Here is a 52,201-nt window from a genome sequence, read left to right as displayed (position 1 = left end):
GCCCCGCCCGCGGCCCGGGCGGGCCCCCGCGCCCGCCCCCCCGCGCCACCACGCCGAGGATGAACGCCAGCGAGGTCATGATGATGGGCCGCAGGCGCAGCCGCGCGGCCTGCATCGCCGCCTCGGCAACATCGACCCCCTGATCGACCAGGCTCTTGGCGAACTCGATGATCAGGATAGCGTTCTTCGCCGACAAGCCGATCAGGGTGATCAGTCCGACCTTGAAGAACACGTCGTTCGGCATACCGCGCAGGGTCACCGCCAGCACCGCGCCCAGCACGCCCAGCGGCACGACCAGCAGCACGGCGGTGGGTATCGACCAGCTCTCGTAGAGCGCTGCCAAGCACAGGAACACCACCAGCAACGACAGCGCCAGCAGCATCGGTGCCTGGCTGCCGGACAAGCGCTCCTGCAGCGACAGACCGGTCCACTCCAGTGCGCTGCCGGCAGGTAGTGCATCGACGATCCGTTGAATTTCCGCCATGGCTTCGCCGGAACTGTGACCGGCTGCAGGCTCTCCGGAGATCGACACCGCCGGGTAGCCGTTGTAACGGGTCAACTGCACCGGCCCGCTGAGCCACCTGGCTTGCACGAACGCGCCCAGCGGCACCATCTTGCCGCTGGCGTTGCGCACATGGATCTTGAGCAGGTCCTCGACCTGGCTGCGCTGATCGCCTTCGGCCTGCACCACCACGCGCTGCATACGCCCCTGGTTGGGGAAGTCGTTGACATAGTTCGAACCTACCGAGGTGTCGAGCACCGCACCGATATCGGCGAACGACACGCCCAGGGCGTTGGCCTGGCGGCGATCCACCTCAAGCTCCACCTGCGGACTCTCGGCCAGCGACGCTTCGCGCACGTTGCTCAGGATCTTGCTCTGGCGCGCGTTGGCCAGCAACTCGTCACGGGCCGCCATGAGCCCGGCATAGCCCATGCCGCCACGGTCCTGAAGGCGAAACTCGAAGCCTGTGGATTCGCCCAGGCCGTCCACCGGCGGCGGCAGTACCGAATATGCGATGGCGTCCTTGAGTGCGGAGAACGCCACGGTGGCGCGTTCGGCGATGGACTGCGCGCTGTCGTCGTCGCTGCGCTGCGACCAATCCTTGAGGGTGGTGAAGGCCAGCGCGGCGTTCTGCCCCGTACCCGAGAAGCTGAAGCCCAGGATCAAAGTGGTGTTGCCCACTCCAGGCTCCTGGGCATTGTGCGCCTCGATCTGTGCGGCGACCTGCTCGGTGCGCATCCGGCTGGCACCGGGCGGCAGCTGGATGTCGGTGATGGTATAGCCCTGGTCCTCGGTCGGCAGAAACGCACTGGGCAGTTGGCTGAAACCATAGACCAGCACGGCTACCAGCACGCCGTAGACCACCAGGTAGCGACCGCTGCGGGCGAGGGCGTGGGACACCCAGCGTTGATAGCCGTCGCTCATGCGCTCGAAGCGGCGGTTGAACCAGCCGAAGAAGCCCTTGGGCGCATGCTGGCCGTTCTCGATCGGCTTGAGCAGGGTGGCGCACAGGGCCGGGGTGAGGCTCAGTGCCAGGAACGCGGAGAACAGGATCGACCCCGCCATCGACAGCGAGAACTGCTTGTAGATCACGCCCACCGATCCCTTCATGAACGCCATGGGCAGGAATACCGCCACCAGCACCAGGGTGATGCCGATGATCGCGCCACTGATCTGACCCATGGCCTTGCGCGTCGCTTGCTTGGGCCCGAGGCCTTCCTCGGCCATGATCCGCTCGACGTTCTCCACCACGACGATGGCATCGTCGACCAGGATACCGATGGCCAGCACCATGCCGAACAGCGTGAGCACGTTCACCGAGAAGCCCATTGCCAGCATTACGGCAAAAGTGCCCATCAGCGCCACCGGTACCACCAGGGTGGGGATCAGGGTATAGCGGATGTTCTGCAGGAACAGGAACATCACCGCGAACACCAAGAGCATCGCTTCGAACAGCGTGCTGATCACCTGCTTGATCGAGACCTTGACGAAGGGCGAGGTGTCGTAGGGGATGTCGTACTTGACGCCGGCAGGGAAGAAGCGCGACAGCTCATCCATCTTCTGGCGCACCAAGGTGGCGGTTTCCATGGCGTTGGCGCCTGGAGACAGCTTGATGCTGAACGCGCTGGTGGCCTTGCCGTTCAGGCGCGTGCCGTACTGGTACTCCTGGGCGCCGATCTCCACCCGGGCGATATCACCGACCGTCACCACCGAGCCATCGGCATTGGCCCGCAGGACGATGGCGGCGAATTCCTCGGGGCTGCTCAGCTGGCCCTTGACCACGACATTGGCGGTGATCTCCTGGGTCGGCCGGGTGGGCAGGTCGCCGATGCTGCCGGGCGCGACCTGTGCGTTCTGTGCGGCGATGGCCTGGGACACGTCCTGCGGTGTCAGCGCGAAACCGACCAGCTTGGCCGGGTCGATCCAGATCCGCATGGCCCGCTCCGAGCCATACAGCTGCGCCTTGCCGACACCCTTGACGCGACGAATTTCGTTCATCACGTTGCGCGCCAGCAGATCGCTGAGGGCGATCTCGTCGTACCCGCCGTCTTCGGAGGTCAGGGTGACCAGTTGCAGGAAACCGGTGGACACCTTCTCGACCTGCAGGCCTTGCTGCGTCACCGGGCGGGGCAGGCGCGACTCGACCACTTTCAGGCGGTTCTGCACATCCACCTGGGCCAGGTCCGGCACGGTGCCCGGCTCGAACGTGGCGGTGATGGTGGCATTGCCCAGGCTGCTCTGGGACTGGAAGTACAGCAGGTTGTCGGCGCCGTTGAGCTCCTGCTCGATGATGCTGACGACACTCTCGTCCATGGTCTGCGCCGAGGCGCCAGGGTACACGGCATAGATTTCCACCTGGGGCGGGGCAACGTCGGGATACTGGGCCACCGGCAACTGAGGGATGGCCAGCGCGCCCGCCAGCAGGATGAACAGCGCGACCACCCAGGCGAAAATCGGGCGATCAATGAAAAACTGCGGCATGGGTCAGGACCTCACTGGCCGGTGTGCTTGGCGATGGGTGGGGTGCTCTGATCGGTCTGCACCTGGACCTGATCGCCGGCCTTGATGTGCTGCAGCCCTTCGACCACCACGCGTTCGCCGGCCCTGAGCCCCTCGTTGACGACCCAGCGGTCGCCCTGGGCCGTACCCAGCACCACCTGGCGCTCCTCGATGCGCTGCTGATCGCCCACCACCAGCACCTTGGGTACTCCGGCGCTGTCGCGCAGGATCGCCCGCTGCGGCACGCTGATGCCCTTGGGCTGCACAGCCTGCTCCAGGCGCACCCGCACGTAGCTGCCTGGCAGCAGGTCGAGGTCGGGATTGGGGAATTCGCTGCGCAGGGTGATCTGATTGGTGCTCGGGTCCACGCTGATATCCGAGAACAGCAAGGTGCCCGCCCGCGCGTAAGCGCTGCCGTCGTCCTGGATCAAGGTCACGCTGGCCTGATCCGGCCCCACCTGCTGCAATTGGCCGGCACGCAGGGCGCGGCGCAAGGCGGTGAGGTCGCGGGTCGACTGGGTCACGTCGGCGTGGATGGGGTCCAGCTGCTGGATGACCGCCATCTCCGTGGTTTCGCCTTGTCCGACCAGCGCACCCTCGGTCACCAGCGCCCGGCCGATGCGCCCGGAAATCGGCGCGGTCACCGTGGCATAGCCCAGGTTCAGCTGCGCGCGGTCCAGTGCGGCCTTGGCCTCGGCCACCTGTGCACCGGCCTGCAGAAACGCGGCGCGGGCGTTGTCGTAGTCCTGACGGCTGACGGCGTTCTCATCCACCAACTGGCGATAGCGCTGCTCTTGCAGTCGCGACTGGTAGAGGGTCGCTTCGGCGCGGGCGAGGGTGGCGCGCGCACTGTTCTGGTCCGCCTTGAACGGCGCCGGGTCGATCAGGAACAGCACGTCGCCCTGCTTGACGTCACTGCCCTCGCGATAGACCCGCTTGAGCACCACGCCGGCCACGCGTGCGCGCACTTGCGCGGTGCGTGGCGCGAGCAGGCGCCCGCTCAGTTCCGTGCTGATGGCCAGGCTCTGGGCCTGGACGGTCTCGACCCGTACCTGTGGGGCCGGTGCCTCGGCTGGCTGCTCGCTGGCGCCGTCGCACCCGGCCAGAGCGATGCCCAGCACGGCCAGAAGCGCCAGGCGGCGCTTGAAGAAGGGAATAGACATAGAATTCTTCCAGTTAGGACGGTGGCTATGCTACGGCAGCCATCACTGGGCGGGCTGTAAAGCTGTGTAGGGGGTGTGTGAAAAAGTGTAAGGATCATGCCGTGGTCACTGTAGGATTCTATATTCTGCGACGACTGACCGCTTCGGTCCTTTACTTTTTCGTGGTCATCGAGCGCCCATGCCGAACATTCTCCTGGTCGAAGACGACAGCGCATTGTCGGAGCTGATCGCCAGCTACTTGCAACGCAATGATTTCCATGTGCACGTCATCGCCCGCGGCGACCATGTGCTGGATGAGTTCCGCCGTCAGCGTCCCGACCTGGTGATCCTCGACCTGATGCTGCCAGGCCTGGATGGACTGCAAGTCTGCCGTCTGCTGCGCCAGGCCTCGCAGACCCTGCCCATCCTCATGCTCACGGCCCGTGACGACAGCCACGACCAGGTGCTGGGGCTGGAGATGGGCGCCGACGACTACGTCAACAAGCCTTGCGAACCCCGCGTGCTGCTGGCGCGTGTGCGCACCCTGTTACGCCGCAGCAGCGTCGGCGAGCCTCGGCTGGACCATGAACTGATCGAGATCGGCGGTCTGAGCATCGACCTGGCCGAGCGCCTGGTCAGCTGGCGAGGCGTCGAGGTCGAGCTGTCCAGCAGCGAATACAACCTGTTGGTGGTCCTTGCCCGCAATGCCGGAGAGGTGCTGAGCCGCGATCGCATCCTGCAACAGCTGCGCGGCATCGAGTTCAACGGCACCGATCGCTCGGTCGACGTGGCGATCTCCAAGTTGCGGCGCAAGTTCGACGATCACGCAGGGGAAGCGCGCAAGATCAAGACCGTGTGGGGCAAGGGTTACCTGTTCAGTCGGGTCGAGTGGGAGTGCTGACCGACCATGCTCAAGTTCCTGGTACGCCTGTACCTGTTGATCATCGTCACTTACGCCGGTGCGCTGCTGCTGATTCCCGACGCGATCGTCGGCGCCTTCCACGACCGCTTCATGGCCTACAACCTCGACCAGACCCGCGGCATTCAATCGCTGATCGTCCGCCAGTTCGAGAAGGCACCCCCGGCGCAATGGCCGGCGGTCGAACGGGAACTGGCTGCGGCCTTCGACCCCCTGCAGGTGCAACTGCTGCGCATGGACAGCGCCCACCTCAAGCCTGGCGAGCGCGCGCGACTGGAGCATGGCCAGCATGTCGTGCGAATGGCCGACTGGGGCTATTACCAGGTGATCATGGCGCCGCTGGACAAGACGTGGGTCGTGCGACTGACCTCGCCCCCGGATCCGTTGGACATCAACGTGCTGTCATGGGGCGTCACTGTACTGATCGGCGCGGCCTTGCTGGGATGTCTGCTGCTGTGGGTCTGGCCCCACTGGCGTGACCTCGAACGCCTGAAGGAAACTGCCAGGCGCTTGGGGCGTGGCGAGATGTCCGAACGCACGCAGATTTCGCCACGCTCGAACATCGGCGAGCTGGCGGGCGTCTTCGATACCATGGCCGACGAACTCGAGCGCCAGGTCCGGCAGCAGCGCGAACTGCTCGACGCCGTGTCCCATGAGCTGCGCACGCCCCTGACCCGGCTCGATTTCGGCCTGGTGCTGCTGTTCGACGAAGTGCCGCCGGCCAGCCGCAAACGCCTGCTGGAGCTGGTCGGGCACGTACGCGAGCTGGACGAACTGGTGCTCGAGCTGCTGTCCTACAGCCGCCTGCAAAATGCCGAACAGGTGCGTGAGCGGGTCGAGGTCTCGTTGCTCGAGCTGGTCGACAGCGTGCTGGGCGGTTTCGCCGAAGAGCTCGACAGCCGGGAGATCCAGTGGGAGGTGCGAGCCGACGACGCGCTGCCGCGCTTCGTGCTCGACCCGCGACTGACCGCCCGCGCCGTGCAGAACCTGGTACGCAATGCCATGCGCTACTGTGATCGACGGCTGCTGGTCGGCCTCGCGCTCGAGGACGACGGCAGTTGCGTGGTGAGAGTCGAGGACGATGGCATCGGTATTCCGCCCGAGGAGCGCGAACGCATTTTCCAGCCGTTTTATCGCCTGGATCGCAGCCGTGATCGGAGTACGGGTGGCTTCGGGCTGGGCTTGGCGATCAGTCGCCGGGCGATCGAAGGACAGGGTGGAACGCTGAGCGTGACCCAGTCGACGCTTGGAGGCGCTCGGTTCGAGATCCGCCTGCCACCTAGGTAGAGGCTCGATTCGCACCAAAGCCCGGATGCGCAGGCCTGTGGTCCTGGAGGTAAATGGACGGTGAAGTCCGATGGGCGGGCCTGAGGTGATTGCACTGATACTTTTGTCAGTTGTGCGTTCTGGCTGGACATCTTCGAATGGCTCAACGCCGTCCGGCCGCTTTGTCCCTGCGCCGGACTCCATGACCAAACCGTCCGGAGATCCACCATGGCAGGTGCTAGCAAAAAACCGCATACCCCCGTCGAGACCGCGTCACAGGCTGTCCCCTATGTGATGACCAACCAGCCTGCAGGACTGCTCCCTGATATGAGTGGCTTCACCTGGCAGCGGGCGGGGAGTGTCGAGACCGGCTGGTCCAGTCGCTGTCCCATCCAGGGCGGGCGTGATCTGCTCGAGGGTGAAACCCTCAGTGCGTTGCTGGTGAACCTGATGGACGGTGAAATGACCGAATGGCGCTTCACCCCTGAGGATAATGCGTTATCGGTTGCCCAGTGGCCGGAGGCGTTCGCTGCCAGCATCGCCGCAAGTGGGCTGTCCATGACGGCCGGTCAGTGGCAAGACGGCGCCTTCGCAGCCCAAGGCGATGCGCTGCGGCTTTGGAATCATGCCAAGTTCCGCTCGTTCACCACTGCGCCCTTCGCCGGCAACCTGGTTCAGGCGCTAGCGTGCAACGACGCGTTCCAACTGGGTTCCGGCCAGACCCTGTCGCTTCAGGTCCGTGATCTGACGACTCAGCATCTTTACGAGCAGCATTTCTTCACCCCTGAGGACGCCCAGACAGGCCAGGCATGGTCCGAGGCGCTGTGCAAACAGGTGAACCTGAACAGCCACCTGATCCGAGCCGGCGTACTGGACGCTGCCTGCACCGTGACACCCGCTGCGACCGCCAATGCGTTCTGGGTACCCCAGTGCGCCGAACTCTGCTTGACGTTGAACGAGTGTCACTGGTGGGCGGCGCGAGCGTTCAATGCCACTGACCCTCTCGCTGAGGGTGAGTCGATCACGGTTCAGGTATACGACGCTTTTTCGCATCGCCTGCTCGATCAATTCGTCTGGACACCAGCGCTCGAGCAAAGGCCAGCGGATCAATGGCCGAGTGCATGGGCCGAGGCCGTCAGGGATTCATCCGTGGGGCAGTGGCTGCATGTGGGAGAAAGCTCAACGCCTGGAAGCATGGAGGTCGCCAGCGGCAGCACTCAAGCGACACTGTGGCACCGTGGCGAGGGTATACGGATCTGCACCTCATTGCCCGATGCGGAAAACTGGCTACCGGGTCCCAGGCTGGACGAAGCCTGGGGCGATACCAGCGATGCCGTCATGCTCACGGTACGCCATTGTGCCAACCAGAAGCTGATGCACCTGGACGTTTTCATTCCAGAATCAGCCGTGACGGCTGCCGAGGATCAGGATGGCTGGCTGGACGCGTTGCAAGGCTACATGAATGGCCTGCAATGGCCATTGATACGGGTGGGTCATGAAGATGCCAATGGCCAGCTCGATCGCACCGCCACGGCATCCGGCGCGCTGCGCATCTGGTCGTCACGGTTCGCAGAGGTGATCCCAGACGTGCACAATGTCGGCGACGCCAAGCGATGGAAATCCAGTCGCTACGCAGACTATCTGCTGCCGATCGATGACCTGCCTAACCAGCCTGCGCCGACCCGCCTGGTGAACGCAGTGCTCAACATGAAAACCCAGTTCAGCCGTCGACGCGCGTGCGTCGTGGTGGGCTGGCTGATGGGAGATCTCGAGTTTCGGCTGAGCCAGGCGGCAATCGGCAAAGGCTATAGCATTGCAGACTGCGCGCGCGCCGAAGCGCGCGATGGCATGTTGAGCTACGACGTGGAGAACACGCAGGTGCCTGTCGAGGTGTCCGCTGAGCGAATCGTCTGGCGGGGCAGGATCAAGAACAGCGTGTATGAGATTCTTCTGGATTATCCAGAATCGGCGTGCGATGCAACCGAACTGGTGATCGGATATGCGGGCGTCTTCACCGAAGGCTTGTTCTGGCAGGGCGTCCAGAATGTGTCTTTCACCCCGCCGGCAGCACCTGCGGCGTACATTCCAAGTAGCGCGCTGTGTGAAGACTACGGCAATACGTTCCGGTCTGAAGTATTCGATGTCAGTGGACAGAGTGAAACCGGAGTCGACCGCCGTACAGGCTTGTTCCACGCGCATTACCCCGTCGCGACCTTGCACGGGCTGGAGGGTCTTGGGCCGGTCTGCGATCTGACGATGCACTACTCGGCGTTGCGCGGCAACGAAGCGGGTCTGGGTGATGGTTGGGCCTGGCGCTTTGCCAGCCTCGAGCATCGTGATCGTCGCCTGATCATGGCCGATGGCGTCCAGGTCGATTTTACGGAATCTGAATGGAGCGATCTGGCCAAAGGCCAGCCTCTCACCAAAAGCCAGTGCGTGATCCGCAGTAATGCCGACTACAGTGAAGTCACCCTGAACCTGCCCAGTGGTCGTCAGGAGATCCTTAGCAAGCCCAATGCCGAGGGCAGCGACGAGCAAGAACCCAATGATGCGCTTCGTCAGGAGATCCTGCGACTGCTGCGGGCCATCAAAGCCAAGTCGAAACCTGAGTATCCGGCCAAGCCCGAAGGCTTCCAGCAACAGGCGCTGCTGGCCATCTGGACCGTGGGTTACTATGGCGCCGCGACGTTGGACTGGAACGCGGCGGTCAGTGCGTGGGAGGACAGAGTGCAAGAGCTGGACCAGCGAATCGCGTATTACGAACGGCCTTTCGTCCAGCTACTTCCTTCGCGCATCGTGTCGATTCACGGCAAGGTGTTGACACTGACATGGAAGCGGCAACAGGGCCAGTTTCTTCTGCAGACAATCACAAGTGGCACGACATCCCTCTTCGAGGCCACGTACACCGCCACCGAAGCCACGTTCGACATCTGGAAGTCCAGCGCAGCAGAACGCTGCACCGTCAAGCTCGAACTGGCCAACTATCTGCTACAGAAAGTCCAGCGTTTCCAGGGCAACGACACCAGCGCTCTGCTGCATGAGGCGCAGTATGGCTACTGCGCCGACCCGACTCTGGATCGGGTGCTCAATCAGGTCAGAGAGCTGGACGGATCCTCGGAGTTCGTCAGGTATACACCTGAAGCCTTTACATTTTCCGATAAGCGTCCCGCACTGCCCGCCGTGCAACAGCACGTGATCATTGTGGATCGGGATCAGCAGAGCGTAGTGAGTGACTACACGTGGAAAGGCAGCTATCTCAGAGATGAATACTTCGCTTGTGGTGTGACCAAGTGGAGCGGCGGGGACTCTTCGGCCGACTTCCATGTCTTCGACAGGGCAGGCCGCCAGGTCGCTTATGGCGACGCTTCAGAGGCAATGATCACGGTGTTCACGGAGGCGCAGGGACGAAGTCTGATCAAATATCCTGCGTTCTACATAGGTGAGGTGCAAGAACGCGTGGGCGAACGGGTGCACGCGTTCCTGACGGAGTGTTCGAACACCGTGCCATCCACGGCGGGCGACAAAAGTGAAGGGTACACCTTGGATGAACTCATCGATGGCGCGGATGAATTCGATGACCTTTTGGAAGCCACGGCTGGCGAGGATTCCACTCAATCCAGCACGCCGCCTGACATGCAAGTCGAAGCTGACCTGGTCAAGATCGTGAAACACGCCATGAAACATCACGACCTCACGTTCGAGGCGCTGAGCCAGAAGGTTGTGACGCTATTGGCATCGTGCACGATCGATCCGCTGCGACAGCGGACAGCCCTGGCCGCTGCTGCGCAAGATGAAGCCTTGCTCACGGCCATGCGCAGCATGGACTGGGATGATTTTTTCCGGCGCTATCGTTTCAGCGCCCCGATACTGAGTTTCGTGCAGCGTCTGAATTTGCCCGTTCACGCTGAAAAGCGTGCCGCGAGCCACGTACAGGTTACCGATAAAGACACCGAGATCGCCACCCTGAGCCAGAGTTGCAAGTGCAACGAACAGGATCAAGTCATCTTTCTCAAGGACACGGATGGCTGTCGGGCCTACCGCGCGTATTACGTGAAGGGCGCCAATAGCGTCGTATGTCCGTTGGTAAGCAATCTTCCGACCCTGGAATGCCCTGATATTCCGCCGGATGTGCCATCGCCTCTGATGGCTGAGTATCAATGCGACCCCTTCGGTAATCCCCTGAGCCTCACTCTTTACGGATACCGCAGCGTCAAGCGCAATGAGCGGGACGTGCTGGAAATCGCTCACAAGGTGGTGATCGAAGGGGTCAGTGCCACGCTCAACGCTGATCTGCTCGACGCCACTACTGCATTCAGCCTTGTCGATGAGGACAAGCCGGCGCTGGTACGCTGTAGCAGTACCAGTACAAGTCCGGTCTCCAACAAGACCGAAAAACCAGACTGCAAAGTCAAAGTCTGGTCGATCACCGATGAGCAGAAGACCTCGCTCGGCGAGGACGTCATGAGTATCGTCACCGTTCAGTCGTTCGAGGACAATCCGAATGCCGCCGGAATCCACCTGTGGGTCAAGGTCACCACGGTGGCGGGGACTGCAGTGGTGAAGGAGGAAGTACGATCGCGCTTGACTCACCGATGCCTGCAAAGGCTTCAAGATGGCATCGACGAACATTGGCAGTACGATGCGCTCGCACGCATCGTCGAACGCAAGCGCTACCGCCTGCTTGCGGGCACGAAGGCGGACAAGAAGGCCCAGAAGCCTGAGCATGTCCTGTCGATCCTCTACTCCAGCGATAGCAGGCTGGAGACCGTGACTCAGCACGACGCAGGACAGGTGCGCAACCACAAGGATGGTCTGGGTCGCACGGTGTCGACTCAGTGGCGACCCCATGACAAGGCGTCTTTTGTGCCGATTTCCGAGCGGCAGTTCGTGGGACTCGAACCCGCGCAGATGTGGTGGGGTTCGTCCTGGGACTACCTCCCCGGTGGACAGGCGATCTTGACCTCGACTACCGAAAGCGAGGCGCCTGGCAACACCCCTTGGAACAGACAGATCGAGGGTTCAGAGACCACCGTCGAATATGGGCTGGGTGAGCAGCTGCGGGCTCGCCATCGCCAGCGCACCGAGCAATTGCAGGATGGCGGTTTTCAGCGTTCTGACATTCAGGAGGACGCCCAGGGCCGAGTCTACACGCAGATTCAGCGCCAGTATGACGGCAACGGGAACCTCGTCGCACTGCAACGCACGCTCGATGGTGTGTCGAGCAAGACCACTCTACTGCGTGATGCGCTCGGGCGCGTCACCAAGATGACACGATCGGACGGCAGCGTCATCGAGCGCAGTTACAAGGGCTTCAGTACCCAGGTGGTGGAGCTGAAGGTCGATTCGGTCGTGATTGCGACGCAGGAACTGGACCTCCCCTCCACATTGACGGCCAGAACCGTGGGTACGCGGCGTTACGCACTTGGGCACGACCAGGTGACGTTGCCAGACCAGACCCTGCTGTCCTTCGCGCAATCGGGTGAGGCAATGACCTACCAGGCGAGCGACCTGTCTCTCGCACAGCTGACTCTCGATCGTGAGAAAGTCGTGTTCGCCACCGGCTCGAGCGTCAAGCCGCAGGCGACTACAGGCACGCAAGCGCCCTCCGCGTCGGGGACGTCCAAGGCCCAAGCGAGCGAAACGACTGCCGAGGCGAGCTCGGCTGAAGAGTGGAGCCAGACCATTTGCGCCGCAAAACTGCCGGGTGCCCACCACGTCGAAGAGCGCGGACCCCGCGGCACTGTCAGTCGGTTGCAGTGGCAATCGCTACGTGGCACGACGGTGGCGGTGCGGCTGGCGGACGGTCACATGCTTCGGCGTTTCGACGATCGCTGGGGACGACCATTGCGTACCTGCAAAGATCACGAGGAGGTACGGTTCATCCACGACGAATTCGGTAACCTCATCTCGCGGCATGTACACGCGCTGCGCGGTGGTGGCCAGTGGCAGGTCTGCAGCCAATTCGATGCATTCGATCAAGAGACCTGGCGGACCTTCAAGCGCAACGACAGCATGACGTTCGAGCAGCGTTTCACCTGGAACAGCGCAGGGATGCTGAAAACCAAGCAAAGTGGAACCTGGCAGCAGGTGCTACGCACCGAGGCGTACGAATACGACGCTCTGGACAGGCTCGAACGCTATTCGTGCACCGCTGGGGCCTCCCAGCATCTGCCCCGCGACACCACTGGTCAGCCTGTCAAACTGCAAGCGTTCGCCTGGGACGCGCTGAGCAACATGACTCAATGCATCACCACCTATTCCAACGACACCACCTCCACTGTCGGCTTCAGCTATGCAGACAAGGACCCTACGCGGCTCACGGTGGTGCAGCGCGACGCTGACACGCGATCGCTTGCCTGGGACAGCAACGGATACATGACCACCGACGCGGAGGGTCGAACACTGGGCTATACCCCCGACGGCAGGTTGAAGCAGATCTGCGATAGTCAGCAGACGGTATTGACCCGGTACGACTACGACGGCCATGAGCGCCTGGTCGCTCAGTACGTGGCAGACGACCAGAGCACCCGGGAGTTGCGGTACGACGGCGACGAGTTGATCGGTGAGATCTGGTATGACAAGTCGGGCAAGCCAGGTCGTGCGCTCAGCTTCAGCAAGGGTTTGGCGACCTATGAGAATGCCAGTGTGCGCTGGTTGATCGACGATCCACAGAGCGGCGTGGTAGGGGAGGTCATGGGCGACACCCTGACCGTCCACGCACTGTTGCCTTTTGGCGAGGCTCCTGACGCCGAAGCACCCACCATCGGCTACAACGGCATGCGCCGTGACCCCGTCACAGGTCATTACCACAGCGGCAATGGCTATCGCTGCTATGACCCGACCCTGTGCCGTTATCTGCAACCCGACTGGCTGAGCCCGTTCGGAGAAGGGGGCCTCAACGACTATGTCCATTGTCCGGATCCGGTGAATTGGCACGACCCTTCCGGCGCAATCATGATGAGCCGCTGGGGTCAGGCGCGGACGATCGACTCGCTGGAGCAATTTCTGAGTGATGTTCAGCCCATGCCGGTTGGATCCAGATGGCGAGGATTGGCGATGTCAGCACTCCTGACGTTCGTCGGTGTCGCCAGCGTTGTCCTGAGTGGCGGAGCCACGTCGGCCTGGGTCATCGCAGCGCTGGTGACGCTGAATCTTGTATCGTTCGGTCTGGAGGTCGCTTCGGTGATGCTCGAAGACTCTCACCCCGACATTGCTCGCAAACTGGGTATAGCCTCGGGTGTCACCGGAGTCCTCTCGATCGGTAATCCGATGGGCATCGTCAAGCTGTTGGGCAAGGGGCTGCGGGCTTCGGCGCTGTTTGGAGTGCGTATCGCACGCAGAGTCGGGCTAACCCTGGCAAGGGGCCGCGAGGCGTTTCGCATGACCCGTCTCAGAGGTTTCAGGGCGGGTCGGCGGACGTGGCATACCGCACCGGACATCCCCAAGGTGCTTTCTCGGAATTACGGATTCGATACCTTGGGCGAGCCGAGGATGAGAGGGTTCAACGTTGTGCCCAAGACTTATCGCGGGATGGGCGCGCGCGTGAACTCTACTTCCTTGGGATCCAGCGTTGGCGATTTCTCGCTGGCTGATCAATATGAGATCACGCGTGGCTGGAAGGCTGATTATCTGTGGTCCATAGATATCGGTACGCGTGCCGGAAGGTTGGTGTACCAGGCAGCCGACCTCTATGGAGACTTGGACGATCTGCTCGATGGGGCGGACCTGGTGCTGCCTGAGGACAAGAAAATTGGCGGCGATACGAGCCTGAAAGGACGGATGGCCAAATTCCGCATCGATGTCAGGGATGGGCAGAAGGGACGAGAGTACTCTGGCGCAAGATCCCCTGCCTCGATCGCGCCGGGTTCCGACTGACATCTGGTCGGGATGCCAGGCACGACCTCGACAAGGCCGACGAACGCAGCAGGCGTCGTCGGCCTTGTCGACATCGTTAAATCACCACGCCCTGACTGCGCAGATAATCATCGTAGGTGCCGCTGAAATCGACGACGCCGTCGGCCGACAGCTCGATGATCCGGGTGGCCAGCGAGGAAACGAACTCGCGGTCGTGGCTGACGAACAACAGGGTCCCCGGATAGTTCTCCAGGGCCAGGTTCAGTGCCTCGATCGATTCCATGTCCAGGTGGTTGGTCGGTTCGTCCATCACCAGCACATTGGGCTTTTGCAGGGTCAGCTTGCCGAACAGCATGCGACCCTGTTCACCCCCTGAGATCACCTTGACCGACTTGAGGATCTCGTCGTTGGAGAACAGCATGCGCCCCAGGGTGCCGCGGATGACCTGCTCGCCGGTGGTCCATTGGCCCATCCAGTCGAACAGGCTGACATCGTCTTCGAAGTCGTGGGCGTGATCCTGGGCGTAGTAGCCAACCTCGGCACTGTCGGTCCACTTCACCGAGCCGGCGTCTGGCTGCAGCTCTCCGACCAGGGTGCGCAGCAGCGTGGTCTTGCCGATGCCGTTGGGGCCGATGATCGCGACCCGTTCGCCGGCTTCCACGGTGATGTCGAAGTTCTTGAACAGCACCTTGTCGTCGAACGCCTTGGCCATCTTTTCCACCACCACGGCCTGACGGTGCAGTTTCTTGGTCTGCTCGAAGCGGATGAACGGGCTGACCCGGCTGGACGGCTTGACTTCGGCCAGCTGGATCTTGTCGATCTGCTTGGCGCGCGAGGTGGCCTGCTTGGCCTTGGAGGCGTTGGCCGAGAAGCGGCTGACGAAGGTCTGCAACTCGGCGATCTGCGCTTTCTTCTTGGCGTTGTCGGACAGCAATTGCTCACGGGCCTGGGTGGCCGCCGTCATGTACTCGTCGTAGTTGCCCGGGAACAGGCGCAGCTCGCCGTAGTCCAGGTCGGCCATGTGGGTGCAGACACTGTTGAGGAAGTGGCGGTCGTGGGAAATGATCACCATGGTGCTGTTGCGCGCGGTCAGCACGTTTTCCAGCCAGCGGATGGTGTTGATGTCCAGGTGGTTGGTCGGTTCGTCCAGCAGCAGTACGTCCGGATCGGAGAACAGCGCCTGGGCCAGCAGCACTCGCAGCTTCCAGCCCGGTGCCACTTCGCTCATCGGTCCGAAATGCTGCTCCAGGGGAATCCCCAGGCCCAGCAGCAGTTCGCCTGCGCGAGATTCGGCCGTGTAACCGTCCATTTCGGCGAACTCGGTTTCCAGCTCCGCAACGGCCATCCCGTCTTCTTCGGTCATTTCCGGCAGCGAGTAGATGCGGTCACGCTCGGCCTTGACCTTCCACAGCTGGCCATGGCCCATGATCACCGTGTCGATGACGCTGAACTGCTCGTAGGCGAACTGATCCTGGCGCAGCTTGCCCAGACGCGTGTTGGGCTCGAGCATGACCTGGCCCGCGCTCGGCTCCAGATCACCGCCGAGGATTTTCATGAAGGTCGACTTGCCGCAGCCGTTGGCACCGATCAGGCCGTAGCGGTTGCCGTTGTTGAATTTGACGGAGACGTTCTCGAACAGCGGCTTGGAGCCGAACTGCATGGTGATGTTGGCTGTAGAAATCAAGTGCTTGTCCTGCGGGGGTTCCAGAGGTGTATTTAGGCCCTCTCGTCCGCTTTGGGCCAATGTTGGGCCAATTCGACTAGGGGCGGCAGCTTCTCCAGCTCCCTCAAATCCGAGGAGGAGCTGATCCATTTCGCTTGGGTAGAGTGCGACATCACCAAGCTGTGGCCGAACTGGTTCGCGATGAACGCAGGGTTCATTCCAGCCATGAGGCACAGGGTTGCGTAGGTGTGGCGGGTGTCGTACGGGCGGCGTTCACGGATGTTCAGCGCCTTGAGCGCCGATTTGAAGTAGAGGATTGTAACACCTGGCTCGTTGATCCACAGCCTACCTTTGCCCTTTGCAACGCAAGGGCTTGTGCGGGTGGGCCGATCTGGATGCCAGGCATCGAAGCGTCGTCATCCGCCAGGCCTGACCAGAGGGCATTCGGCCCACCCAGAACCACCACAGTTCCAGCCGGGACCTAATGTCCATGCACCCTGGCCGGTAGCGGATACATCGACATCAAGCGCTGGTACGCACTTCGTTGCTGATTCCAGGACTCACTCACTCATCTGAGCACCCAGCAACGCTCGCGCCTTGTCCAGAGGCCGGAGCAGCAGGGATTGCTCGATCGACTCGACACAGACCCTATAGGCGAGGGTTCAAAGCAGCTAAACCGGGCAGTTCATTTTTTTCAAAATATTTCAGATTTCACGGAACGATTTGATGGCAGTTTGATTCTCAGCCATGCGAAAAATAATCCTCAGGAATTCCGTGATCATGAAAAAAATCATCGCTGCAGCACTGCTGACCCTTTGCGCTGCGGGCGCACATGCCGCCGAGCTGACCGGGGCAATCGGCGCTACCAGCCAGGGCGGCCTGACCGCGCGCGTGGGCATGGGCTTTGGTTGGGACAAGAGCTGGTTCGAAACCAGCACCGGTCGTCTCACCGGCTACTGGGATGCGGGTTATACCTATTGGGAAGCAGGCGATGCGGCAGGCGGTACCCATTCTCTGTCGTTCGCACCGGTGTTCGTCTACGAGTTCGGTAGTGGCAACGTGAAACCTTTCATCGAAGCCGGTATTGGCCTGGCGGTGTTCTCGGGCACATCGGCAGGGGACCAGAACTTCGGCTCGGCATTCAACTTCGAGGATCGCATCGGTGCGGGACTGAAAATCGGCGAGACGCAGAAAGTCGGTATTCGCGCGATTCACTATTCCAACGCCAGTATCAAGCAGCCGAACGACGGTATCGAGTCTTACTCGCTGTTCTATAGCCACCAGATTTGATGGTCTTGCAGCCCGACCCCAGGGTCGGGCCCGCCTGGCGAGCGACCCTGGCCTTTATTTCAGGGCCAGGTTGGCTGCCTCTCTGGCTTGATCTTTCTCCATGTCTTTCATTTGCTTGACCAGTGCCGCATTCGCAGCATTGAGTGCACTTTGCAGCAGTTTGATGGCGCCCTGAATCAACATCGTCCGGGCTCTGCGCGTTTGTGGGTCAAGGCGGGCATCTTGCTCGATCGCCCGCAATTCGGCCTGTTTCTCTTCAATCTGCTTTTTTATCCTGCGAATATTCTTCAGCGTCTCCTTGGTGACAGGAGGCAGGCTGCTGTCATCGATGTCCTTGTTGGAATCCTTTTCGCCCTTGAGCTTTTCCAGCGACAGTTTCGACAGGTCGACAACCACGCCAGGTTTACCGCGCTGTACCGATTCCTGGGTTTCAATCCCGCTGGCCGCGCTGGCCGCGCTGGCCTCGGCATCAGTCGTGCTTGTGGTTGGCTGGACCGAAGCTGTGGATGCCAATGCTGCTTGCGTCCCGGTTAAAGATTCTTGTACGCCACTGAGCTTCATTACGCAGGTTTCCCCAATCGATAGTCATTCATCTCGACTTCGGCAGGAGCCGCTTAATCTTTAGCGGTATCGATTCATCAAGCGTATGGCTCTGAGCAAATGCTGCCAATCTGGCGTGGGGGCGAGCGAAGACTGGTCGTTAGCCTTAGGCTCTGTCTGAAAAGACTAGCACTGGCTCGGTTCACGCTGGCGCGTCAGTGGCGGGTGCCACCGAGCCGAGCCTGGCGGTGAAAGGCGCGTGAATCGAACAACTGAAGCCCAAGGGGTCGTAGGCGAGACTCGCACTGGCATCGAAGGCATTGCGCAGGCTGCCGCTGATCATCAAGGTGCCATAACCCTTGTGAGTCGGCTGGGCCACCGGCGGGCCGTTGCCTTCCTTCCAGACGAGATTGAAGCGCTGGCCGTCTTCTTCACAGGCCTTTAGTGTCCACTCGACGTTCAGCGTGCCACCAGGCTGGGAGAAGGCGCCGTACTTGGCGGCATTGGTGGACAGCTCGTGAACCACCAGGGCGATGGACGAGGCGGCCTCCGGGGCCAGGTCGATCTGCGGCCCGTCGAGCAGTGTCCGATGGGTGCAACTGTATGGGGCAAGAGTATCCTGCAGCAGCGTCAGCAGATCCGTCTGATGATGGGTGACGGCCAAGGCATGCGACTTCTGCATCATGATCAGGCGCCCTTCGAATACTCGGCGGAACTCTTTGGGCTGGGGGTAGTGTCGGGAGGTAAAAACCGCCATGGCACCGATGGTGGTGAACAGGTTGCGCATTCGGTGATCGAGTTCCTCGATCAGGATCTTCGCGGCTTCCTGGCTCCTGCTGTAGGCGAAGAGGTCCACGCACAACTGCGTGGCGTGGCGCAACAGCGTTCTCTGCTCCACAGTCAGCGGCATACCTGGGGGATGAATCACCGCCAGGCTGCCCTGTACGACACCTTCCTCGCTCACCGCCGGAAACGACACCAGCGCATGCAGGTCGTGCTCGCGGAACAGCGCTTTCCACTCGTCGGAGAAGCGGGGGTCGGAGGCGACATCTGGCACTTCGACCGGCCGTCCCGTCATGACCGCCATGCCGCACGAGCCGCGCGTGCCAGTGATGCGATTGCCCGTCAGGCTCGCAGCGAAATGAGCAGGCAATGCCGGGAAGATGGCGTGACGGAAGGTCCTGCCAGGCTTGTCCAGCACGGTAAGACCCACTGTGATGCCGGGCATTGCGGTCTGTAGCGTCTGGACGAAGGCTTCAAGCAGTGGAACCACCGGCCCGCCTCTAGCCATGACGCCCAGCGCTTTCCTGCGAAACTCATCGATGAGTTCGGGCATCGTCATTTCACTCGAAGCGGACAGAGGGGGCCGCGAAAACGGACACGATCTAGCCATCACGGGGTGATCACCAGGTCGATAAGGCCACATGATGCTTGAAAACCCGGCGACCGCCAAGCGAAGTGCCGGCTTAGGCCCAACGACAGAGGGGGCGTCGACCGCTCGCCAGCGAATCACGGGCAAAGAAAAGCCCGCTGGGGAGGGCGGGCGAAGTATTTCACGGATGTGGCTCAACCTTGCCAGTGCCCAAGTGAAAATGTCGTGAAGATATTGTCGCAAAGATATACAGGTGTAAAAAACTGGTTCGCGTCGCTGTTGGGCGCTACTGTTTCAGGCATTTCGACGGGCGGAAAAAACCGTGCACCTTGCTTATACCTTTATGCCATCACCGCTCGGCGTCCTGACTCTCGTCGCGCGCAATGAGTGCCTGGCCGCGGTGCTGTGGGAGCATGAGCGCGCTGACAGGGTGCGCCTCGGCGAATTGTACCGCGACGACCGAGAGGCCGTTCTCAGCGAAGCGAGCACTCAGTTGCAGGCCTATTTTTCCGGGCAGCGGCGGCATTTCGACCTGCCACTGGATTTCGCAGGCACCGAATTCCAGCGACGAGTGTGGTCAGCCTTGCTCACCATCCCATTCGGCGAGACTCGCAGTTATGCAGATATCGCCCAGCAGATCGGCAGCCCGGCAGCGGTGCGCGCGGTGGGCGCCGCCAATGGCCGCAACCCGATTTCCATCATCGCGCCGTGTCACCGTGTGATCGGCATGACAGGTGGCCTGACCGGGTTCGCGGGTGGGCTGGAGGCCAAGCGCTATCTTCTGGCACTGGAAGGGCGGCAGAGCCTGCCGCTGTTTTGACCATTCACCCTCCGAACCACCAGGCCAGCGCGCACAACAGCATGCTGAGCACTGTACCTGCGAACAGCGTGTACTGCCGGTGAGCGAGGCGGGCAGAGGCCTCGACCTCGCGCAGATATTCACCCGGTGTGGGCGCGTCTGAACGATACCGTAGCCCGTCGGCGATATCGGCGAGCCTGCCACGAATGAGCAGGCCGACCAGGTAGTGACAGCCGGCGTAGCTGGCCAGGATCAGCAGCAGGTATTTCACGCGGTTCCATCCTTGGTTCAAGAACGCTCACCATACGCCTGCCGCCTGCCTTTTACACCGAGAAACTCTGATCCACCAATGGGCAATGTGCCATTCTCTACAGAACGGGACGTTGTGAGGTCAGAGTAGGTAATGAGTGCTTTCAGAACGGTGCCGGCCAATACGGCGGGCCGTGATCTGGCGGTCGGCGATATTCATGGCCATTTCGATCGCTTGCAGCAAGCCTTGGACCGGGCTGGGTTCGATCCAGGCGTCGACAGGCTGTTCAGCGTGGGCGACCTGATCGATCGCGGGCCGGACAGCGCGCGCGTGCTCGAATGGCTGGATCTGCCCTGGTTCCACGCCGTGCAGGGGAATCATGAAGCCCTGGCGATCACTCACGCCCGGGGCGGTCATGTCGACCTGCGGATGTACCGATCGGCAGGAGGCGCCTGGTTTCTGGATTTGCCCCAGAAGGAGCAGGCGCGCATCGCTGACCGACTCGAAGCGTTACCGGTGGCCATGCAGGTGCAGACGGCTTTCGGCGCAGTGGGGCTGATTCATGCGGACAGCCCCTTTGCCACGTGGCAGCAGTTGCAAGAGAGTCTGGAAAACGACGATCCGCAGGTGCGAGAGGTGTGCCAGTGGTCGCGGCGGCGACTCAGGGCGGAGGATGCCAGCCTCATCGAAGGCATCGACGCGGTGGTGGTAGGGCATACGCCGGTCGGCACTCCCCGCGTGCTGGGTAACGTCTGGCATCTGGACACCGCAGGGTGGAGCAGCGGGTTCTTTTCACTTTTGAACATCGCGTCGCTCACTCTGGTCACGCCTGCGACCTGAAATTCCTCGATCCGACCGCTCATGCAACCAACCGTACGCCCAGCGTCCTGCTCGCTGGGCTTTTTTTGCCTGATATTCGATAACCCGCGATTATTCACTGTGTTGCTTTCGAGAAATTTAAGTGGAAAATCGGCAGTTTGTAGTATGTAATTACATGGTACGTAACACATTACGAAATCATAGGAGGCAGCGATGGCCCGTGGCGGTATCAACAAAGCTGTGGTGCAGCAGGCCCGGCAGGCGATTCTTGCCCGCGGCGAGCATCCCAGCATCGACGCCGTCCGCATCGAGCTCGGTAATACAGGGTCGAAAACCACGATCCATCGTTACATGAAGGAACTCGAAGCCTCGGCGCCGGCGATCGCTTCACAGGCCCTGAGCGATACCCTGGGCCGTTATGTGGAACAGGTGGCAGAGCAGTTGCGCGAGGAAGCCGAGGCGCGACTGATAGAGGCGCAGGCTTTGTTCGACGAGCAGATGACACAAGTGCAGGCGCAGTTGCAGGAGGCACGCCAGGCATTGGCTGATGCGCACCAGCGTGAGCAGATCCAGGCCAGTGCCTTGCAGGCACAGTCGGAACAGCTCGAAACGGCCCTCGCCAGCCTGCAGGCGGAGCAACTGCGGGGGGCGACGCTCAATCAGTCCGTGGCCCAGTTGCAGGAGCGCTTGGCCGACAAGGACGAACACATTCGCTCTCTGGAAGACAAACATCGCAACGCCCGGGATGCCCTGGAGCACTACCGCAGTGCCAGCCGCGAGCAACGCGACCAGGATCAGCGGCGGCATGAAGCCCAGGTCCAGCAATTGCAGGTGGAGCTGCGCCAGTTGCAGCAAGGGATGGTCGTGCGCCAGGAAGAACTCACGCGAGCGCACCGGGACAATGAGCGGTTGTTGACCGAGACTCGCCAACACCAGGCGCAGTCCACGCGTCATGAGGCGCAGCTGGAACAGCGCGATGCCCAAGTCCAGGGCCTGCGCTCGATTCTGGCGCAAGCCCAGGGTGCTAGTGAGGAGCTGCGGCGGCAATGGGAACTCGATCGACAAGCGCTCGCTAATCTGCGCGACGAGAACATCGATCAGATGCTGACCATAGAGCGGCTGCAGGAGCGGGCGGCCCTGAGCGAGCGACAGTACGCAGAACTGCTCGCCGTGAAGGACGCCGAGTCGCAGATAAATCAAACTTCCGACCGCTGACGCGCTCTGCATTAGACATTCGCCTGGAGAGCCGACCATGACCGAACACAAGCGTCCTACTCAACCGCAGCAGGGCCCGCACTCTTCGCAGAACAGTTCGAAGAAAGGAGATCTGGGATTCGATCCGGACTCGCCGGATCTGGGGGATCCGCAGGTGGACCCTGAAGGCCCGTCCATACCGCCCAGGGACAGGGAAAAGAAGAGCAAGCACTGACACACCCTGTATAGACTCCGGCGCCTCGCTGATCGGGCGCCGGGTCGGGCAGGTCAGGCCTCTACTTTCTTCGCCGCTTCCACGCCCGCGCTGGTCAGCTTGATGGGGTAGTGCAGATCGACTTCATGACCCGGCGCCTCGATGACGCTGCCATCATGAATAAGCCCCTCCGTCTGCAGCGTCCGAAGCATTCCGGCCACGGCTTTCTCTCCACGGTAGTTGTCCAGCACTTCCTTGCCCAGCCCATTTGGGTGGGCGTGTCGCAGTCGGGTCAATACCTCGGTTCGCAGTTCATCGTTGCTCATGGCAAGTCTCTTCCATTCTCTGGTGACTCATTCTGCCGGGGGCTGAACCCGAGCGGCCTGGCCGATTCAACAGGTCAGTACACACCGGCAAGATCGGTGAACGCGACGGTAGCGTCGCATCCGGTTGAGCCCGAAACGGCGTTGAAAGTTTGAATTTTCTCCAGCCGCGGACGTTGAACGTTGACGGGGCAGGGGGCTCACACCTGTATCGCCCCGCGTGAGGATCGCCTTCATGAGTATCGACCGTACCCTTCCCGAACTCGCCCAGTGGTATGCGCAGTACGACGACGCCAGTTATCGGCAGGCGTCGCCCGACGCGTATCACCAAGGCTTGCTCCACACCGCCCAGGCCTTGCGGGACGAGGGGGCCCTGGCGTGGGACGATTGGCTGGCACTCAAGGCTCTGGCTGACCAGGCACATATGGACGCAGTGGACGAGGCGGTCCGCTGCCATGTGAGCGATCCGAACACATGAAGGCGCTGAAGATCGCCACGTTCAACCTCAATGGCATTCGCAGTCGGCTTCCTGCGTTGCTGGCCTGGCTGGATCGAGAGCGGCCGGATGTCGTGTGCCTTCAGGAGCTCAAGGCCGCCGACAAGGCCTTTCCGCGTGGTGCGTTGGAATCGGCAGGCTATGGTTGTCTGTACCAGGGGCAGCCGTCGTGGAACGGGGTGGCGATTCTGGCGCGTGACAGCGAGCCGCTGGAGATTCGTCGTGGGCTGCCAGGCATGGAGCAGGACGAACAGGCGCGCTATCTCGAAGCGGCCGTGCAGGGTATTGTGGTCGGCTGCCTATATCTGCCTAACGGCAATCCTCAACCGGGACCGAAATTCGACTACAAGCTGCGCTGGTTCGATCGACTCATCGAGCATGCGCACCACCTGCAACAGAGTGAGCATCCTGTGGTGTTGGCAGGCGACTACAACGTGATACCCACCGACTTGGACGTGTACGATACGCGCTCATGGCTGAAGGATGCACTGCTTCAACCCGAATCGCGCAGCCGTTATCAGCGTCTGCTCGAGCAGGGCTGGGTCGATGCAGTGCGCCATCTGCACCCGGATACACAGGTCTACACGTTCTGGGACTATTTCCGTAACCACTGGGCGCGCAACTGCGGCTTGCGTATCGATCACCTGCTGCTCAATTCTGCCCTCGCACCTTACTTGCAGCGCGTGGGCGTCGATGCGTGGGTGCGCAATGAACCCAAGGCCAGTGACCATGCGCCTGTATGGATCGAGCTGGCGGCGCGCAAGCAGTCCTGAGGTCATTTCGGCAGCCCAAGGAAAGAGCTTGAAAAAGCTACGTTATAACGTAGCATTTAGAGATCGTTCTTACCTCGGGCTCTCGACATGTATTCCCAGCTCTCATTCCACAATCGCGGCATCCTGCCATCGTGGCTCTGCATCGCCACAGCGCTTGCCGGCTCGGCGCAGTGGCCATGATGGTCGACCTGTTGATACGCAACGCCCGCGTCATCAACGAAGGACGAATCTTCGAGGCCGATGTGCAGGTGACGCGCGGGCGTATCGACAAGATCGCCTCGAGCATCGAGGGTGTCCGTGCTCGGCGGCAGATCGATGCCCAGGGTCAGTGGCTGATGCCTGGAATGATCGACGACCAGGTGCACTTTCGTGAACCGGGCGCGCCTCACAAGGGCACGCTGGCCAGCGAGTCGCGCGCTGCGGTGGCCGGCGGTATCACCAGCTTCATGGACATGCCCAATACCGATCCTGCCACCTTGACCCTGGAAGCACTGGTCGACAAGAAACGTCGCGCCGCCGCCGGCGCTCGGGCCAATTACGGCTTCCACTTCGGCGTCAGTCGCGACAACCTCGATACCATCGCGGCCCTGGATCCACGCGAGGTCGCCGGAGTGAAGGTGTTCATGGGGGCCTCCACAGGCAACATGCTGGTCGACGATCCCGTCGTGCTCGAGCGCCTGTTCAGCGACTGCCCGACGATCCTGCTGGCCCATTGCGAGCACACCCCGAGCATCCTGGCCAACGAAGCGCGGTGGCGCGCCGAACATGGCGATGAGATTCCAGCCTGCGCGCATCCGCTGATTCGCGATGTCGACGCTTGCTATCGCTCCTCCTCGCTGGCCGTGGCCATGGCGCGTCGCCTGGGCACGCGCTTGCATGTCCTGCACCTGACCAGCGCCCGAGAGCTGGCTCTGTTCGCTTCAGGTGCGGTATGCGACAAGCGCATCACCGCCGAGGTGTGCCTGCATCATCTGCTGTTCGACGACCGCGATTACGCCCAGCTGGGCCATTTGATCAAGTGCAACCCGTCGATCAAGAGCCGCTCGGACCGTGATGCCTTGCGCCTGGCGCTGGCAGGCGACGTGATCGACGTGATCGGCACCGACCATGCCCCCCACACCCTGGCAGACAAGCAGCGCCCCTACGCCCAGGCACCTTCTGGCCTGCCCCTGGTGCAGCATGCCTTGCCGGCTGCCCTGCAACTGGTGGCCGAGGGCGTGCTGAGCCTGCCCAAGATGGTTGAAAAGACCAGCCACGCGGTGGCTCGACTGTTCGGTATCCGGGATCGCGGTTTCGTGCGCGAGGGCTACTGGGCCGATCTGGTGCTGGTCGAAGCCCTGCAGACCCCGCGTGCCGTGACTGACGACGCTGTGCTGGCCCATTGCGGCTGGACACCATTGCAGCACCACGCCTTCGATCACGCCGTGCGTACCACGCTGGTTTCCGGCCAGCTCGCCTGGCACCAGGGTCAGGTGCAGGCGGACTGCCAAGGGCTGGCGTTGGAGTTCGACCGATGACCCTTCTTCTTGCACGAGCATGACCCATGACCGAAGACGATTTGCTTGGCCAGGCCCCCGAGGCCTACATGAACGAGCCTCAGCGACAATTCTTCCGCAACCTGCTGCTGGCCCAGCGTACCGACTTGCAGGCGCGCATCGACCAGGAGTTCCGCGCGCTACGCGAGCAGGAAGTGCACAGCGACCCGGCCGACCTGGGCAGTGCCGAGGAGGCGCGCCAGTGGCAGTTGCGGTCGCTGGAGCGGGAAAAACGTCTGCTCGACAAGATCGACCAGGCGCTGGAGCGTCTGGCCCGAGGCGATTATGGCTGGTGCGAGGAAACCGGCGAACCGATCGGGCTGCGCCGCCTGCTGTTGAGGCCTACCGCGACCCTGTGCTTCGAAGCCAAGGAGCGTCAGGAACAGCGTGAGCGGCACACCCGCGAGGGCGCCTGAGGCATGCAGTCAGTCGGCAAGCTCCGGCTGCGCATGGCGCTGCCAGCGCACCGCGCTGACGCCTTTCTCCAGGCTTACCCGACTGACCAGACGCTCCAGTTGAGCCGGTGCCTGGGGCGAGCCGAGCAGCTCGGCGCGCACTTCCAGGCGTTGGGCGTCGGGCAGGTCCTCGCTGTGCAGCGATTGCAGGCGCAGCCCGGGATCGCTCAGGCTGTGCAGCATCAGGCTGCGGACCTGGATCTCGTCTTCGGTGCGGCAGACGATGCGCACCTCGAACTGCTGTTCCACCTCGCTGGCCGGGACCACGTCCTGGCGATCGAGGCGCTGGGCGATGTCTCGCAGGAGGATGTTGGCGCACAGCACCGTGAGGCTGCCCAGCGTCGCCTCGAGCAGTAGCCCGAGGCTGCACAGGATTCCAACGGCAGCGGTGCACCACAGGGTCGCGGCAGTGTTCAGGCCGCGCACGTTGAAGCCGTCGCGCATGATCACACCGCCGCCGAGAAAGCCGATGCCCGACACGACATAGGCTGCGATACGCGAGGCGTCGCTGGGCTCCATGCCGGGTACCGCCTGGGTCATCAATACGAACAGACAGGCGCCAGTGCTGACCAGCGCATTGGTGCGCAGGCCGGTCAGGCGCTGACGCAGTTGACGTTCGGCGCCGATCAGCGCGCCGAGGGCGAGTGCCACGCTGACGCGCAGCAGGAAGACTTTCCAATCCATAGCAAACCTCTTTCCGCGGGCTTGCGCCCGTCTGGCGGCACTGAGCGTGTGACGCCGATGAAATGAATGAGTGCGCAGGACCACGACATGCGCCTGGAGCAGGCGAATGAATGAAGCGAGGGGGAGGGGAACACCAGAACAGGGGTGCTGCCGCCATCTGCCATGCTCGGCAAGACAGCGGGCAGGAGGACTGCCGGACTAGCTTGCCGTGTGGACCTGTCGCAATCGACTGGGGCTACTGTCCAATGCGGAACTCCTGGTGGGATGCGAAATTGCGCTGCGGACCTTACCCCCGAGCGGGCCATCGATCAAGGGCAGTTTGATGACAATGCCTTCATCGCCGAAACGTCCTACCGATTTCGAAGCTTTGTTCAGCGATGGTACCCTTGCCACTTTCGTTCTCTGCGCCGGACCGTCCCATGCTGTTCAACCTTTTCGTGCTGCTCGGCACGCTCGTGGCCATGGAGGGTGTCGGCACACTGGCCCACAAGTACGTCATGCACGGCTGGGGCTGGTGGCTGCACCGCTCGCACCACGAGCCCCGGCTCGGTACGCTTGAAACCAACGATCTGTACCTGCTGGCCCTGGCGCTGTTCGCCACGGCCCTGGTGGCACTGGGCAGGGCCGGCCATGCCCCCTTGCAATGGGTGGGCGCGGGCGTGGCGGGGTACGGGCTGCTATATGTGCTGGCCCACGACGGGCTGTTCCATCGGCACTGGCCACGCCAGCCCCGGTTCATGCACGGGTATCTGCGGCGGCTCTACCGAGCGCATCGCCTGCACCACGCGGTGAAGGGCCGCAAGCACAGCGTGTCGTTCGGGTTCTTCTACGCCCCTCCTTTCGAGGTCCTCAAGCGCCAGTTACGCGAACGCCGCCGCGGCTGATCCGGGCTTGCTGACTGCAGCGTCGGCCTGCGCGTTGCGAGACCAGGCGCTGCGCAGTAGGATTCGCGTTTTTTGTCGAAGGATCAGCGCGTCATGTCGTTCCAGCAAGGTTTGCTCGCCACCCCGATTCCGGTCCATGCCTGTCATCTGTTCTTCGACCTGCAAAGGTTGGAGGCACTGCCGGCAGTGCTCGATGCCCTGCTGCCCGAGGTGGACGGCAGCGACCTGATTCTGGGCGTGGGCAGGCCACTGGCCCAGGCCCTGGGGCGCGACGTGCCAGGCCTTCGCAGCTTCCCGCAGCTGGACGCGGCCGTGCCGAACCCCGCCACGCAGCATGCGCTGTGGCTATGGCTGCGTAGCGATGAGCGCGGTGACCTGTACCTGCGCGCGCAGGCGCTCGAACAGTTGCTGGCTCCGGCGTTCAGCCTGGTGGACAGCGTCGATGGGTTTCTGCACCGCGGCGGGCGCGACCTCACTGGATACGAAGACGGGACCGAGAACCCGCGGGACGAGGAGGCGGTCGAGGCTGCCATCGTGCCCTCACAGGCTGGCCAGATGGCGGGGTCCAGCTTCGCTGCCGTTCAGCTCTGGAAGCACGACATGCACTACTTCAAGTCGCTGCCACAGCCTGAACAGGACGACATCATCGGCAGGCGCTTGAGCGACAACGAAGAGCTCGACGCGGCCCCGGAGTCTGCCCATGTCAAACGTACCGCTCAGGAAAGCTACGCGCCCGAAGCGTTCATGGTGCGACGCTCGGTGTCCTGGGCCGATACCCGGGGCGCCGGGTTGGCCTTCGTCGCACTGGGGCGCTCGTTCGATGCGTTCGAAGCCCAGCTGCGGCGCATGAGCGGTCTGGAGGATGGTGTGGTCGATGCGTTGTACCGATTCAGCCGTCCCTTGACCGGCGGCTATTACTGGTGCCCGCCGATGGGGCAGAACGCTGTCGATCTGAGCCCACTCCTGGGATGAGTCTTCATCGGCCAGGGTTGATCACGGCAGTGTGCCAGGTAGGGTAGCGCGAGCCCAAGCCCCTGATCCACATTCTGCGCGTCGAGCACAAGATTGCTGCCCCAAATAACCCTTTTCGCACCTTTAGCGCCGCTGGTCCGTTGGCGGCTGGATAAAACGAATCGCCGGCTGTGGCTGCACTCCCAAATTGTGTACGGCACGTGTCCGTACCCAATCCACAACCGCAAGAGGTTCAGGACCATGGCCAACAATCAGAGCAAGCCTGGCAGTCAGGGTGGCAACACCAATTCTGGCAACTTCGCAAACGACCGGGAGAAGGCTTCCGAAGCGGGACGCAAAAGTGGACAAAGCTCCAGTGGTGGCAAAAAAGGCGACACGAGCCACAAGGGTGGCCGTTCATAGGCGCGCCAGGCAGTGCTGGGGTATCCCGGCACTGCCGCACACCCCCTTCATGGCGCGATGGGCCATCGTTCGGGCAACAAGTATCCCGTGCGCCTGGCATATCGCTCATATGCGTCTGATTTCAACATAGGAGTCCGGCATGACGGTGCAGACACCCAACCCCGCGCCGAGCCAAGCTTCATTCATCGCCGATTCAGCATGCGGCATATGGAATTCCGTGTGACTTCGCCCAGCAACGAGCACGCCGCGGCCGATCAGGCCCTGCTGCAACTCGGTCGTCGCCTGCAAACCGACGGTTACCATTTCACCTGCGTCAGCCCTGCGACTCATGCCCTCAACAATTCGCGCCGTAGCGCCCAGCACGCCTACACCTTGCGCGATGTATTCGGATGGAATCGGTGCTTCGCGCCGTCATTGATCTCGCCCGATGAACTCGAGCAGTTGCGCGCCGCCCAGGCCGTAGAACAGTTGGGCTCGATGCTGCGCAGCCGTGTCCGCTGGTCCAAGCTCGACGAGCTGTTGTTGCTGCACTCGGCCCATCCTGCCGACAGTCCGGATGCAGTCGTGCTCGGCCCCGACTGCTACCGATTTGCGCGGTGCATCAAAGAGCATTTGCGCAGCAGACTCACGCCTGTGATGCACGCGCTTGAAATCGGTTGTGGTACCGGCGCTGGTGCCCTGCTGATCGCCCGCGCCGCCCCCCATGCGCAAGTTCGCGCAGTGGATTCCAACCTACGGGCATTGCGTTACACCGCGATCAATGCCGAGTTGGCCAAGGTCGACAATCTGACGCTGGACGCGATCGATGCGCTAGAGAAACAGGGCACCCTGTTCGACCTTGTCGTTGCCAGTCCTCCTTATCTGTTCGATGTCCAGCAGCGCAAGTATCTGCACGGTGGCGGCGGGCTGGGCATGCAGTCATCGTTGCGGATTCTCGACCAGGCCTGCGAACGGCTTTCGCTCGGCGGTACGCTGCTGTTGCACACGGGGGCCGCCGTAGTGGAGGGGCGTGATGTGTTTCTGGACGCTGTTCGTTCGCGTCTGAGTGCGCCTGCATGGAGCTGGGGATACCGCGAGCTGGACGCGGATGTGGCAGGCGGGCATCTGGCAGAGCCCGGCTATGAGCACGTGGAGCGGATCGCCGCCGTGTTGCTGACCGTCACGCGGCGGCGCTGAGGCCTTGAGGTATCGGCCGATTCAGTCATGCTGATCATTCCATGCCAAGGCAAATCGACAACTCTCTCAATAGGAGGCCGCATGGCCCGTGCAATCTGGAAAGGCGCGATCAGTTTCGGCCTGGTGCATATTCCGGTGTCGCTCAACACTGCCGTGCGCAGCGAGCGGATCGACTTCGACTGGCTCGACCAGCGCAGTATGGAGCCGGTGGGGTACAAGAGAATCAACAAGGTGACCGGCAAGGACATCGCCAAGGAACACGTGGTCAAGGGCGTGGAGTACGAGAAGGGCCGCTATGTGGTCATCAGCGAGGAGGAGATTCGCAAGGCTCGACCCGAAGCGACGCAGACCATCGACATCTTCTCGTTCGTCGATGCCGGAGAGATTCCCCTTCAGCATTTCGATACACCGTATTATCTGAGCCCTGATAAACGGGGCGGAAAAGTGTATGCCTTGCTGCGCGAGACCCTAGCCAAGAGCGGCAAGGTCGCCCTGGCCACCGTGGTGTTGCATACCCGCCAGCACCTGGCGCTGCTGCGGGCGCTCGATGATGCGCTGGTGCTGATCACCTTGCGCTGGCCCGACGAGGTGCGCGGTATCGACAGCCTGGAGCTCGATACCAGCGTGACCGACGTCAAGCTGGACAAGAAGGAGATGGACATGGCCCGGCGTCTGGTCGAGGACATGAGCGGACCCTGGTCGCCTGGCGACTATCACGATGCGTTTCGCGAAACCATCATGGAGCTGGTGGAAGAAAAAGCCAGCAAGGGCAAGATCGCCAAGGTGGCCAAGGGGCAGGACGGCAAAGGCGAAAAAGGCGCGGACATCCTCGACCTCACCGAGCTGCTCAAGCGCAGCCTGGGTGGCAAGGGCAAATCGGAGGCCGCGCCAAAAAAGGCCACCAAGCGCTCGCGCAAGGCCTCCTAGGTCCAGCGGGGGCTTTGGAGCACCCCGCGCAGAATGACGTGTCAGGCGTCAGTGCGGCGCGCGCACGATGGTCTTGAGCAGATCTTCAGGGCTGATGTGCCCCACCACTGAACTGACGGCACTGCCCGGTGACGGAAGGTCGATGATGTGGTCTTTCATCCGCCCGACCACGTGCATCTCGCAGGGTTTGCAATCGAACTTCAAGGTCAGCACCTCATCGCCGTGGATCAGCTGCATGGGCGCGACCTTGGTGCGCACGCCCGTGACCCCCTTGGCCTGCTTGGGGCACAGGTTGAAAGAGAAGCGCAGGCAATGCTTGGTGATCATCACTGGCACCTCCCCGTGCTCCTCGTGGGCTTCATAGGCGGCGTCGATCAGTTTCACCCCGTGGCGGTGGTAGAAATCCCGTGCCTTCTGGTTGTAGACGTTGGCAAGAAACGACAGGTGCGCTTCGGGATACACCGGGGGTGGACTGGTCTCGGCCTTGCGCCGGCCCCTGGGATGAGCGGCGATCCGTGCGATGGTGAGCGCCTCGATGGCTTCGCGGCGCAGGGCCTTGAGCTGCGAGTTGGGGATGAAGTAGGCCTGGGGTGCGTCCAAGTCGATCCGTTCGGCGTGATACTGGGTGGTGCCCAACTGACCCAACAGGTCCTGCAGCTGATCGAGCGCTTGCTGTGGCTTGTTGGCCAGGCCGAACGGGCCCTCCAGCGCCACCTGTGCGGTGATGCCTTCCTCGCTGGTGACGCTCAGGGCCAGGCGCCGTTCGGTGAGCACGGCCAGCCACTGCACACCGACCCGGCGTTCCGACGAAGTGCGCTGCAGCGCCTGCTGCCAGTCATGATCCAGGTTGCGTGACAGCGGGTGATTGGGGCGCAGCTTGTGCAGGCCTTCGGGCATTTCGTTCGGTTCTACCCGGTAGCGGTAGCGCTGCAGGCCATTTTCCTCGAACTGACCACGCGGCTCGGCAATGTTGGCGCGAAACCCGAGCACCTCGCGTTTGACCAGCACGTTGAGACCGTCGCCATTGGTCAATGGCACCTCGGTGACCACCATCAGGTCGCGCTTGCCGACCTTCTCCACCACCCCGACCGGCAACCCGGTGAAGGTGGGCGAGTCGAAGGCGCCGATGTCGATCTTGCGGTCGCTGACGAAGTAGTCGGTGCTGCCGCGGTGGAAGGTCTTGTCCGGATCGGGGATGAAGAAGTGCTCGGTACGCCCGCTGGAAGCACGGGCCAGGTCGGTGCGGTCTTCCAGGATGGCGTCCAGTTCGCGGCGATAATGGGCGGTGATGTTCTTCACATAGCCCATGTCCTTGTAGCGGCCCTCGATCTTGAAGGAGCGCACGCCGGCGTCGACCAGATCACGCAGGTTGGCGGTCTGGTTGTTGTCCTTCATCGACAGCAGGTGCTTCTCGAAGGCGACCACCCGACCTTGGTCGTCCTTGAGGGTGTAGGGCAGCCGGCAGGCCTGGGAGCAATCCCCGCGGTTGGCACTACGACCGGTCTGGGCGTGGGAGATGTTGCACTGTCCCGAGAACGCCACGCACAGTGCGCCATGGATGAAGAATTCGATGGCCGCATCGGTCTGGGAGGCGATCGCGCGGATCTGCTGCAGATTCAGCTCGCGCGCCAACACCAGCTGCGAGAAACCGGCCTGATCGAGGAACCTAGCGCGCTCCAGAGTGCGGATATCGGTCTGGGTGCTGGCATGCAGCTCGATCGGCGGGATATCCAGCTCCATGACGCCCAGGTCCTGGACGATCAGTGCATCCACGCCCGCGTCGTACAATTGATGGATGAGCGCGCGGGCCGGCTCAAGCTCGTTGTCATGGAGGATGGTGTTGATCGTGGTGAACACGCGGGCGTGGTAGCGCCGGGCGAACTCGACCAGCTCGGCGATCTCGGCGACCTCGTTGCAGGCGTTGTGTCGCGCGCCGAAGCTGGGGCCGCCGATGTAGATGGCGTCGGCGCCATGCAGGATCGCTTCACGGGCGATGGCCACATCGCGGGCAGGGCTGAGCAGTTCCAGGTGGTTCTTTGGAAGGGACATGACGTTATAGGTTCGGGCTGGCACGGTTTGGCCGGCATTGTAGCGATGAAACGCTCGGGTCGCACCCTTGGCTGCCATGCGGGAGCGGCGGGCGTTCAGCGCTCGATCTGCCCCAGGCACTCGATCAGGCGCTGCGCGGCCGGCGACAAGCTGGTTTCGCTGCGCGTGATCACGCCCAGTTCTCGCTGCAGGGCGGGTTCGTCCAGGTGGCGCCGTACCAGGCGGCCTAGGCCGTCGTCGGCCGACTCCGGGAGCAAGGTGATGCCCAGCCCGTTGCGCACCAGGGCCAGAACGGTCGACATGTAGTTGGCTTCCAGGGCGACATGCAGGGTCAGGCCCCGCGTGCGGAACAACTGTTCGATTTGCGTGCGCACGCTGCTGTCACGGCCGGTGAGCACCATGGGCTGGCCCTCCAGCGCCACCAGGTTCAGCGGACCGTTGGCCAGCGGATGATCCGCCGGTACGAACAGAGACAGACGATCGTGCAGCAGCGGCGTGAAGTTCAGCCCGTGGTCGAATCGGCTGCGCACGCCCAACCCGAAATCCACATCGCCGTCGCGCACGCGCTCGACGATGCGCTCGGCCACCAGGTCGCGCAGACGCACTTCGATGCCGGGATACGCCTGCTGAAACACTGCCAGACGCTCGGCCAGCGCGCCTGCGCAGAGCGAGGGCAGCGCGGCCACCGTCACCACCCCGCGGCGCACAGCGGCCAGGCCGTGGCTGGCGGAGACGATGTTCGCCAGGTCCAGCAGCAGCTTCTCCATCGCCGGCAATGCTTCGCGGCCTGCGGCGGTTAGGGCGACATGGCGTGGGCTGCGTTCGAGCAACAGCACGCCCAGCCAGGCTTCGAGCTGGCGGATCTGCACGGTCAACGCGGAGGGCGACAAGTGCAGCGCATCGGCAGCGCGCGCGAAGTTGCCGTGTTCGACCACGGTGATGAACGCACGAATGTGCTGCAGGGCGTTTTTCATTGTGTTTTTTCGAATGTGCAGGTGGGTAAATTGCAATTTACACGCCGCACCAAGGATTCCGATACTCGGCACAACAACAAAAACAATTCGGAGCCACCCTATGCTCGCCCTGTACGGCGTCATTACCATCCTGTCGCTGCTCATCGCAGTGATGAGCAAACGTCTCTCACCCCTGGTCGCACTGATCGCCTTTCCCATCGCCGCCGCGTTGCTGGCGGGGTTCGGCCTGCAGACCAGCGGCTTCATTCTGGCGGGCATCAAGAACGTCGCCCCGGTGGTCGGCATGTTCATCTTCGCCATCCTGTTCTTCGGTGTCATGACCGATGCCGGAATGCTCGATCCGATCATCGATCGCATTCTGCGCGCGGTGGGTACGCGCCCTACCCGAATCGTCATGGGCACCGCGCTGCTGGCGCTGCTGGTGCACCTGGATGGCTCGGGTGCGGTGACGTTCCTGGTCACGGTCCCGGCGATGCTGCCGCTGTACACGCGACTGGGGATCGACCGAAGGATCCTGGCCTGCGTGGCGGCGATGGCCGCAGGGGTCAACTTCCTGCCCTGGACCGGCCCGGTATTGCGCTCCTCCGCCGCGCTGCACGTGTCGGTCGCCGAGCTGTTCCAGCCGTTGATACCGGTGCAGGTCGTTGGGCTGGTGTTCGTCTTTGCCTGCGCCTATTGGCTGGGTCGCCGTGAGGAGAAGCGCCTGGGGCTCACTGCCGGGGCGCCGGGCGGAATTGCGCCACAGCGCTTGCTGAGCGCCGAGGAGCAGTTACTGCGCCGCCCGCGGCTGTTCTGGCCGAATCTGCTGCTGACCCTGGTGGTGATGGCCGTGATGATCGCCGGCTGGGTCGACCCGGTGGTGATGTTCATGCTCGGCACCGTCGCTGCACTGTGCCTGAACTACCCGCGCGTGGAGCACCAGCGCGAGCGCATCGATGCCCATGCCAAGACGGCCCTGACCATGGCCAGCATCCTTCTGGCTGCCGGCGTGTTCACTGGCATCATGCAAGGCACCGGCATGCTCAAGGCCATGGCCGAGGTGGCAGTGCAGCAGATCCCGGCAGGGCATGGTCGATTGATCCCGGCGCTGGTGGGGTTCGTGTCCATGCCCCTGAGCCTGCTGTTCGACCCTGACTCGTTCTATTTCGGGGTGATGCCGGTGATCGCCGAGGTCGGTCGCTCCCTGGGTGTCGACCCGGTACAGGTGGCCCAGGCGTCCTTGCTGGGGGTGCACACCACCGGGTTCCCCGTCAGCCCGCTGACCCCGGCCACGTTCCTGCTGGTGGGGCTGTGCAAGCTGGATCTGGCCGACCATCAGCGCTTCACCCTGCCATTTCTGTTCGCCGCGTCCGTGCTGATGACCTTGGCCGCGCTGGCATTGGGAGTCTTCTGAACATGAATACCTTGCGAATCGGTGCCGGTGCCGGCTATTCCGGCGACCGCCTCGAACCTGCGGTGGAACTGGCGCGTCACGGCCGGTTGGACTACCTGATCTTCGAATGCCTGGCCGAGCGCACCATCGCCCTGGCCCAGCAGGCGCGCCTGGACGATCCGGCCGGTGGTTTCGACCCGCTGCTGGCGGCGCGCATGCGCGCGGTGCTGCCCTACACGCGCAATACCGAACGTCGCCTGCGCATCATCACCAACATGGGTGCGGCCAATCCCCGGGGCGCTGCGGCCGAGGTGCTTCGGATCGCCACGGAACTGGGCCTGCACGGGCTGAAGGTCGCGGCAGTGGAGGGCGACGATGTACTGCCGATCCTGATCCGCCACCCTGAGTGGCTGCTGGACAATGGCCAGACCGTCGCCGACCTCGGCCAGCGACTGGTATCGGCCAATGCCTATCTGGGCGTGGAAGGCATCGTCCAGGCGCTGGCCCAGGATGCCGATGTGGTGATCACTGGGCGCGTCGCCGATCCGTCCCTGTTCCTGGCGCCGCAGGTGCACCATTTCGGCTGGGCTGCGCAGGACTGGCAGCGCCGCGGCCGGGGCACCCTGACAGGGCACCTGCTGGAATGCGCCGGCCAGGTCAGCGGCGGCTACTTCGCCGATCCAGGCGTGAAGGAGGTGCCTGGCCTGGCCAGGCTAGGCTTCCCCTTCGCCGAGATCGATGCCGACGGCCTGGCCACGCTGGGCAAGGTCGCTGGCAGCGGCGGGCGCATCGATGTCGCGACCTGTACCGAGCAACTGCTGTACGAGGTGCATGACCCGCGGCATTACCTGACGCCGGACGTCACCGCCGACTTTTCCGCCGTGCGTTTCGAGGTCTGCGGACCGGACCAGGTGCGTGTCAGTGGGGGGGGCGGTAGGGAGCGCCCCTCACAGCTCAAGGTCACCGTGGGCTATCGCGATGGCTGGATCGGCGAGGGGCAGATTTCCTATGGTGGCCCCAATGCCGTTGCACGGGCGCGCCTGGCCGGACGCATCGTGCAGGAGCGTTTGGCACTGACAGGTGTGGTCTGCGAGGACCTGCGCTGTGACCTGATGGGGGTCGACTCGCTGCATGGCAGCACATTCGGGCAGGGCGGCGAGCCTTGGGAGGTCCGCCTGCGCGTCGCGGCGCGCTGCTGCGACCGGAGTGCTGCCCAGGCGGTCGCCAACGAGGTCGAGACCTTGTACACCAACGGTCCGGCTGGCGGGGGTGGCGCTACCCGGCAGGTGCGCGAGGTGCTGGCGGTGGCCAGCCTGTTCGTTTCCCGAGAGCTGACGGCTCCCAAGGTCCATCTGGAGCGCTGCCCATGAGCCAGCCTTTGCACACGCTCGCCCACACCCGCACCGGGGACAAGGGCGATACCTCGAACATTTCGGTGATCGCCTACCGCGAAGAGGATTACTCGCTGCTCGAGCAGAGGCTCACGGCCGAGCGGGTGGCGGCCTGGTTCGCCCACCTGCGCGATGAGTCGGCAGGCCCGGTGCTGCGTTACGAAGTACCTGGGCTCAAGGCGCTGAACTTCGTTCTGCCCGGCCTGTTGCGCGGTGGCGTGACGCGCTCGTTGGCGCTGGATGCCCATGGCAAGTGCCTGGGCGCCGCGTTGCTGGCCATGCAGATCTGATCGTTGTGCCGCAGGCGAATCGCTGGACCCGCCGGCGGCTCAAATGTCAGCCCTTGGCTGCCATGGCCGTGACCTCGACCTTCATGCCTTCGAAGGCCAGCGCTGCTACGCCAACCGCGGCGCGCACCGGCCAGGGCTTGGCGAAGAAGCGCTGGTAGACCTGGTTGAACACCGCGCGGTCGGCCATGTCGGTCAGGTAGATGGTCAGGTGCAGCACCCGATCCATGGAGCTTCCGGCGCGTTCGAGGGCATCCTTGAGCGCTTGCAGGGTACATTCGCACTGGGTGGCGATATCGCCCAGCTCCAGTTCACCGTCGGCGCGCACTGGAATCTGCGTGGTCACCAGCACGCCGTTGTATTCGGCGACATCGGAAGAAATGGACTCGACGTCCGGGTCGGGCGTGAAGGTGATGCCTGTCTGGGCCATGGTTCGCTACCTTGCTGATGAGGAAAAAGCGCAAGCCTACGCGAGCCACTCGCAGGGGTCGAGTGGAGCAGCCAGGACGATTGGCGTTGAATTCCCCAGGCCGCCCCCGCAGAATCGCGGCAGTTTTCAGGCAAGGGGTGGGTGTTGAACGAACAGACATTGTCTCAGCGGCTCGAACACGTGGCGGCACAGGTTCGGCCAGGGGCGCGCCTGGCGGACATCGGCTCGGACCATGGCTACCTGCCCGTCGCCTTGGCGTTGCGCGGCAAATTGGAGGCTGCGGTGATCGGCGAAGTGGCGGTGACGCCTTTCGAGTCGGCCCGGCGCAACGTGCGCCGCAACTACCTGAGCGAGCGGATCACCGTACGCCTGGCCGATGGCCTGGAGGCCATCGAGCCCAGCGACCGCATCGATACCGTCAGCCTGTGCGGCATGGGTGGCGAGACCATCGTGCAGATCCTGGACAGGGGCGTGGAGCGCTTGCAAGGTCGCCCGCGGCTGGTGCTGCAGCCCAACGGCGGCGAGCCGGCGCTCCGTCGATGGCTGATGGAGCATGGTTATCGCATCGTCGCCGAGCAGGTGGTACGGGAAAACCGCTTCGACTACGAGATCATCGTCGCAGCGCCTGGCGAGCCGGCGCACTACAGCGGCGAAGAGCTGCTGTTCGGGCCTTTGCTGATGCGCGAGAAGAGCCCGGCCTTCCTCGACAAATGGCAGCGCATGCGCCGCCAACGGCAGATGGCCCTGGCCAATTTCGCCCGCGCGCGGGATGTGCCTCAGGCCAAGGCGCAGCTGTTCGCGCAGCACCTGGACTGGATCGACCGGCTGCTGGCATAAGGGACAGGCCAGCGGTCCCGCGCTCATGCTAGATTCTCACTCTCAGTGCCAGGCTCGACCACAGGACCGCCAACCATGGACATGCTGCATGCGATGCGCACTTTCGCCCGCGTGGTGGAGTGCGGCAGCTTCGCCGGCGCCGCCAGCGCGCTGGACATCTCTGCAGCACAGGTCTCGCGCATCGTCGCGGAGCTGGAAAAGCAGTTGCAGACGCGTCTGCTGCACCGCACCACTCGCCGCTTGCGCATGAGCGAGGCGGGCGAGCGCTTTCTCGAACGGTGCCGACAGATCATGCTGCTCACCGAAGAGGCGGTCGACGAGGCCCGCGGCGCCCATCTCACCCCCAGAGGTCGCCTGCGGGTGCATTGCACCCATGGCCTGGGGCTGCTGATGATGCCGCTGGTAGCGCGCTACAACGCCAGTTGCCCCGAGGTGGTGATGGAGTTGACCCTGTCCCAGCGCAACCCCGACCTGTTTGCCGAGGGGCATGACGTGGTGATCGCCATCGGCCAGGATCTGCCGGATTCGCAGCTGATCGCCATCCCTTTGGGCCGCATTTACAGCGTGCTGTGCGCGTCCCCCGACTATCTGGCTCGACATGGGCTGGCGCAGCGCCCCGAAGACCTGCGCAACCACGTATGCCTGCGTACGGTGGATCCGCTGTTCGAGGAAGACTGGACGTTTGCTGAAGGCGAGCAGGGCTGTGTGATCCATCCGCAGGACACTTTTCTGACCAATGTGGCGGATGCCATGGTCAAGGCTACGGAACTGGGCATGGGTGTGGGCCTGTTGCCCTTCTATTCGGCGAGTCAGGCACTGCAGGAAGGTCGACTGCTACGCTTGCTGGCACCGTATCGGCTGCGTCAGCGGGAGATCTATGCGATCTACCCATCGCGTCACTATCTGGACGCGAAAGTGCGCACCTGGCTGGACTTTCTCAAGGAGCAATTGCCCTTGTTGTTCGAGGCTCATGAGCATCGGGTGGACGATTGTGCCTGCTGGCGTTGACGTCCACCCGAGCGGGTCAGTTCTTCGGTGATTCTGCCTTGCCGCCGGTGTGACCAGCGCCACTGCCAGTGGCTTCGCCCGTGCTGCTGGACCCACCGGTGCTGCCATCGGCCGCACCCGCGGCACTAGGATCGCTGCTGTCGTTGTCGCGAGTACCACCCGGGTTGTTCACGCTGCTGCCGTGACCCGGCATCTTGCTCTTCTGCACCTCGGCATTGCTGGCAGGAGCCTTGGGATCGGCGCTATGGGTGTCGGTGGCGGCGAAGGCAGCACTGGAAGCCATGCCGATGGCCAGAGCGAGTAGAAGCGGACGAGTGCGAACCATGGTGAATCTCCTGTGAGTGGTCGTCATTCGTTCGGCTGCCGGGGCGTTGCGGGGTGCCCGGTAGCCGACGAACGGTCGTGGGCCTGGCCCACGGCAGGCATCACTCAGGCAGGTTCACCACGGTTGGGGGTTGCGCTTTCGCCTGTGACCGCATCGACGATCGGCGGGTGATCCTGGGCCGCGTGGATCAGTTCCTCGGTCATGCGCAACTCGGCACCAGTTGGCGAGAAGGTCGCGGCAGGGGCGAAAGGCGCCTGGTGCTCCGGCGCAGGACGCTTGCCCCGACGCCACATGAAGCAGCTCACCATGGCCAGATTGACCACGGCGAAGGCCCAGAACAGGCCTGCTTCACCGTAGGAGGTCATCACCGGGGAGATCGCCAGGGGGCTCATCGCCGATCCCAGGGAGTTGATCAGCAGCAAGCCCTGGATCATGGGCACCAGCGCGTCCATGGGCGCGCGGTCTGCCGCCAGGCTCACCGACACCGGATAGATCGCGAACACGCCACCCCCGAACAGGAACAGCGCGGCCGGCAACCACACGGAGGTGGAGGGCAGCAGCAGGATCACCAGCGAAAGCACCACGCACACCGCTGCGAGGGTGATGAGCACGTCCTGGCGATCCTTGCGGTCCGACCAGCGGCCGACCGGGTACTGCAGCAGCATGGCGCCCAGGATCACCCAGGCCATCATGTGGCCGACCTCTCCGACGTTCAAGCCGATGCGTTGCAGGTACAGAGGCAACAGCGCATACACCGCCGCGATGGCCACGCCCGAGCCGAAACAGCCGACCAGGCCGCTGGGGGTGACGCCCAACAGCTGACGTGGCTTGAGCGGCTCGACCTGTTCGAGCAAGGGCGAGACGCGCGGCAGGATGACGATGGGCAGTACCGACAGCGCTGCCAGCATGCCGGCCACGGTAAACGGCGCGCTGCTGCCCAGGCTGACCAGTTCACCGAGCAGAGCCTGGCCGAGCACGCCGGCGCCATACAGGGCGATCATGTACAGCGCCAGCAGGCGACCGCGGATCTTGGCGTCGCCGGCCAGCAGCAACCAGCTTTCGATGACCAGGAAGACTCCGACCGTAGCCCAACCATTGAGCAGGCGCAGGGCGAACCAGCCCCAGGTGTCGACGAACAGCCCTTGCAGCAGAATGGTGGCGGCGATCAGCGAAGCGAAGCTGCTGTAGGCGCGGATGTGACCGATGCGCAGGATGAGGCGGTCGTTGAAGATGGCGCCGAACGTCAGGCCGATGAAGAAGCCCGAGGACACGATGCCGATCATCGTCGCCGATTCGCCGGCTTCGCCAAGGCGCAGGGTGGTCAGGGAGTACAGTAGGCCGTTGCCCAGGGCAATGATGAACAGCCCGAGCAGGGGTGCCAGCGCCATGGCCAGCAAACGCGGAGACATAGTTACCTCAAGTGATCGATCAGCGGATGAGCCTTTTCGATGACACAGGCCGGCGTCCCCGGTCAGGCCGGGGTCGAGGCTGTGCGTAGAGGCCGGAGCGGGATGAGACCAGGGCAAGACTCAACCGCAGACCCGTGGTGGCGGGTCAGGCGGGGTCGGTTGAGCCTGTTGCACATGCGCGATGTGGCTTAGGCACGGACATTGTCATTGCTGCCGGTAGTGACCGTCTTGGGCGACTGGGCGAAAAGTGCGCGGCATTCTACGTCCTGGCCGGGTCTCTGGCCAGGGGCTGGAGGGTGCGACAGGGCGCCGCACCCTCGGTGGGCTCAGGAGGAAGGCGTCGCAGCCTGGTCTTGGCCAGTGGGGGCCTGCGCTTGCTCCTGGGTCGGGTGCGCAGCGGTCTCCTTGGCCAGGGCTTGCTGTTTCTGTTGCTGTTGCTGCATTTGCAGTGCCCAGCGGTCGTGGTGCTCCTGCAGACGCTCGGCGCCACCCTCGGCGAAGGCGCTGGCCATGGTGGTGGTGGTCAGAAGGGCCAGGATCAGGGGTAGGGCTTTCATTCGAGGTTCTCCATTATCGGGTTGAGGTGGGGTCGTGTCTGGACCGATAGGGCGATGATGGAGGGCCTGGATTTTCTCAGGATTAACTGAGATTGGTTTTTTGCTTTCAGGGGCTGCTGGGCTGGAAAAGCGATTCAGCTACCTGAACGACCGATCGGTTCACATTTACCTGGCAGTGTTCACCGGTAGGGGTCGGTTTGCGGAGGATTCGATCCTGTCATGCCGAGCGCAGGTACCCGTCGGCCTGGGGCTACTCTTTTGAGATCCGTCTCATATCTGCTGCCGACGATCGACCGCATCCTTGTGTGCAGCTACTCACCTAGACCACACCAAGGATCCTGCCCATGAATCTTCGCACTACCGCACTCGCCATCGCGGCCTTGATCGCCGCCCCGGGCCTCGCTTCAGCCGCCAACACCATCAACTTCAGCGGCGAAGTCACCGATCAGACCTGCTCGGCGGTCGTGGATGGCAACACCGACCCGACGGTCGTGCTGCAAAGCGTTCCGGTCAGCGCTCTGAACGGTACCGTCGGCAAAACCGCGGGTGAAACCAGCTTCACGCTGCGGTTGACTGGCTGCGTGGCACCGACCGGCAGCAGCGAGCATTTCACTGCCGTTTTCCAGGCGACCAATCCCACCAGCGCCGGCAACCTGACCAACACCGCCAGTGGCGGCGCCAGCGGTGTCGCACTGCAAGTGCTCGAAGCCCCTGGCGGGACGAAGCTCGACCTGGCAGGCAATGCCGCTGTCGAGGCAGGCGATATCGTCCTGGCCAGTGGTCAGAGCAGTGCCAGCCATGACTACGCGGTGCAGTACGTGGCCGAAGCCGCCGCCGTCACCCCTGGCCCGGTACTTGGCTCGGTCACCTACACCCTGCGCTATGAGTGATGGGTGGGCACCCGTCAGGGTGCCGTCTCCCTTCGAGTCTGGTCGCTGCGTCTGCACGCCTGATCTTCTTCCTTGGCACTGACTGATGAACATCCACTTCCTGCATCCACTGCGCGCTGTTGCGACCACGCTTGCCTTGTCGATGAGCATGGTGGCTTCACCTGCGGCCGTCGCCAGCGTGGTAATCACCGGCACCCGGGTGATCTACCCCGGCGATGCTCGCGAGAAAACGCTCCAACTGACCAATGAAGATGCCTTTGCGAACGTGGTGCAAGCCTGGGTCGACATCGATGACCCGGCATCCAGCCCCGACACGGCAGATGCGCCATTCATGGTCAATCCGCCGGTGTCGCGCATGGCCCCTGGCAGCGGGCAGAGCCTGCGTTTGATGTATACCGGACCTGCCCTGGCGCAGGATCGCGAGTCGCTGTTCTATCTGAACGTACTGCAGATTCCACCTCGCAACACGGCCAATGGCGACCGCAACCAGATGCTGCTGATGCTGCGCAATCGGCTCAAGCTGTTCTACCGCCCGCCGGGAATAGTCGGTAGCGTCGACACGCTGCACGAGCAGTTGCGCTTTCAGTTGGTGCAAGGTGCCGAACGATGGTACGTCGAAGTCCGGAACGACAGCGGCTACCATGCATCTTTCGGCAGTGCGGCATTGCGTATCGGCGATCGGACGGTGGCGTTGCAGGCTATGATGGTGCCACCCATGAGCACCGTGCAGTGGGCACCCACGGCCATGGCGACACTGCCGGCTGGCAGACCTCAGCTGCAGGCGCAATTGATCAACGACTTCGGCGCGCGCATCGATATTCGACATGATCTCGCCCGTTGAGTGCCGTACCTCCCGGCCACGCCGCTGGCTGTTGGGCAGTGTCGCGCTGGTGTACGCGACGCTGGCCGATGCCGAATCGGCGTATCGCTTCGACGACGATCTGTTGATGGGCTCGAGCCTGGGCGGTGGGCAGTTGACACGCTTCAATCGCGCAGATCGAGTCGATCCGGGGCGTTACCACGTCGACCTGTACGTCAACGATCACTACGCGCACCGCGGCGATGTCGAGTTCCGCGAGCAGGGCCAGGCTGTGCAACCTTGTCTGACTGAGCAGTGGCTGAATCAGTACTTGGGCGTCAAAGCCAAGCCAAACGCCATGGCCAGTGGGTGCGTCGACCTGCCGGCGCGCCTGCCCGGTGCGACCTACACACTCGATACTGCGCGGCTGCGCCTGGACCTGTCGATCCCACAGGCATTGCTCGATCTCAAGCCGCAAGGCTATGTCGATCCCCGCCAATGGAATGCCGGGAGCAGCGTAGCTTTTGCCAACTACGACGCCAATGTCTACCGCTCCCGCTACCAGACCTCAGGCAGTGGCCAGTCCGACTATGGTTACCTGGGGCTGGACAGTGGTTTGAACCTGGGTTTGTGGAGGCTGCGCCACCAGTCCAACTACACCTACTCCCGCTATGACGGCAGGGTGACCCAGGCCTGGAACTCGGTGCGCACCTACGCTCAGCGCGCTGTTCCGAGCCTGCGTAGCGAGCTGACGCTGGGCGACAACTTCACGCGGGGCAATCTGTTCGGCAGTGCCGCCTACAGGGGACTGCGCCTGGAGAGCGACGACCGGATGCTGCCTGATTCCCAGCGCCAGTACGCGCCACAGGTACGCGGTACCGCCAGAGGCAATGCACGGGTGGTGATCAGCCAGAATGGCCAGAAAATCCACGAAACCACGGTAGCGCCAGGGCCATTCCTGATCGATGACCTTTACGGCACGGCCTATGGCGGCGATCTGGATGTCCAGGTGATCGAGGCCGATGGCGACGTGTCACGCTTCACCGTGCCCTTCGCCGCCGTGCCTGAGTCGATTCGCCCCGGCTTGTCGCGTTACTCGGCCACGCTCGGCCAAGTGCGACAGAACGAGCAGAACCAGGGCGGATTCGCCGAACTCACCTACCAGCGCGGACTCAACAATGCGCTTTCGGCCAACCTGGGCACCCGGGTCGCTGAAGACTATCTGGCCATACTTGGCGGTGGTGTGTGGGCGACACGCCATGGCGCTTTCGGCTTGAACAGTACTTTTTCCAGCGCCAGGATCGAAAACCATCAGCGCAACCAAGGCTGGCGCCTAGGCCTGAATTACAGCCGAACCTTCCAACCCACCCAGACCACGCTGACCTTGGCGGGGTATCGCTACTCCACCGAAGGATTTCGTGACCTGACCGATGCGCTTGGTGTTCGCCGTGCGAACAGACAAGGCCAGAACTGGGACTCGAACAGCTTCAGGCAACGCAATCAGCTGACGTTGTTGATCAACCAGGCCCTGGGCAGCTACGGCAACCTCTATCTGTCCGGGTCGTCCAGCGATTACTACGATGGCAAGAGCCGTAATACGCAGCTGCAGTTCGGCTATTCCAGCACGTGGCGTCAACTGAGCTACAGCCTGGCTTACTCCCGCCAGCAGACCACCTGGTATCGGGACATTGAGCATCCTGTCGAGACTGCCTTGGCGCCCCACCTCAGCGACCAGCACGGCAGTAGCCGCACCAACGCCCTGACCCTGACACTGTCGATGCCTTTGGGCATGTCCAGCCGCGCGCCAAACCTGACTTCGATGGTTGCCAGCCGCTCTGGCGACAATCGGGGGAACACGTATCAGACCGGCCTGAACGGCACCTTCGGGCAAGACCGCAGCACCAGCTATGCCGTGGCTGCAGGCCATGGCGACGGGGCTGCGGGGACCGACTGGAGCGCCAATCTGCAGCAGCAGGGCAGCCTGGCCACCGTGAATGCGGGCTACTCGCAAAGCGACAGCTATCGTCAGCTCAACGTTGGCCTGCGCGGCGCGGCGGTGGCACATGCGGGGGGAGTCACACTGGGGCCTTACGTGGGCGATACTTTCGCTCTGGTCGAGGCCAAAGGGGCCAGCGGCGCGGTCATCCGCGGTGGCCAGGGCGCCCGCGTGGACCGTGACGGCTATGCCGTTGTCCCGTCGCTGACCGCTTACCGCTACAACTCCATCAGCCTGGACCCCAGTGGGCTCGACCAGGAAACCGAGCTGTTGGAAACCGAGCGCAAGGTCGCGCCTTATGCTGGCGCTGCCGTGCACGTCACCTTCAAGACCCTCAGCGGTCATCCGTTGTTGATCCGTGCTCGTTTGAGCGACGGCTCATCCTTGCCGCTGGGCGCCGAGGTGTTCGACGACCAGGGCGTGAATGTCGGCATGGTCGGGCAGGGCGGCCAGGTGTATGCCCGCGCCGAAGGCGACCAAGGCCAGCTGAGCGTGCGCTGGGGCCCGCGTGTCGAGGACGGGTGCCGCCTGCCGTACGACATCAGGGCGCAAGCGCCCGTCGCACGACAGGCGCTGTGGCGCCTGCAAGCCACCTGCACCCTTTCAGGAAATGAACCATGAGACGCATTCTGCAGCTGTTGCCGCTGATCCTGTCGCTGCTCGGGCACGACACCTGGGCTACCTGTTACCGTGTCACAGCGGTGGGTTCGGCAACCACCACCGACCTGGCGGCCATCCGTCCGGGCGAGGGCACGGCCAGGGCCTGGCCTGGAGCGTGCACGGGCGCTTGCAATGGATCGATGGGCCTGCCCAGCGTGATCAATGTCAGCGATCCGAGCTTCATGCCCTATCCCGCGTTGATCGCCAGCTCGGTCACCCCCTTCACCCAGTACGGCGCAGCCGGCGGTTATGACCCGGAGCAGGTGCTGTTTCGCTGCGCAGCCAGCGACCCGGTCTATGAAATGTTCTCGCTCAACGGCGACGATCCCTACAGCGGCTGGTTCCAGGGCGGCGACAGCGTCGGCAATGGGATCGGCCTGCAAGCGGCTTACCGTACGGCCTGGCCGAACGTGCTACTGCGCCTGACCCACATGGAAACGGGGCAGTATTTCACCGACGTATGGCGCGAGCGGCTGCTGACCGGCCTGGACATCGACTCGCGAGGCTATCAGTTGGTCAAGGCAAAGAACCTCAGTGCCGTACGCGCCGAGTTGTTCAGCGCACCGATCGATCCCACCTACAGTTACTACAGCGCAACGACACCCTCGCAGATCTACGGCTATCCCGAGCCCTCCGGCTACATCGCGATCAAGGGGCCCGGGCTGAGCTACCCCACGGTGGGCCAGACGCACTATGGCAACTGGGCAGGCTGGTACGCCAACTGGCCTGGATCCCTGTCGCTGTTCAACAAAGTCACGCTCAAGCGTTTTCCCACTTGCGCTGTGACCACCGTCACGCCGTACGTGGTGTTCCCGAGCATGTCCCTGAACGAGGTGAACGCCGGCGGCAGTCGCGAGCTGCCGTTTCAGGTGTCTTTGCGGTGTCAGAGCGGTGCGGTCAATGGCACGGGTGTCAATGCCACGGCGCTGGGCATCAAGGTCTCCAGCGGTGCCTTGGCCGCCTCTTCTGCATTGGGCTTGCTCAACGCCCAAGGGGGTCTGTCGTATCTGGTCTCCGACCGTTACGGACAGCCAGGCATGGCTGAGGGTGTCGGCATTCGCCTGCTGCGTGATGGCAGCCCGATGACCCTTCTGGCGAATGAGGACTCAGCCAATGGCAGCGCTGCACAAGCCCGTGGCTGGTACCCGGTCATCGGCACCGGTGCCGACCAGACGGCCAGCGCGAGTGGCATCGTGCATTACACCGAAACGTTCCGTGCGCGGCTGGAAAAGCTGAGGTCCGGCACCCAGCCCACGGTCACGGCTGGTCGAATAGAGGCGACGGCGCAGGTGATCATCCGTGTCCAGTGAGCGCCTGCGTGTTCTCTTGGTGGCGCTGATCTGGACTGCGAGCCTGCAAGCCTGCGCAGGTGTGACGGCCGAACGCACCCGCCTGATCCTCGAACAAGGCCAACGTGAGGTTTCTCTGGCGCTGGTCAATCAGAACACCTATCCAGTGCTCGTGCAGACCTGGATCGACGACGGCGCGGTGGATGCCGAGCCCGATACCGCCGAGGCGCCTTTCATGCCCCTGCCTGCAGTGTTTCGCCTGGAGCCAGGCCAGCAGCGCAGTGTGCGGGTACTGGCCACCGGCCAAACCCTCGCCAGCGACCGTGAGTCGTTGTACTGGCTGAACCTCTACGAGATCCCGCCCAGAACCGACGCCGAGCCCGGCGATGGCCAGGCGCGGCTGACGGTCACCCTGCGGACCCAGATGAAGGTCATCTACCGCCCGACGGCGCTCAAGGCCGATGCCGAGCGCGCACCCGAGCAGCTGCGCTTCACCCGGACGGACAACAGCGTCCAGGTAGAGAACCCCACGCCTTACTACATCACGCTGGCCGACCTCAGCGTACGTGGCAGGACGATCACATCGCTGGGTGGTGCAACCCTGGCGCCGTTCTCCCGGCACCGGTTCGCGACTGTGGCGGCGTCCCCGAGGCCTGACGATGAAGTGGCCTATCAGTGGATAGACGATGGAGGCAACGATCAGCTGGCCACGTCCAGGTTGCGGTGAAAGCCGATGACCTCGCCTGAGAACGGGCCTTTTGAGATCCGTCTTATTCTACCGCTTCCTCAGCCCATCTAGCCTGGGTGGATGAACGCCGCACACTTGATCCCCACCGCCCACTGGAACCTGTCGACGCCGCTTACCGCACGCGCGCTCTTGCGGCTTTTTGCCATAACCCTGGTGGCCGGCGTGTGCGTCGGCGCCTACAGCTACCTGCGTCTGGCGCTCGATCAGGACATCTCGCTGCATCGGCGATACATGAATGAAGCGGTGTTCGATGCCCAGAGCTTCTTCGTCAGCCGCCAGACGCTGCTCAAGAGCCTGGGGCTATCAACCGTCCGTCACCGCGACGCGACACAGGCGGTGATCGGTGACATACCTGAAGAGGAGGTGCACTTGCGCCTGGGCAATGGCCGGGAGATCTGGAGTCTGTGGTTGACACGACGAGTGCTCGATCATCTGAGCGCCAGCCAGGTCAATCTGATCTACGTCCCGCATACCCGCGGCGGTCAAGTGCAACGTCTGTTCAGCTCGGTCTCGGCCGGCGAGACGACCCCTTTGGCCGATCTCGCGCCAGGCATCGTGCAACGGATACGCGATGCCGACGACGATCCTGCCCGTAACGAGCTATGGCTGACCGCTGCGGGTCGGCTGGATTCGCCCCTGTACCTCTTCATTCGTCTGGACGAGCGGGACCTGGCGTCCGGCTGGCTGGGCATCGAGGTAGAGGGACCTGACCTGATCAAGGCCTTGCAACACAAGCAGGCCGGTGATTTCAAGCTGCTCGATGGCAGTGGCCAGCTCATCGTCAGCAATGCGCTGCAACACCATGCGCCCGCCCGTTCGCTCAGCGAACAGCACAGGACCCACAGCTTCGGCTGGGAAGGAGGGCAGTGGCTGCCCGAGCGCCTGACGATTCGCAAGCCCCTGGACTATGCCGGTTGGCAGATCGTCTACAGCCTGCAATTGCGCTCGCTGTTGCCGGCGCTGGCCATGCCGGCTGCCCTGGCCTTGCTCAGCTGCCTGCTGACGATTTTGTCGATGCTGTGGTTGGTACGCCGTATCGAGCAGCGGCTGATCGCGCCGGCCGCGGCGCGCATCGACGCGCTGGTGGAAAGCGAAGCGTTCAGCAGTGCCGTGATCCGCATCGCACCTGTCGCCTTGTGTGTGCTGCGCCGTACCGACGGCGCCATGGTACTGGAGAATCCCCTGTCTGAGCGATGGCTAGGGCAGGGCGACGAGCGCGCACGGCTGTGCCGTGACTGGGTGGATCGCGCCTTTGGCCTGGCCAGCAGCAAGAGCACGGCCGAGGAGCAGCAGATGGCCGATGGCCGCCACCTCTACCTCAGTTATGCTGCCACCCGCTATCGCGGTGAGGAGGTGCTCATCTGCGCCTTCAGCGATATCACCGAGCGCAAGTCTATCGAATTGGCGTTGCAACAGGCGCGCACGCTGGCCGATGCCGCGAACGAGGCCAAGACGCTGTTCCTGGCGACCATGAGCCATGAGATCCGGACGCCGCTGTACGGCGTGCTCGCGACCCTGGAACTGCTCGGACGGACGCAACTCGACGATCGCCAGCGCGGCTATCTCGACGCGATCGAGGGGTCATCAGCCACGCTGTTGCAGCTGATTTGCGATGTGCTGGAGGTGTCGAAGATCGAAGCGGGACAATTGGCCCTTGAACTGAGCGCATTCTCGCCACTGGAACTGACCGAGGATCTGCTGCAGAGCTGCGCGGGCGCGGCGCAAACCAAGGGGCTGCAGCTCTTGGGTTTTCTCGACCCCGAGGTGCCGGTGCAGGTGATGGGTGATGCCACGCGCACGCGGCAGGTGCTCGGGAACCTGTTGAGCAACGCGGTCAAGTTCACCGCCAAAGGGCGCATCGTCGTGCGTCTGGACCTGATCGAGCAGGGCCAGCGGCAACTGCTGCGCTGGCAGGTGGTGGACACCGGCCAGGGCATACCTGCCGCTGACCAGGCGCACCTGTTCGAGCCGTTCTTCCAGAGCGGCAACCGTACCAATCTGGTGGCTGGCACCGGATTGGGCCTGTCGATCTGCAAGCGCCTGGTGGACTTGATGGATGGTGCATTACGGGTTTTCAGCGAACCGGGATTGGGCAGCAGCTTTGCCTTCACCCTGCCTCTGGAAGCGATTGCCGAGCACCCACAGCATGCCTGGGTCGAGCCGCTGCTCGATGAATGGGTGTACGTGGAGTGCGTCAACGTTCAGGTGGCCGAGCACGCCGCGGCCTGGCTTCGGCACTGGGGCGCCCGCGTGCAGGTTGGTGTGCCCGACATGACGCAGGTGCCCAGCGATGCCGTACTCGTCGAACTGTGCATCGACGCGTCCAGCCGGGTAGTGTGGCCGCAGTGGCCAGGCACGTGCGTGCTGGTCTGCGCTGACAGCCACGGCATGCTGAGGGTCACGCCGCGACGCTGGCACGTGGGGCTCAATAGCCTGCGCGGGCTCAACCAGGCGGTGAGTCAGGCGCAGGGTACGCCGCCTGCGGTGAGCACCGGCGCGCCAGCATCGCTGCATGAGCCGTCCCTGCACCTGCGCGTACTGGTTGCCGAGGACAACGTGATCAACCAACTGATCCTGCGCGATCAGCTCGAGGAACTCGGTTGTCGGGTGGTGCTCGCCCGCGATGGTGTCGAGGCCATTGCGCGCTGGCAGGAGGCGCCATTCGATATCGTCATCACAGACGTCAACATGCCGCGCATCAATGGCTACGAACTGACCGAGCAACTGCGACAACTGGGTTGTCGGGTGCCCATCATCGGCGCAACCGCCAACGCAATGCTCGATGAGGCCGAGCGTTGCCTGGGCGCGGGCATGGATCGGTTTCTGGTCAAACCCTTCACCCTGCACGCGCTGTATCAGTGCCTGCAGACCTCCCAAGGGAGCGCACCGTGACGGTCTATCGGGTGCTCATCGTAGAGGACCATCCTTTCCAGTGCCGCTCGCTAGCGGCCCTGTTCGAAAGCGTGGGTCACTTCGAGGTCGACATCGCCTGGGATGGCGCCTCGGCCCTGCAACGCGTGGCAGCGAGTTCTTTCGATCTGCTGCTCACCGACCTGATGATGCCGCACATGGACGGTATCCAGCTGATCCAGGCCTTGGCGCATCTACCTTCTCCTCCTGCGCTCGCGTTGATGAGCGCCGCTTCTCGACGCATGTTGATCGGCGCTGGGCAGGTAGCCAAGAATCTGGGCTTGTGCGTAGTAGGCCTGCTGCCCAAACCGCTGGGGGCGCGTAACCTGCTCGAATTGCGCGAAAGTCTGAATGAGCGCGTCGAACAGGCTCGGACATTTCGTACTCGCCCGACCGGCTGTCGTGCTCCGCAGACGCTCGCCAGTGCACTGGGCAACGGCGAGATACAGGCCTGGTTCCAGCCGAAGAAAGCGCTGCACGATGGCAACATCGTCGGCGCCGAAGCCCTGGTACGCTGGGTGCATCCGGCAGAAGGGCTGTTGATGCCGCGTGATTTTCTCGCCGATATCGAGCACGCCGAGCTGGAAGTGCAGCTGCTCACCAGCATGCTTGCGCAGACACTCAAGGCGCAGGCGCAGTGGACCAGGATCGGTCACCCGCTGCCGGTGTCGATCAATTTGCCGACCCACCTGCTGGACCAGGAAGGCCTGATCGAACGTCTGCTAGCCCAGGTCCGTCTGAGCCAGGCCAGGCCAAGGCATATCACGTTCGAGCTGACAGAGAGCTCCACCACACAGCAGTCGAGCAACTACTACGCCGGGGCGTGCCGCTTGCGGATGATGGGGTTCGGCCTGGCGCAGGATGATTTCGGCAAAGGCTACAGCTCATATTTCAACCTTGTCTCGACGCCGTTCACCGAACTGAAGATCGACCGCTCCCTGATCCACGGATGCGCCGACAATGAGCAGCAGGCGTCGGCGGTGCTGAGCATCGTGCAACTCGGACGCGAGCTGAACATGGTGACGGTGGCAGAAGGCGTGGAAACCCGTGCCGAGCTGGAGGTACTCAGGCGCATGCAGTGCCACCAGGTGCAGGGATTCATCGTCTCACCCGCGGTCAGCGCAGATGAAATCGGCACCCTGATCAGCGTGGAGCGACCGAGATCAATGCTATCTTAGTCAGGTAGCTAAAACGTTTCAGCTTGAAGATGAAGCCCAGGAGGGCGCTCGATGCGAGGATCTGACGCATCCGCTTCGCCATTCCACGATCAGGGCCATCGCAGCTATGAAGCACGCCAGTCTACGCCTGGATAAATTGGCG

The 52,201-nt window shown here is 63.1% G+C and carries 44 protein-coding genes and 1 pseudogene (1 of these 45 running past the window's edge); 30 read left to right on the top strand and 15 right to left on the bottom strand.

Features of this window, described 5'->3' with window-relative positions:
- Together IAE34_RS19995 and IAE34_RS19990 are read right to left on the bottom strand one after the other, a co-directional pair.
- A partial coding sequence (locus IAE34_RS19995; protein WP_200140677.1) for a multidrug efflux RND transporter permease subunit occupies window positions 1-2,983 on the bottom strand: 2,983 nt, incomplete at its 3' end.
- An 11-nt stretch (window positions 2,984-2,994) separates the two neighbouring features.
- Complete coding sequence (locus IAE34_RS19990; protein ID WP_200140676.1) at window positions 2,995-4,164, bottom strand: efflux RND transporter periplasmic adaptor subunit; 1,170 nt, start codon at window positions 4,162-4,164, stop codon at window positions 2,995-2,997.
- A gap of 178 nt (window positions 4,165-4,342) precedes the next feature.
- Here IAE34_RS19990 and IAE34_RS19985 point away from each other — a divergent pair, with 178 nt between their 5' ends.
- The 3 genes from IAE34_RS19985 (at window position 4,343) to IAE34_RS19975 (ending at window position 14,203) form a co-directional block, all read left to right on the top strand.
- Entirely contained in the window at window positions 4,343-5,044 is a 702-nt protein-coding gene (locus IAE34_RS19985) for a response regulator transcription factor (protein ID WP_200140675.1), read from the top strand.
- 6 nt (window positions 5,045-5,050) lie between these two features.
- The gene (locus IAE34_RS19980) at window positions 5,051-6,349 is read left to right on the top strand and encodes an ATP-binding protein (RefSeq protein ID WP_200140674.1); all 1,299 of its coding nucleotides are present in this window, start codon (window positions 5,051-5,053) and stop codon (window positions 6,347-6,349) included.
- A gap of 207 nt (window positions 6,350-6,556) precedes the next feature.
- Window positions 6,557-14,203 (top strand): RHS repeat-associated core domain-containing protein, encoded by a 7,647-nt coding sequence (locus tag IAE34_RS19975; RefSeq protein ID WP_200140673.1) that lies wholly within the window; start codon window positions 6,557-6,559, stop codon window positions 14,201-14,203.
- A gap of 76 nt (window positions 14,204-14,279) precedes the next feature.
- Here the strand turns inward: IAE34_RS19975 and IAE34_RS19970 are convergent, their stop codons facing one another.
- Complete coding sequence (locus IAE34_RS19970) at window positions 14,280-15,866, bottom strand: ABC-F family ATPase (RefSeq protein WP_200140672.1); 1,587 nt, start codon at window positions 15,864-15,866, stop codon at window positions 14,280-14,282.
- Between the two features lie 32 nt (window positions 15,867-15,898).
- A pseudogene (locus IAE34_RS24590) lies at window positions 15,899-16,289 on the bottom strand (integrase).
- Window positions 16,290-16,625: 336 nt separating this feature from the next.
- Between IAE34_RS24590 and IAE34_RS19965 the strand changes: the two are divergent.
- A complete protein-coding gene (locus IAE34_RS19965) occupies window positions 16,626-17,135 on the top strand; it encodes an acyloxyacyl hydrolase (protein ID WP_200140671.1) in 510 nt (169 codons plus the stop codon).
- Window positions 17,136-17,189: 54 nt separating this feature from the next.
- Here the strand turns inward: IAE34_RS19965 and IAE34_RS19960 are convergent, their stop codons facing one another.
- Window positions 17,190-17,696: a hypothetical protein gene (locus tag IAE34_RS19960; protein WP_200140670.1), complete on the bottom strand. Its 507-nt coding sequence runs from the start codon at window positions 17,694-17,696 to the stop codon at window positions 17,190-17,192.
- Window positions 17,697-17,877: 181 nt separating this feature from the next.
- Entirely contained in the window at window positions 17,878-19,011 is a 1,134-nt protein-coding gene (locus IAE34_RS19955) for an HWE histidine kinase domain-containing protein (protein ID WP_200140669.1), read from the bottom strand.
- A 379-nt stretch (window positions 19,012-19,390) separates the two neighbouring features.
- Between IAE34_RS19955 and IAE34_RS19950 the strand changes: the two genes are divergently transcribed.
- The gene (locus IAE34_RS19950) at window positions 19,391-19,867 is read left to right on the top strand and encodes a methylated-DNA--[protein]-cysteine S-methyltransferase (protein WP_200140668.1); all 477 of its coding nucleotides are present in this window, start codon (window positions 19,391-19,393) and stop codon (window positions 19,865-19,867) included.
- A gap of 4 nt (window positions 19,868-19,871) precedes the next feature.
- Here the strand turns inward: IAE34_RS19950 and IAE34_RS19945 are convergent, their stop codons facing one another.
- Window positions 19,872-20,117: a hypothetical protein gene (locus IAE34_RS19945; RefSeq protein ID WP_200140667.1), complete on the bottom strand. Its 246-nt coding sequence runs from the start codon at window positions 20,115-20,117 to the stop codon at window positions 19,872-19,874.
- Window positions 20,118-20,249: 132 nt separating this feature from the next.
- Between IAE34_RS19945 and IAE34_RS19940 the strand changes: the two genes are divergently transcribed.
- The 3 genes from IAE34_RS19940 to IAE34_RS19930 all read left to right on the top strand — a co-directional run bounded on the left by IAE34_RS19940 (window position 20,250) and on the right by IAE34_RS19930 (window position 22,344).
- The gene (locus IAE34_RS19940) at window positions 20,250-20,936 is read left to right on the top strand and encodes a metallophosphoesterase (RefSeq protein WP_200140666.1); all 687 of its coding nucleotides are present in this window, start codon (window positions 20,250-20,252) and stop codon (window positions 20,934-20,936) included.
- A gap of 192 nt (window positions 20,937-21,128) precedes the next feature.
- Window positions 21,129-22,130 carry a DNA-binding protein gene (locus IAE34_RS19935; RefSeq protein WP_200140665.1) on the top strand — a complete coding sequence of 334 codons (1,002 nt, stop codon included), beginning with the start codon at window positions 21,129-21,131 and terminating at the stop codon, window positions 22,128-22,130.
- 37 nt (window positions 22,131-22,167) lie between these two features.
- Window positions 22,168-22,344 (top strand): DUF6021 family protein, encoded by a 177-nt coding sequence (locus tag IAE34_RS19930; RefSeq protein ID WP_200140664.1) that lies wholly within the window; start codon window positions 22,168-22,170, stop codon window positions 22,342-22,344.
- A gap of 53 nt (window positions 22,345-22,397) precedes the next feature.
- Here the strand turns inward: IAE34_RS19930 and IAE34_RS19925 are convergent, their stop codons facing one another.
- The gene (locus tag IAE34_RS19925) at window positions 22,398-22,649 is read right to left on the bottom strand and encodes a hypothetical protein (protein ID WP_200140663.1); all 252 of its coding nucleotides are present in this window, start codon (window positions 22,647-22,649) and stop codon (window positions 22,398-22,400) included.
- A gap of 232 nt (window positions 22,650-22,881) precedes the next feature.
- On the opposite strand from IAE34_RS19925, the gene IAE34_RS19920 reads away from it, so the two are divergent.
- The 4 genes from IAE34_RS19920 to dksA all read left to right on the top strand — a co-directional run bounded on the left by IAE34_RS19920 (window position 22,882) and on the right by dksA (window position 25,866).
- The gene (locus IAE34_RS19920; protein WP_200140662.1) at window positions 22,882-23,124 is read left to right on the top strand and encodes a hypothetical protein; all 243 of its coding nucleotides are present in this window, start codon (window positions 22,882-22,884) and stop codon (window positions 23,122-23,124) included.
- Complete coding sequence (gene xth, locus IAE34_RS19915; protein ID WP_200140661.1) at window positions 23,121-23,915, top strand: exodeoxyribonuclease III; 795 nt, start codon at window positions 23,121-23,123, stop codon at window positions 23,913-23,915. The genes IAE34_RS19920 and xth overlap by 4 nt, the downstream gene beginning before the upstream one ends.
- 179 nt (window positions 23,916-24,094) lie before the next feature.
- Window positions 24,095-25,432 (top strand): dihydroorotase, encoded by a 1,338-nt coding sequence (locus IAE34_RS19910; RefSeq protein WP_200140681.1) that lies wholly within the window; start codon window positions 24,095-24,097, stop codon window positions 25,430-25,432.
- Between the two features lie 26 nt (window positions 25,433-25,458).
- A complete protein-coding gene (gene dksA / locus IAE34_RS19905; RefSeq protein WP_200140660.1) occupies window positions 25,459-25,866 on the top strand; it encodes an RNA polymerase-binding protein DksA in 408 nt (135 codons plus the stop codon).
- A gap of 9 nt (window positions 25,867-25,875) precedes the next feature.
- Here the strand turns inward: dksA and IAE34_RS19900 are convergent, their stop codons facing one another.
- Window positions 25,876-26,589 (bottom strand): MgtC/SapB family protein, encoded by a 714-nt coding sequence (locus IAE34_RS19900; protein WP_200140659.1) that lies wholly within the window; start codon window positions 26,587-26,589, stop codon window positions 25,876-25,878.
- Between the two features lie 419 nt (window positions 26,590-27,008).
- Here IAE34_RS19900 and IAE34_RS19895 point away from each other — a divergent pair, with 419 nt between their 5' ends.
- From IAE34_RS19895 to ku, 5 genes are all read left to right on the top strand, one after another.
- Window positions 27,009-27,473 carry a sterol desaturase family protein gene (locus IAE34_RS19895; RefSeq protein WP_200140658.1) on the top strand — a complete coding sequence of 155 codons (465 nt, stop codon included), beginning with the start codon at window positions 27,009-27,011 and terminating at the stop codon, window positions 27,471-27,473.
- Between the two features lie 93 nt (window positions 27,474-27,566).
- Window positions 27,567-28,445 carry a Dyp-type peroxidase gene (locus IAE34_RS19890; protein ID WP_200140657.1) on the top strand — a complete coding sequence of 293 codons (879 nt, stop codon included), beginning with the start codon at window positions 27,567-27,569 and terminating at the stop codon, window positions 28,443-28,445.
- 240 nt (window positions 28,446-28,685) lie between these two features.
- Window positions 28,686-28,847 carry a general stress protein gene (locus IAE34_RS19885; protein ID WP_200140656.1) on the top strand — a complete coding sequence of 54 codons (162 nt, stop codon included), beginning with the start codon at window positions 28,686-28,688 and terminating at the stop codon, window positions 28,845-28,847.
- Window positions 28,848-29,054: 207 nt separating this feature from the next.
- Entirely contained in the window at window positions 29,055-30,023 is a 969-nt protein-coding gene (locus IAE34_RS19880; protein ID WP_200140680.1) for a methyltransferase, read from the top strand.
- Window positions 30,024-30,104: 81 nt separating this feature from the next.
- Window positions 30,105-30,950, top strand: coding sequence for a non-homologous end joining protein Ku (gene ku / locus IAE34_RS19875; protein WP_200140655.1), 846 nt, complete (start codon window positions 30,105-30,107; stop codon window positions 30,948-30,950).
- 48 nt (window positions 30,951-30,998) lie between these two features.
- Here the strand turns inward: ku and IAE34_RS19870 are convergent, their stop codons facing one another.
- Entirely contained in the window at window positions 30,999-32,999 is a 2,001-nt protein-coding gene (locus tag IAE34_RS19870; RefSeq protein WP_200140654.1) for a peptidase U32 family protein, read from the bottom strand.
- Between the two features lie 95 nt (window positions 33,000-33,094).
- The gene (locus tag IAE34_RS19865) at window positions 33,095-33,973 is read right to left on the bottom strand and encodes a LysR family transcriptional regulator (protein WP_200140653.1); all 879 of its coding nucleotides are present in this window, start codon (window positions 33,971-33,973) and stop codon (window positions 33,095-33,097) included.
- Here IAE34_RS19865 and IAE34_RS19860 point away from each other — a divergent pair.
- Genes IAE34_RS19860 through IAE34_RS19850 form a run of 3 tightly spaced genes read left to right on the top strand, consistent with a single transcriptional unit; the run spans window position 33,939 to window position 37,026 of the window.
- Window positions 33,939-35,366 (top strand): CitMHS family transporter, encoded by a 1,428-nt coding sequence (locus IAE34_RS19860; protein ID WP_325101004.1) that lies wholly within the window; start codon window positions 33,939-33,941, stop codon window positions 35,364-35,366. The genes IAE34_RS19865 and IAE34_RS19860 overlap by 35 nt on opposite strands.
- A gap of 2 nt (window positions 35,367-35,368) precedes the next feature.
- Entirely contained in the window at window positions 35,369-36,715 is a 1,347-nt protein-coding gene (locus IAE34_RS19855; protein ID WP_200140651.1) for an acyclic terpene utilization AtuA family protein, read from the top strand.
- Window positions 36,712-37,026: an AtuA-related protein gene (locus IAE34_RS19850; RefSeq protein ID WP_200140650.1), complete on the top strand. Its 315-nt coding sequence runs from the start codon at window positions 36,712-36,714 to the stop codon at window positions 37,024-37,026. The genes IAE34_RS19855 and IAE34_RS19850 overlap by 4 nt, the downstream gene beginning before the upstream one ends.
- 46 nt (window positions 37,027-37,072) lie before the next feature.
- On the opposite strand, the gene IAE34_RS19845 is transcribed toward IAE34_RS19850, so the two are convergent.
- Entirely contained in the window at window positions 37,073-37,453 is a 381-nt protein-coding gene (locus tag IAE34_RS19845) for a RidA family protein (protein WP_200140649.1), read from the bottom strand.
- A gap of 144 nt (window positions 37,454-37,597) precedes the next feature.
- On the opposite strand from IAE34_RS19845, the gene IAE34_RS19840 reads away from it, so the two are divergent.
- Window positions 37,598-38,290, top strand: a complete 693-nt coding sequence (locus IAE34_RS19840) for a tRNA (adenine(22)-N(1))-methyltransferase (RefSeq protein ID WP_200140648.1) — start codon at window positions 37,598-37,600, stop codon at window positions 38,288-38,290.
- Between the two features lie 75 nt (window positions 38,291-38,365).
- Entirely contained in the window at window positions 38,366-39,298 is a 933-nt protein-coding gene (locus IAE34_RS19835; RefSeq protein WP_200140647.1) for a LysR family transcriptional regulator, read from the top strand.
- A gap of 16 nt (window positions 39,299-39,314) precedes the next feature.
- Here IAE34_RS19835 and IAE34_RS19830 read toward each other — a convergent pair whose 3' ends face one another.
- The 3 genes from IAE34_RS19830 to IAE34_RS19820 form a co-directional block, all read right to left on the bottom strand.
- Window positions 39,315-39,623, bottom strand: coding sequence for a hypothetical protein (locus IAE34_RS19830; RefSeq protein WP_200140646.1), 309 nt, complete (start codon window positions 39,621-39,623; stop codon window positions 39,315-39,317).
- 104 nt (window positions 39,624-39,727) lie between these two features.
- Window positions 39,728-41,032, bottom strand: a complete 1,305-nt coding sequence (locus tag IAE34_RS19825) for an MFS transporter (RefSeq protein WP_200140645.1) — start codon at window positions 41,030-41,032, stop codon at window positions 39,728-39,730.
- A 326-nt stretch (window positions 41,033-41,358) separates the two neighbouring features.
- Window positions 41,359-41,589, bottom strand: a complete 231-nt coding sequence (locus IAE34_RS19820; protein ID WP_200140644.1) for a hypothetical protein — start codon at window positions 41,587-41,589, stop codon at window positions 41,359-41,361.
- Window positions 41,590-41,933: 344 nt separating this feature from the next.
- Here IAE34_RS19820 and IAE34_RS19815 point away from each other — a divergent pair, with 344 nt between their 5' ends.
- From IAE34_RS19815 to IAE34_RS19780, 8 genes are all read left to right on the top strand, one after another.
- On the top strand, window positions 41,934-42,479 hold the full coding sequence (locus tag IAE34_RS19815; RefSeq protein ID WP_200140643.1) for a fimbrial protein: 546 nt from the start codon (window positions 41,934-41,936) through the stop codon (window positions 42,477-42,479).
- Window positions 42,480-42,621: 142 nt separating this feature from the next.
- A complete protein-coding gene (locus IAE34_RS19810) occupies window positions 42,622-43,320 on the top strand; it encodes a fimbrial biogenesis chaperone (protein WP_233631262.1) in 699 nt (232 codons plus the stop codon).
- Window positions 43,304-45,895 carry a fimbria/pilus outer membrane usher protein gene (locus IAE34_RS19805; protein WP_200140641.1) on the top strand — a complete coding sequence of 864 codons (2,592 nt, stop codon included), beginning with the start codon at window positions 43,304-43,306 and terminating at the stop codon, window positions 45,893-45,895. The genes IAE34_RS19810 and IAE34_RS19805 overlap by 17 nt, the downstream gene beginning before the upstream one ends.
- A complete protein-coding gene (locus IAE34_RS19800; RefSeq protein WP_200140640.1) occupies window positions 45,892-47,244 on the top strand; it encodes a fimbrial protein in 1,353 nt (450 codons plus the stop codon). The genes IAE34_RS19805 and IAE34_RS19800 overlap by 4 nt, the downstream gene beginning before the upstream one ends.
- Window positions 47,234-47,950 carry a fimbrial biogenesis chaperone gene (locus IAE34_RS19795; RefSeq protein ID WP_200140639.1) on the top strand — a complete coding sequence of 239 codons (717 nt, stop codon included), beginning with the start codon at window positions 47,234-47,236 and terminating at the stop codon, window positions 47,948-47,950. The genes IAE34_RS19800 and IAE34_RS19795 overlap by 11 nt, the downstream gene beginning before the upstream one ends.
- Before the next feature lie 81 nt (window positions 47,951-48,031).
- The gene (locus IAE34_RS19790) at window positions 48,032-50,863 is read left to right on the top strand and encodes an ATP-binding protein (RefSeq protein WP_200140638.1); all 2,832 of its coding nucleotides are present in this window, start codon (window positions 48,032-48,034) and stop codon (window positions 50,861-50,863) included.
- Entirely contained in the window at window positions 50,860-52,059 is a 1,200-nt protein-coding gene (locus IAE34_RS19785; RefSeq protein ID WP_200140637.1) for an EAL domain-containing response regulator, read from the top strand. The genes IAE34_RS19790 and IAE34_RS19785 overlap by 4 nt, the downstream gene beginning before the upstream one ends.
- Before the next feature lie 106 nt (window positions 52,060-52,165).
- Window positions 52,166-52,201, top strand: the 5' portion of a protein-coding gene (locus IAE34_RS19780; RefSeq protein ID WP_200140636.1) for a response regulator. The gene runs 2,871 nt beyond the window's last position; 36 of the gene's 2,907 nt are visible here — the first part of the coding sequence; the start codon lies at window positions 52,166-52,168; its stop codon lies beyond the right edge, outside the window.

It is taken from the genome of Pseudomonas sp. S30 (assembly GCF_016518545.1).
GTDB lineage: Bacteria > Pseudomonadota > Gammaproteobacteria > Pseudomonadales > Pseudomonadaceae > Aquipseudomonas.
Note: the sequence above shows the minus strand (reverse complement) of the source record. Positions and strands in the feature narration are given on the sequence as shown.

Coding starts and splice junctions, on each gene's coding strand:
- IAE34_RS19990 (WP_200140676.1), bottom strand. CDS start 4,164: ATGTCTATTCCCTTCTTCAAGCGCCGCCTGGCGCTTCTGGCCGTGCTG.
- IAE34_RS19985 (WP_200140675.1), top strand. CDS start 4,343: ATGCCGAACATTCTCCTGGTCGAAGACGACAGCGCATTGTCGGAGCTG.
- IAE34_RS19980 (WP_200140674.1), top strand. CDS start 5,051: ATGCTCAAGTTCCTGGTACGCCTGTACCTGTTGATCATCGTCACTTAC.
- IAE34_RS19975 (WP_200140673.1), top strand. CDS start 6,557: ATGGCAGGTGCTAGCAAAAAACCGCATACCCCCGTCGAGACCGCGTCA.
- IAE34_RS19965 (WP_200140671.1), top strand. CDS start 16,626: ATGAAAAAAATCATCGCTGCAGCACTGCTGACCCTTTGCGCTGCGGGC.
- IAE34_RS19960 (WP_200140670.1), bottom strand. CDS start 17,696: ATGAAGCTCAGTGGCGTACAAGAATCTTTAACCGGGACGCAAGCAGCA.
- IAE34_RS19955 (WP_200140669.1), bottom strand. CDS start 19,011: ATGCCCGAACTCATCGATGAGTTTCGCAGGAAAGCGCTGGGCGTCATG.
- IAE34_RS19950 (WP_200140668.1), top strand. CDS start 19,391: ATGCCATCACCGCTCGGCGTCCTGACTCTCGTCGCGCGCAATGAGTGC.
- IAE34_RS19940 (WP_200140666.1), top strand. CDS start 20,250: ATGAGTGCTTTCAGAACGGTGCCGGCCAATACGGCGGGCCGTGATCTG.
- IAE34_RS19935 (WP_200140665.1), top strand. CDS start 21,129: ATGGCCCGTGGCGGTATCAACAAAGCTGTGGTGCAGCAGGCCCGGCAG.
- IAE34_RS19930 (WP_200140664.1), top strand. CDS start 22,168: ATGACCGAACACAAGCGTCCTACTCAACCGCAGCAGGGCCCGCACTCT.
- IAE34_RS19925 (WP_200140663.1), bottom strand. CDS start 22,649: ATGAGCAACGATGAACTGCGAACCGAGGTATTGACCCGACTGCGACAC.
- IAE34_RS19920 (WP_200140662.1), top strand. CDS start 22,882: ATGAGTATCGACCGTACCCTTCCCGAACTCGCCCAGTGGTATGCGCAG.
- xth (WP_200140661.1), top strand. CDS start 23,121: ATGAAGGCGCTGAAGATCGCCACGTTCAACCTCAATGGCATTCGCAGT.
- IAE34_RS19910 (WP_200140681.1), top strand. CDS start 24,095: ATGGTCGACCTGTTGATACGCAACGCCCGCGTCATCAACGAAGGACGA.
- dksA (WP_200140660.1), top strand. CDS start 25,459: ATGACCGAAGACGATTTGCTTGGCCAGGCCCCCGAGGCCTACATGAAC.
- IAE34_RS19900 (WP_200140659.1), bottom strand. CDS start 26,589: ATGGATTGGAAAGTCTTCCTGCTGCGCGTCAGCGTGGCACTCGCCCTC.
- IAE34_RS19895 (WP_200140658.1), top strand. CDS start 27,009: ATGCTGTTCAACCTTTTCGTGCTGCTCGGCACGCTCGTGGCCATGGAG.
- IAE34_RS19890 (WP_200140657.1), top strand. CDS start 27,567: ATGTCGTTCCAGCAAGGTTTGCTCGCCACCCCGATTCCGGTCCATGCC.
- IAE34_RS19885 (WP_200140656.1), top strand. CDS start 28,686: ATGGCCAACAATCAGAGCAAGCCTGGCAGTCAGGGTGGCAACACCAAT.
- IAE34_RS19880 (WP_200140680.1), top strand. CDS start 29,055: ATGGAATTCCGTGTGACTTCGCCCAGCAACGAGCACGCCGCGGCCGAT.
- ku (WP_200140655.1), top strand. CDS start 30,105: ATGGCCCGTGCAATCTGGAAAGGCGCGATCAGTTTCGGCCTGGTGCAT.
- IAE34_RS19870 (WP_200140654.1), bottom strand. CDS start 32,999: ATGTCCCTTCCAAAGAACCACCTGGAACTGCTCAGCCCTGCCCGCGAT.
- IAE34_RS19860 (WP_325101004.1), top strand. CDS start 33,939: ATGAACGCACGAATGTGCTGCAGGGCGTTTTTCATTGTGTTTTTTCGA.
- IAE34_RS19865 (WP_200140653.1), bottom strand. CDS start 33,973: ATGAAAAACGCCCTGCAGCACATTCGTGCGTTCATCACCGTGGTCGAA.
- IAE34_RS19855 (WP_200140651.1), top strand. CDS start 35,369: ATGAATACCTTGCGAATCGGTGCCGGTGCCGGCTATTCCGGCGACCGC.
- IAE34_RS19850 (WP_200140650.1), top strand. CDS start 36,712: ATGAGCCAGCCTTTGCACACGCTCGCCCACACCCGCACCGGGGACAAG.
- IAE34_RS19845 (WP_200140649.1), bottom strand. CDS start 37,453: ATGGCCCAGACAGGCATCACCTTCACGCCCGACCCGGACGTCGAGTCC.
- IAE34_RS19835 (WP_200140647.1), top strand. CDS start 38,366: ATGGACATGCTGCATGCGATGCGCACTTTCGCCCGCGTGGTGGAGTGC.
- IAE34_RS19830 (WP_200140646.1), bottom strand. CDS start 39,623: ATGGTTCGCACTCGTCCGCTTCTACTCGCTCTGGCCATCGGCATGGCT.
- IAE34_RS19825 (WP_200140645.1), bottom strand. CDS start 41,032: ATGTCTCCGCGTTTGCTGGCCATGGCGCTGGCACCCCTGCTCGGGCTG.
- IAE34_RS19820 (WP_200140644.1), bottom strand. CDS start 41,589: ATGAAAGCCCTACCCCTGATCCTGGCCCTTCTGACCACCACCACCATG.
- IAE34_RS19815 (WP_200140643.1), top strand. CDS start 41,934: ATGAATCTTCGCACTACCGCACTCGCCATCGCGGCCTTGATCGCCGCC.
- IAE34_RS19810 (WP_233631262.1), top strand. CDS start 42,622: ATGAGCATGGTGGCTTCACCTGCGGCCGTCGCCAGCGTGGTAATCACC.
- IAE34_RS19805 (WP_200140641.1), top strand. CDS start 43,304: ATGATCTCGCCCGTTGAGTGCCGTACCTCCCGGCCACGCCGCTGGCTG.
- IAE34_RS19800 (WP_200140640.1), top strand. CDS start 45,892: ATGAGACGCATTCTGCAGCTGTTGCCGCTGATCCTGTCGCTGCTCGGG.
- IAE34_RS19790 (WP_200140638.1), top strand. CDS start 48,032: ATGAACGCCGCACACTTGATCCCCACCGCCCACTGGAACCTGTCGACG.